The organism is Nocardia sp. NPDC102475 (assembly GCF_055584605.1).
In genome coordinates this window covers 210,003-267,673 of the sequence record NZ_JBVJLS010000001.1, presented here as the reverse complement: position 1 = coordinate 267,673, position 57,671 = coordinate 210,003, and the positions used below count along the sequence as shown (strand labels likewise).

Below are 57,671 nucleotides of genomic sequence, written 5' to 3'. Positions count from 1 at the left end.
GCAAATGCGCGGGCATGCGGCGACCATCGGACGCGAGGTCGAGCGCATGCTGGCGAACTGGGGCGATGAGGGTCAGATCGACCTGCTCGACTTCTTCGCCGAGCTGACCATCTACACATCCTCGGCCTGCCTGATCGGCAAGCGCTTCCGCGATGAACTCGACGAACGTTTCGCCCACCTCTACCACGATCTGGAGCGCGGCACCGACGCGCTGGCCTATGTGGATCCGTATTCGCCGATCGAAAGCTTCCAGCGCCGCGACGCAGCTCGCGTCGAACTGGTCGAATTGGTGCAGGGCATCATGGACGGCCGCGCCGCGAATCCGCCCGCGAACAAGGAAGATCGGGACATGCTCGACATCCTGATCTCGATCAAGGACGAACAGGGGCAGCCGCGATTCAGCGCGAGCGAAATCACCGGAATGTTCATCTCGATGATGTTCGCGGGCCATCACACCACTTCGGGTACCGCGGCGTGGTCGGTGATCGAATTGCTCAGGCATCCGGCGGAATTGCGTCGTGTCGTCGATGAACTCGACGAGTTGTACGCCGACGGTTCCGATATCAGTTTCGGCGCGCTGCGCCAGATTCCGAAGCTGGAGGCGGTGGTCAAGGAGACCCTGCGGCTGCATCCGCCGCTGATCATTCTGATGCGGGTGGCGCAGGGCGAATTCGAGGTGTGCGGACATCGCATCGCACCGGGCGATCTGGTCGCAGCGACTCCGGCCATCTCCAACCGGATTCCGCAGGACTTCCCGAATCCGGATCTGTTCGACCCGAACCGCTATATCGATCCGAATCAGGCGGATATCGTCAACCGCTGGACCTGGATCCCCTTCGGGGCGGGCAGGCATCGCTGCGTCGGTGCGGCCTTCGCGCTCATGCAGCTCAAGGCGATTTTCTCGATACTGCTGCGGGACTGGGAATTCGAGATGGCACAACCATCCGACAGCTACCGCAACGACCACAGCAAGATGGTGGTGCAATTGCAACAGCCCTGTGCCGTGCGCTACCGCAGGCGGCGAAAGGCCTAGGCAAACACCCAGTTACGAGAGCGTGAGCGGGAAGATTCTGGGCCCCATGGACTTGGCGAATTCACTTGTAGGGTGAAGACATGATCACGCTCAAGAAGGAAGATGGCGCCGCTGATCTCAACGGCATCACCAAGCTGACGGTCGGGGTGAGCTGGGACCCGTCGGGGGGCACCAGCGGCGGCGCGGTCGGATTATTGCGCCGCAAACGCGGTGTGGACCTGGATCTGATCGCCATCCTCATGCAAGGGGCCGAGCCGGTGCGTTTCGCCGGACTCGACTCCCTCGACCCGCTCGGCAACGGTTCGGTCCAGCACACCGGCGACGAACAGACCGGCGCGGCCTCCGGCGACGACGAATCGGTGCACGTCACCTTCGCGAATGTGCCCGAGGCCATCGACGCGATCATTTTCGTGGCCGCGGCATTCAAGAAGGGCTCCTCGTTCGAGAAGGCCAACAACATCAGTTTCAAGGTCTACGACGCGACCGGCGGCAGTGCCCAGCAGGTGGCCGATATCTGGCCGTCGCTGCTCGGCACGGATAACGCCAATGCGGTGGCCAAGGCGTTCCGCAACGGCGGAAGCTGGCAGCTCGAGGTGCTCAATCGCAAAGGCAAGATCAAGCAGGGCGATAAGCAGGCCCTGCTGCGCTTCGCGATGGCGTGAGCAAGCGGGCCGGAGCTCGGACGACGAGCTCCGGCCGCTATTGCTAGAGAACCGATTCGACGGCGGAGACGACCGCGGCGTCGTCGGGGGTGGTGCGCGGCCGGAACCGGCCGACCACCGCACCCTCGCGATCGATCAGGAATTTCTCGAAGTTCCACTGGATATCACCGGCCGCGCCCTCGGCATCCGCGGCCTCAACCAGTGCCTGGTAGAGCGGATGCCGCTCGTCGCCGTTGACGTCGGTCTTCTCCAGCAGCGGAAAGTCGACGCCGTAGGTGGTCGAGCAGAATTCCGCGATCTCCTCGGCGGTACCCGGCTCCTGGCCCATGAACTGGTTACACGGCACGCCGACCACGCTGAAACCGCGGTCGCCGTAAGTTTTCTGAAGTTCGACGAGTCCGGTGTACTGCGGCGTCAGCCCACACTTGGAGGCCACATTGACCAGCAGTACCGCCTTATCTCCGACCAATTCGCCCAGTGTTGCCGGGTCGCCGGAGAGGGTACGTAGGGGAATGTTGCGGATATTCATTCGTATCGCACCTGCCAGTTCTTGATTCCGTTGATCCACCCCGATCGCAACCGTACCGGATCGGCGACCTGGCTGATCTGGGGCATGACATCGGCGATCGCGTTGAACATCAGGTCGATCTCCAGTCGCGCCAGATTCGCCCCGACGCAATAATGCGCACCGGTGCCGCCGAATGCGACGTGCGGATTCGGATCGCGCAATATATCGAAGGTGAACGGATTCTCGAAGGCGTCCTCGTCGAAGTTGGCCGAACTGTAGAAGATTCCCAGTCGCTGACCCTGCTTGATCTGCTGCCCACCGAGTTCGGTGTCCTGGGCCGCGGTGCGCTGGAAGGCATTCACCGGGGTCGCCCACCGGACGATCTCGTCGGGTGCGGTCCGCGGCCGCTGCTCCCGATACAGCTCCCACTGCTCCGGATGGTCCACGAAGGCCTTCATCCCGTGGGTGATCGCATTGCGGGTGGTCTCATTGCCCGCGATGGCGAGCAGGATGACGAAGAAGCCGAATTCGTCCGAAGCGAGCGCCTCACCGTCGACATCGGCGTGCACCAATTGGCTGACGATGTCGTCGACCGGGCTGGCACGCCGCTCTTCGGCCATATTCCAGGCGTAGCCGAGGATTTCGGTGAAGGCGGTGGTGGCGTCGCCATACTCGGGATCGTCGTAGTTCAGCGTCTGGTTGGACCATTCGAACAGCTTGTGGCGGTCGTCGTCCGGCACGCCGAGCAGTTCCGCGATGGCCTGCAGCGGCAGTTCGCAGGCGACCTGCTGGACGAAATCGCCACCCCCGGTTCGCTTGGCCTCGTGCACGATTCGCGCCGCGCGTTCGGTGAGTGCGGCGCGCAGACCCTCCACCGCACGCGGGGTGAATCCCTTGGAGACGATCCGGCGGGTCTTGGCATGCTTGGGCGCATCCATATTCACCAGCAGTGCACCGGTGAGTTCGATCTGCTCCGGCGTGACATCGTCGGGCAGCCGGATAATCGCGCCCTTCTGCGCGGAGGAATAGATTTCCGGGCTGCGCGAAATCTCCTTCACGTCTTCGTGTTTGCTGACCACCCAGTACCCGCCGTCGCGGAATCCGCCGGAGGTCGCATCCGGCTGCGCGCACCACCACACCGGCGCGGTGCGGCGCAGGGTCGCGAATTCCTCGACCGGCATGCGGTTTTTCCACAGCCCGGGATCGGTGAAATCGAAGCCTGCCGGGAACGCGGGCGCTGCCATAGCTACCTCCTGGGTGAAAAGTGTTTCAGCGCAGCCTGAGCCGGCGCATGAGTCGTAGGGTCGTGAGCGTGGTCTTCAGCTGCTTCTCGTAGGGCAGACCCGCACGGGCGGCCATCACCTGGCGCTTCTGCACGCCGATATTCACGGTGTCGGTGTATTTGAGCAGGCCCTGATCGCCATGCCGTGTGCCGACGCCGGATTGCTTGACGCCGCCGGATGGGGTGCCCTTGGCGGCGTAGGTGGTCACGAAGCCGTCGTTGATATTGATATTCCCGGCCTCGAGCTGCGCGCCGATTCGGTTGGCGCGGGCCAGGTCTCGGCTCCACACGCTGGCGTTGAGGCCGTAGGTGGTGTCGTTGGCGAGCCGGATGGCCTCCTGCTCGTCGGTGAACCGGTAGACGCTCACCACCGGACCGAAGGTCTCCGCGGTCGCGTGCGTCATCTCGGCGGTGACATCGGTGAGCACGGTGGGTTCATAGAAGGCCGGGCCGATATCCGGTCGTCCTTTGCCGCCGGTCAGCACGGTCGCGCCCTTCGCGCGCGCGTCCGCGACATGCGCCGCGACCCGCTCCATATGCTGCACCGAGACCAGCGAGCCGAATTCCGGTGTGAAGTCGTAGGTCGCGCCGATCTTGGCGTTCAATTCGTCTGCCGCCGTGACCAATCGGCGCACGAACTCGTCGTACAACCTGTCCTGCACATAGATCCGTTCGATGTGCATACAGGCCTGGCCCGAATTCGCGAAGACCGCGAATGAGGCACCGGGGATCACTTCGTCGAGATTCGCGTCGTCCAGCACGATCATCGGGTTCTTGCCGCCGAGTTCGAGGCTGCAGCCGATCAGATTGCGGCCCGCGCCTTCGCCGACCACCCGCCCGGTCGCGGTCGAGCCGGTGAACATGACAAAGTCGGCATTGTCGATCAAGGCCGGACCCACATCGGGACCCTCACCGCACACGACCTGGAACAGCCCCTTCGGCAGACCGGCCTTATACAGCAGCTCCACCCCGAACAGCGCACAGAGCGCGGTCTTGTTATCGGGCTTGAGTACGACGCCGTTGCCCGCCATCAGCGCGGGCATCGAATCCGAGAGCGCGATGGCGAATGGGAAATTCCACGGCGCGATGACCGCGACGACACCCTTGGGGCGGTGCTCCTCGGTCGAGGTGGTGATCAGCGGCACTGGGCCGCCGCGCCGCTTGGGCTTCAGCACCCGCCGTGCGGTCTTGAGGTAGTGGCTGATGACCATAGGGACATCGCAGGATTCCTCGAAGGCCATGCGGCGGGTCTTGCCGCAGCCGATCTGGATCAGGTCGGCGATGGTTTCGTATTCGGCGAGGATCAGGTCGTGTGCGCGTGCGAAGACCTCGAGCCGACGCTGCAGCGGCCAGGCGGCCCATTCCTGCTGGGCCGCTCGGGCGGTCGCGTAGGCGGCGGCGACGTCCTCGGGCGTCGACTGCGGTAGTTCACCGACCGCGGCGCCGGTGTAGACCTCGACCATCGAATACGGATCGGCGGTGCCGGAGGCCGCGACCATTGCGGTCAGCCTGCCGATCAGCGCTTCGGTGATCCGGGCGGGCAGCGCCGGTGCGGAATCCTTCTTAGCTTCGGTTGTATTCATCGGACCTTCTCCGTGCTGACGGCAGATGCCCTCGAATTAGAACACGTTCCCATTGTCGCTGTCAGGGGCTCGAGGGGGATGACCTGGTCGAATGCATGCCGAGACATCGTCAATCCGCCTGATGATCCGGTGCGCGGCTCGCCGCGTACTCGCGCGCCCAGCGGTAATCGGGCTTCCCGCTCGGGGCGCGCGTGACGACGTCGGCCAGCCAGATCTGCTTGGGCACCTTGTACCCCGCGAGATGCTTGCGCACATGGCGCTCGAGCGCGGCGAAATCCACCGGTCCGGCGCCTGCGACCGATACGACCGCGGCCACCTGCTGGCCCCAGCGCTCGTGCGGGACCCCGATCACCACCGCGTCGTAGACGGCTTCGTGCGCCTTCACCACGCTCTCGACCTCTTCGACGAACACCTTCTCGCCGCCGGTATTGACGACCATATTGCCGCGGCCGATCAGGGTCACCGAGCCGTCCGGCTCGACCCTGGCGCGATCGTCGGTCACCACGATCCGGGCGCCGTCGACCGTCTTGAACAGCCGCTCAGTCTTCTCCGGATCCTTGTAGTAGCCGATCGGCACCGAGCCGGTCTTGGCGAGCCAGCCCTCGGAACCGGGTTCGACTTGCCGTCCCGCATCATCGACCACGATCGCGCCGCGCCCGCTCTGCACGCGCGGACCGCGGCCGGGATTGTCGTCCTTCTGTGCGAAACCGATACCGCCGAAACCGGTTTCGGAGGACCCGATGGAATCGGAGACGACAGTCGACGGAAACAGTTCCAGCAGTGCGTTTTTCACCGGTTGAGACAGCAGCGCGGCACCCGAGCCGATGGCGACGAGCGAGGACGCGTCCACCGGGGCGGCGCGATAGGCATCGATCAGCGGACGGGCCATGGCATCGCCGGTGATCACCATGATTTGCGGGCGATGTTGTTCGACCACCTGCCACACCCGCTGCGCATCGAATCTGGGCTCGAAGATCACGGCATTGCCGGACCACAGCGCGGTGAAGGACGGCATCATCGCGGCGGCGTGGATGAGCGGCGGGAGGACGAACCAGGTGCTCGGTTCGCCCTGTGCGCCGATACGGGACTGCTGATATTCGTCGGAAACCGGTTCGTTCGTGTAGAAGTCGATGCCGCCGCCGAGTACCCGCCACATATCCTCTTGCCGCCACATGACGCCCTTGGGGCGGCCGGTGGTGCCGCCGGTATACATCATGAACAGGTCGTCGGGGCTGCGGTCGATCGAACGGCGGGCGGGGGAGCCCGAGAGCAGGGCCTGCTCATACGAGGCGGACGCTGCCGGGGGGATGGTGTCGGTGGGTGGCCGGTCGTCGACGATCAGCACCCGGATCGACGGTCTGTCGGCGAGTGCTTCCAGTGCGGCATCCGCGTATTTCTCATGGCACACAAGCACTTCGAGGTCGGCATTGTCGTAGAGGTAGCGCAGTTCTTCGACGCCGTACCGGTAGTTGATATTGATCGGGACTGCCCGCAGCTTGAAGCAGGCAATTAGGGTGGTCATGGTTTCGATGCTGTTGTGCATCTGGAAACCCACGTGCGTGCCGGGGCCGACGCCGATCGAGCCGAGATGGTCGGCGAGACGATTCGCGCGGGCGTCGAGTTCGGCGAGGGTAAGTGCGAGATCGCCCTCGATCAGCGCGGTGCGCTCCGGCATCGCGTCGACCGCATGCTCGAAGAGGTCGGCGAAATTGTGGGACATGGCAATTCACTCTCAGCGAATGACGGTGAGCGGCAGCGGGGTGCCGCGGTCGGTGAACGTGAAGGCGGCGCCGGTACTGATCCGGGTGATGGCCACCTCGGTCGCCTCCTTGAACGGCGCTGCGGCGAGGGCTATCTCAGCGGTCCAGCCGTGCTCGTCGGAAGTGGTCGAGTGCACGTCGAACCGTGGATTCACGCCGCGGGCCATTGCCGCCAGCGGTGCAAGATGGTCGGGATCGATCATCGATGGCCAGGTGCGGTCGGTGTTGGCGTCGCTGTGCCGCGGCACTCGCAGTCGCACCGCATCGTCGGTGACGGATACGTCGATGCCGGTGTACGGCAAGGGATTCCATGCTGGATGCAGGAGCAATACCTCGGCCAATGCGGCCGGATCGTCGCCGAGCCCGAGTGCGTTGCGAATCCGCTCGGAGGTGAGTCCGGCGATGCCGGTGAATTGTTTGCGGCCGATATCCGTTGCGGTGTCGGCGGACCGAGCACGCACGGCTGTCATGAAGCCGATGGTGAGCAGATGGTGTTGCAGGCAGACCTCGTCGGCCATGCGCACCAGCGCAGATTTGGAGAAGTCGGCGAACCGCAGATCACTGAGCAGCGGACCCGCGTAATCGCTTTGGCCGGTATCGTCCTTGTCGATGGGGGACAGTTCCAGCAGTGCCGCTCGGGAATCGGCCACCACCTCGGCATTCGGGGGTGTGGGCGGTGGGATATGTGCCTGGTCGATGACGACGGTCCACGCGCACACCGGCTTTCGATCCGCCGGATGACGCGGCGGCCGGTGGATCGGCCGGACCTGGGCGTGCGGATTTGTCGCGAGGGCGGTCGCGTCGAAGGTGGGATCCTCGATGTCGTGGCACATGGACACCACGAACTCCTCGCCGAGCGGCTCCACATCCGCCAGCGCGCCACAATGGTCCAGCCAGAATTCGCCGTGATCGCGATCGTCGACGCGGAAACGGAAATCCATGAACTGCGGCGGCGCACCGATATCGAGTTGCAGTCCCTTGAAGATCGTCGGCACGTCATCGCCGTCGAAATCGAGCGCGCGGCGCATCCGGCGGGTATAGACCGGACTGGCGAGCTGCCACTCCTCGATGGCGACCGCCGCCATGCCCTCGCGCCCGAATGCCCCGATGGAGTGCGCCATTCCGGACCGGTCGATCAGATGACCGCACAGCAGCAGTTCGGGCACCAGCGTCGCCAGCTGGGCCCGCGACAACCGGTCGAAGCTCGAAATCACCACAGTGGAACCGGTGCTTCGCCGATCCGATACCAGCCCGGCAGCGTCTTTCCGGAGACCGACCGTTGGATGCGCTTCTGCATTCCTGCCGTCAGTGCGTTGTTCTGGATCATCTCCACGAACAACTGCGAAACGTTGCCGAAGTCGAAGAAGTCACGCTGCCAAGACCATTGGTAGTTGCCGCCGTAGCGGAACCAGCTGCCGCCGATGCCCTCCGGACTGTAGTTGCGGCCGTCGGATCGCTTGTTGTCGCTGATCTGCTTCCAGAAGCCGATGACATCGCCGCTGCGCTCATCGGTGACGAACTGTTGGTAGGGATAGGACCAGCCCTCCAGCCCCTCCATCTCCTGACCGAGTGCGAGTTCTCGGATCTCGGCCCGCCCCACTGCCATGAATTCCTGGGTCGGACCGTAATTCCAGCCGTAGGTGGCGTCCTCCGTGTACATCTCGGCGAGCGGCTTCCAGTCGCCCTTTTCCTCGCAGCGCTGATTCTCCAGCACCCAGCGACGGACCATCTCGTCGAGTTCGGCGCGGTCGAAATCTGGCATTACCGTTTTCCTTTCGCAGCTGTGTTTACCCGCCCCGCCGACTCCGCCGGCCCCGCCGGCTGCCATCCCCCGGTGTTTACCCGCCCCGCCGGCTCCGCCGGCTGCCCTGCCCCAGGGTCCTCACGGATCGACAGCGCTTGTGTCGGGCAGTAGCGCACCGCGCGCTCGATATCCGCGCGGGCTTCGGGACCCGGTGTCGGGTCGAGGATTTCGACCTTGCCGCGCTTGGGCACGGTGAAGGCCGCGGGCGCTTCGTCTTGGCAGACGGCGTGCCCCTGACACAGATCCAGATCGGCGACGATCCTCACGGTCGGCTCCTGTCCTCGGCATTCGGTAACGGCCGCAGCGGGGCCTCGGGCTGGACCTCGACCAGCACGAGATGCGCCCCGCGTGGTGCGGAGACCACGGCGATGACCGCGGCGGCCAGATCGCCGGCACGCAGCATGTACGGGTGACGGGCGAAACCCCAGGCCTTCCAGTCCTCGAGCATCGGCCCGACCACCTCGGGGGTGGAATTCATGCCCATACCGGTCAAGGTCGGACCCGGGCGCACCAGTGATGCGCGAACTCCGCTGCCCTCCAGCTCCATTCGCATCTGCTGGACCATTGCCTCGAGCCCGGCCTTGGCAGCGCTGTAGGCGCCGGTGCGCGGGCGTGGCTCCTCGGCGCAGTCGGAGCTGATCAAGACGAAATCGCCGCGCTGCCTTCGCATCATGCCCGGCAGTACCCGGTGCACCAGCCGGTGCGCGCCGACCAGATGCACCTGCACCTGCTGTAGGAACCGATCCGGTTCCATCTCGTGCACCAGTGAGAATTCGATATCGCCCGCGCCGGAGACCAGGATTTCGGTTGGCCCGAGGGTATCTTCGGCCGCGGCGACGAAATCGTCGACGGATGCCGCGTCGGTGACATCGAGCTGGTGGGCGAAGGCTTCGCCGCCATTGGCGCGGATCTTGGCCGCCAGTGCCTCGCATTGATCCACCCGGCGTGCGCCGAGCGCGACGGGGTGTCCGAGTTCGGCGAGCGCTTCGGCCGTCGCGGCGCCGATACCGGAGGATGCTCCGGCCACAATCGCCGGTCGGCGCACCGGATTCGGTTCGAACCTTGGCACTATTTCACCTCCACGATGACGGGCAGGTTGGCGAACCCGCGGACATTGGTCGAGTGCACGCGCTTGATCCCGGCGCCGACGACGTCGTAGGACCGCACGCGCGAGGCGAATTCGCGCAGCGCTACGTTGGCCTCCAGCCGGGCGAGGTGGGCGCCGAGGCAGAAGTGCACGCCCGCACCGAAACTCGCGAGTCCGGCCTTATCGGTGCGCCCGATGCGGTAGCTGTCGCCGTCGGTGAAGACCTCTGGATCCCGATTGGCCGAACCGATCAGCAACAGCACCTTCGCACCCTTCGGGATGGTGCGGCCGTGCTGGTCGATATCCACCGCGGCACAGCGCGCGACCATCTGGCTGGAGGTGTCGTAGCGCAGCGTCTCCTCGACCCAGTCGGTGACCAGCTCGGGTTCCGCGACGACCTTCGCGTATTCGCTCGGATTGCGCGCGCTCCAATACAGCGCATTGCCGAGCAGCTTGGTGGTGGTCTCGTTACCGGCCACCACCATCAGGAACATGAAACCGATGATCTCCTCGTCGGACAGGGTGTCGCCATCGATTTCGGCATCCAGCAGTGCTGAGGTGAGATCCGTTGTCGGAGCACGCCTTCGCGCGGCGACCATATCCGCGTAATAGGTGAGCAGCGTGATCGACGCCTGCGCGGCGGCCATCGGGACATCCAGGACGCCGTCCTCGCGGTGCACCACCAGATCGGCCAGCCTGCGGACCTCCGCGCGGTCGGCCTCGGGTACGCCCATCAGTTCGGAGATGACATCCATCGGGAGTTTGCCCGCGACCTCATCGATCCAGTCGAACTCGCCGGTCGCGAGTGCCGGTTCCAGGTAGGACAGCGTCAGGTCCCTGATCCGGTCTTCCATCTCGGCCACCCGCTTGGGGGTGAAGCCCTTGTAGACCAGGCGGCGCATGCGCATATGCCGCGGATCGTCCATGGCCAGGAACGACATCACCCGGCTCGCGTGCGGGCCCCAGGCCGCCGGATCCAGCGAGACCCCGTTGGCGCTGGACAGGCGGACGCTGTCGCGGAAGGCCGCGGTCACATCCGCGTGCCGGGACAGCGCCCAGAAATCCAGGTCGGCGTTGTAGTAGAGCGGCGCCTCGGTGCGCAGCCGCTCATAGGTGGGGTACGGGTCCTCGTGGAACGCGTAGTCGTAGGGGTCGAAGGTCAGGGGCTCGAGTGAGGCGGCCGTCATTGCGATAACCCGGAATTCGAGAACCAGTTCTCATCGACAACCGGTGTCGCGTCATCGATGGGAGACACATAGCTGGACATGTGTCTGGACGGTACCACCGGCATGCCGGAATCGACAGGGGTTTCCTGAACAATCTGGGTGAGGTCGGGGTTGGGCGCGAATGATGGCCGGTAGTTCTCTTTGGGTGCGGTCAGGCCGGTTTCCGAGCGCGGTTCTGAAACGGGTTCTTGCGTCCGAGAGTGGACCGAGACTATATTCCGTACACCTGTCCAGACAGTATCGGAGCCTTTATGAGCAGCCTCCTGCCCGCCGACGGTTCGCGCCTGCTGATCGGCGGCAAACTGGTCACCGGCGGGGACGGCGTCTTCGCCACGGTGAACCCGGCGACCGAAGCGGTCATCGGTCAGGCCGCGAATGCGAACGGCGCGGATATGGACGCGGCCATCGCGGCCGCGCGCACCGCGTTCGACGACACCGACTGGTCGCGCGATCACGCCTTCCGCGCCCGCTGCCTCGAACAGTTGCGCACCGCATTGCAGGCCGATGTGGACGAGCTGCGTGAGATCACCGTCGCCGAGGCGGGCGCGCCGACCATGCTGACCAGAGGGCCGCAACTCGAAGGCCCGGTCGCAGATCTGTCATTTTCCGCGTCGCTGGCCGAAACCTACAGCTGGGAAACCGATCTCGGCACCGCGACGCCCATGGGTATCAAGAGTCATCGGGTGCTGCGCCGCGAGGCGGTCGGCGTGGTCGGGGCAATTACGCCGTGGAACTTTCCGCACCAGATCAATTTCGCCAAACTCGGTCCCGCGCTCGCGGCCGGAAATACCGTGGTGCTCAAGCCCGCACCGGATACCCCGTGGTGTGCGGCGGCGGTCGGCGCGATCATTGCCGAGCAGACCGATATTCCGCCCGGCGTCGTCAATATCGTGACCTCCACCGATCACGGTCTCGGCGCGCAGCTCACCGCCGATCCGCGCGTCGACATGATCAGCTTCACCGGCTCGACGCAGACCGGTAGATCGGTAATGACCGGCGCGGCAACGACTTTGAAGAAGACCTTCCTCGAACTCGGCGGCAAATCCGCGTTCATCGTGCTCGACGACGCGAATATCGCGGGAGCCTGTTCGGTGGCGGCGTTTTCGGTGGCCGTGCACGCGGGACAGGGGTGTGCCCTCACGACCCGGCTGCTGGTACCGCGCGCGGTATACGACGAAGCGATCCAGGCCGCTGCGGCCACCCTGTCGGGCATCGTTCCTGGTGATCCGGCCGATGCGCGCACTGTCTGCGGACCGCTGATCTCCGAGCGTCAGCGGGCAAGAGTCGAGCGGTATCTGGAGATCGCGCGCGCCGAGGGCGGCCGGATCGTGGTCGGCGGCGGCCGACCGGCGGGCCGCGAGCGCGGATATTTCATCGAACCGACTTTGATCGCGGATGTGCCGAATACCGCGACGGTTGCCCGCGAGGAGATCTTCGGACCCGTGCTCGTGGTGATCCCGCACGACGGTGACGACGACGCCATCCGGATCGCCAACGACTCCCCGTACGGACTCTCCGGCTCGGTATGGGGCACCGACCCGGACCGAATTCGGCACGTCACCAATGGCGTTCGCACCGGCACGATCGGCGTCAACGGCGGCATCTGGTACTCGGCCGACGCACCGTTCGGCGGCTACAAACAATCCGGCATCGGCCGGGAAATGGGCCTCGCCGGATTCGAGGAATACCTGGAAACCAAGCTCGTCGCGACCGCCGGTTAGACCACAAACAGCTGCAAGGAGCTGATTTCATGACTCGATTCCCGGGAAAGACCGCCATCGTCACCGGCGCCGCCCAAGGTATCGGCGCGACATACGCCAAAGCGCTGGCGAACGAAGGCGCCAATGTCGTCGTCGCCGACCTGAATGCCGAACGCGGTAAGGCCGTCGCGGCCGAGATCACCGCCGGTGGCGGCAGCGCCATCTTCGGCGAGGTCGACGTGGCCGATCCGGAATCGGCCACCGCCCTCGCCGAATTGACCGTCCGCGAATTCGGGGCGATCGACCATCTGGTGAACAATGCCGCCATCTACGGCGAGATGAAACTCAACCTGCTGCTCAGCGTGCCATGGGACTACTACAAGAAGTTCATGAGCGTGAATATGGACGGTGCGCTGAATATGACCCGTGCGGTGTGGCAGCACATGGTCAAGGCGGGCGGCGGATCGATCGTCAACCAATCCTCCACCGCCGCATGGACCTACTCCAGCTTCTACGGCTTGGCCAAGGTCGGCATCAACGGCCTGACCCAGCAGCTCGCCTTCGAACTCGGCGGTTCCAAGATCCGCATCAATGCCATCGCGCCCGGTCCGATCGATACCGAAGCCACCAAAACCGTGACACCGAGCGTCATCGTCGACGATATGGTGAAACGGTTGCCGCTCAAGCGAATGGGAACACCGGATGATCTGGTCGGCGCCTGCCTGTACCTGCTCTCGGACGAGGCGAGCTGGGTCACCGGGCAGATCTTCAATGTCGACGGCGGACAAGTGTTCCGATCATGAGTAGCGAATTGCCGGTCGGGTTCATCGGTTTGGGCAATATGGGCGCACCGATGGCCAAGAGCCTGCTGGCCTGGCCCGACGGACTCACCGTCTGCGATATGCGCCCAGATGCGGTGCGGCCGCTCACCGAAGCCGGTGCGGCATCGGCTGCTTCGGCCGCGGAAATCGCCGAGAAGGCGGCCGTGATTTCGGTGACCGTGCTGGACGACGCACAGGTGCGGGCCGTGGTCACCGGACCGGAAGGGGTGTTGCGGACGGCCGCCCCGGGCACCGTTATCGCCGTGCACTCCACCATCAGCGACCGGACCGCCGAAGAGCTGGCGGGCGAATGTGCCGAGTACGGCGTCGAATTGGTGGACGCACCGATCAGCGGTGGTGCGGCCGGGGCCAAGCGCGGCAAGCTCGCGGTCATGGTCGGCGGCAGTGATACGGCATTCGAGCGGGTACGCGGACCCTTCGGCTGCTTCGCCGATCTGGTCGTGCACGCCGGACCGGTCGGCGCGGGCACCCGAATGAAGTTGGCGCGCAACCTTTTGCACTTCATCGCATTCACCGCGGCTACTGAGGCGCAGCGGCTCGCCGAGGCAGCGGATCTCGATATCACCGTGCTGGGCAACGTCGTCCGGCACTCCGACGCGGTCACCGGCGGTCCCGGCGCGATCATGCTGCGCGACCGCACCGCACCGATCGAACCGAATGATTTCTGGCTGCCGATCCTGAGTCACGTGCGCGATCTGGGCGAAAAGGATCTGAGCCTGGCCCTGGATCTGGGCGCGCGACTCGGCGTCGAATTGCCGCTGGCGGAATTGGCTCTCGACCGCCTCGGGCCGGGGCTCGGCGTGCCGAAGGAAAGGGAAACCAATGAGTGAAGCATCGCGTAGCGATTCGATGAGGGGTGGCGGTCGGGTGACGGGTGGGCGTGAAAACGGATCCGCTGATTCGGTACGTCAGCGCGGGCTGGCCAAGATGGCCGAGGTCTACGGCACCGAATTCCAGGACTACCCCAGCGACCATTTCGCCGTGACGGCCGATCATCTCTTCGCCGAAATCTGGTCGCGCCCTGGGCTCACCATTCGGGACCGCCGACTGATCCTGCTCGGTGCGCTCGCCGCCCAGGGAGCGATGGATACGGCGGGTATCCAGATCGGCGCGGCGCTGCGCAATGCGGAATTGACCGAGGCGCAGCTGCACGAGATCGCGCTGTTCCTCTGCTATTACGTCGGCTGGCCGACCGGCACCAAACTCGACCTGCTGGTGGGAACGATTGTCGCCCAACAGAAAAAGGCGGCACGCAAGCAGTCCGAACAGGTGGGGCAGTCCGAATCGTCTGTGTCGTCCGAAGACGCGAGTAAGTAAGGAACGCGAAACATGTCTGATGCCGCAAAGATCCGGCCGCTGCGCGCCGACGCGATCGGCGCATGGGATTTCGAGGCGGATGTCGTCGTCGCCGGATACGGCATCGCCGGTGTCTGCGCCGCCATCGAGGCCGCACGTGCGGGGGCCGACGTACTGATCCTGGAGCGCACCGGCGGCTGGGGCGGTGCGGCGGCCATGGCGGGCGGATTCATCTACCTCGGTGGCGGCACCCCCTTGCAGCAGGCGCTCGGGTTCGAGGACACCCCGGAGAATATGGAGACATTCCTGCAGGCCGCGCTGGGTCCTGGACAGGATCGGGCGAAAATCGCGGACTACTGCCAGAACAGCGTCGAGCACTACAACTGGCTGGTCTCCAACGGGGTGCCGTTCAAGGAGGAGTTCTGGGGTGAGCCCGGCTGGGAGCCGCCGCACGACGAGGGGCTGATGTACTCCGGCGGAGAGAATGCCGCGCCGTTCAATGCGATCGCGAAACCCGCTCCGCGCGGCCATGTTCCGCAAATGGCGGATAAGAAGATCGGCGCCAGGAGCGGCGGCTACATGCTGATGAAGCCGCTGGCCGATACCGCCGAAAGTCTCGGTGTCGGTGTCGAATACGACATCAGGATCCGGCGGCTGGTGATCGACGAGACCGATCGGGTGGTCGGTGTCCTCGCGACGCGCTTCGGCAAGGAGGTCGCGATCCGCGCCGAACGCGGGGTCGTGCTCGCCACCGGCAGTTTCGCCTACCACCAGCAGATGATCGAGGGCTATGCGCCGCGGCTGATCGGGCGGCCCGCCGCCGCCATCGAAGAGCACGATGGCATCGGCATTCTGGTCGCGCAGGCGCTCGGTGCTGAGCTGGCGCATATGGATGCCACCGAGGTGGCGTTCTTCGGAGATCCGCAGCTGCTGGCGCGCGGCATCCTGGTCAACGGGCGTGGTCAGCGCTATATCCCGGAGGACACCTATCCGGGGCGGATCGGGCAGGCGACGCTGATCCAGCAGGACAATCAGGCATTTCTGGTCATCGATGAGGAGTCGCTCGAGGCGGCGCTGGCCACCGTGACATCCACGCCGTTCTTCCGGCAGCCGCCGACCTGGGCGGCCGAGACGGTCGCGGAGTTGGAGTCCGATATGGGTCTGCCGGAGCGCACGTTGCAGGGCACCGTCGAGTGCTACAACCTGCACGCCGCCGACGGCAAGGATCCATTGCTCGGGAAGAAGCCGGAGTGGGTCAAGCCGATCGGCTCGCCGCTCGCCGCCTTCGACATGCGGGGATTCACCGCGGGTTTCACCCTCGGCGGGTTGCGCACCGATCTGGATTCGCGGGTGCTGCACGTCTCCGGCGAACCGATTCCCGGCCTGTTCGCCGCGGGCCGCTGCACCTCCGGGCTCTGTGCCGGCGGCTATGTCAGCGGCGCGTCCCTCGGTGACGGCAGCTTCTATGGCCGACGCGCCGGTCGCGCCGCCGCAAAGTAGGATCTAGACACATGTCCGAAGGCGAGTCCATCATCCTGGAGGCGACCCGGCGTCGCCTCACCGAGAAGCAGGCCGACACCGTCGACAAGCTGACCAAGGCCGCGGTGGAAGTGCTTGCGCGCGAAGGCTTCGCGGGGATGACCATCCGCATGGTCGCCGCGGCGGCCGGCGTGGGCACCGCCACGGCGTACACCTACTTCTCTTCGAAGGAACACCTCGTCGCCGAGATCTTCTGGCGCCGTCTGTTCGCCAGTTCGGCTCCGGTCAGCGACGACCCGGACCCCACCGTCCGGGTCGTCGCCGAACTCCGCAATATCGCCATGCTCGTCGCCGACGAACAAGAACTCTCGGGCGCCGTCACCAGCGCCCTGCTCGGCCGCGATCCCGATGTGGCCCACCTCCGCGCCCGGATCGGCATGGAAATCCGCAAACGACTGGTCCGCGCCCTCGGCCCCGACGCCGACGCCGACGTAGTCGAATCCCTCGAACTCGTCTACGCGGGCGCACTCGTCCGCGCGGGCATGGGCTACGCCTCCTACTCCGAAATCGCCGACCGCATCGAGAAGTCGGCGTTGCTGATTCTGAAGTAGGGCACTTACCCGAGAGGTAATCGACTTCATTATCGGGTGCCGCAATGATGGTGGGGCACCAGATGATTGGAGAAACCGATGCCCTACTTCGAATCGCACGACGGCACCACGCTGCACTACCAGGACTGGGGTTCCGGGCAGCCGGTGCTGTTCCTGGCCGGTGGCTGGTTGAGCAGTACTTCGTGGGAGTTGCAGATGCTGCCGCTGTCCAAGGAGGGTTTGCGGTGCCTGTCCTACGACCGGCGTGGGCACGGCAAGTCCGACTGGGTCGGGCACGGGTACGACTACGACACGCTGGCCGCGGATCTGGCCGCATTCCTGGAACATCTCGATCTGCGCGAGGTCACCGTGGTCGCGCATTCGATGGCGGGCGGTGAGATCGTCCGGTACCTGACGCGGCACGGCAGCGATCGGATCAGCCGGGTCGCGCTGGTCTCGGTGACGATGCCGTATTTCGCACAAGCCGAGGACAATCCGAACGGCGTGCCGAAGGCCGTCTTCGATGCGGTGGGCGCGGCCCGCGCCGCGGACCGGCCGCTGTGGATGGAGCAGAACGCCCAGGCATTCTTCGCGACGCATCTGGGCAACCAGGTGTCCTCGGCGCGGATCGCATGGATGGTCCAGAAGTGCATGGACTGCTCACTTCTCGCGGCGGACGAGATCATGAATACGATCTACAACGCCGACTTCCGCGACGAGTTGCGCGCACTCACACTGCCCACGCTCGTCATCCACGGTGACGCCGACGCCTCCGCACCCATCGACCTCTGCGGGCGCGTGATCAAGGACCTGATCCCGAGCAATACCTACAAGGAATACCCGGCCACCGGACACGGCATCATGATCTCGCACGCCGCGCAGCTCAATGCCGACATCCTCGACTTCATCAAGGCGTGAGGGCCGGGGCGGTAGCGGCGGATCAATGTCGTACCCCGCCGCTACCGTGTGCCAATGGGATTCGCGCTCTCGATCACCGTGTCGCCCGAGGACATCGATGGCAACGGACATATGAACCAGGCCGTCTATCTGCAATACGCGGAACGGGCGCGCTGGGCCTGCCTGCGGGAGGGCGGTTTATCCCAGGAGAAGTTGCAGGACGCCGGGGTCGGGCCGATCTCACTGCAGGTGACGCTCGAATTCAAACAGGAACTCTTCGTGGGCGACGAGGTCACTGTCACTTGTGATTTCGCCTGGGATGGCAAGACCCACCGGACCATCCAGGAGATCCGCAAGGCGGATGGCACGGTCTCCGCGGAGATCGTCGGCGTCGGCGGTCTGCTCGATCTCACCGAACGGCGCTTGGTGCCGGACGGCGCGCGCTACTTCCGCGAACTCGCGGAGGATCCGACGGTCTTCGGTCTGGGCCGGTCGGCGTAGTTCTAAGGGTTCATTGAGACCTCGAGAGTTGGGGGACGTCCCTGATGGCGCGGGGGCTCGATACCCGACAGACTGGGTTCCATGACTTCGCAAGCCCTAGGTGCCGACCTCGAGAAATCGGCTGCCGCCACCGTCGCGGCACGGGCCATCGACCTGGTGAAGGTCTATGGCCACGGAGATACGCAGGTCAGGGCGCTGGATGGGGTATCAGCCGAATTCGTGAAGGGGGAGTTCACCGCAATCATGGGACCCTCCGGATCGGGCAAATCGACCCTGATGCACTGCCTGGCCGGCCTGGACAGTGCCAGCACCGGAACCGTGCGGATCGGCGACACCGATCTCGCCGGGCTCTCCGATAAGCAGATGACCCAGCTGCGCCGCGACCGCATCGGCTTCGTCTTCCAGGCATTCAACCTGGTGCCGACGCTGACCGCGCAGGAGAACATCACCCTGCCGCTGGATATCGCGGGCCGTAAGCCCGACCAGGACTGGCTGGATACGGTCATCAAACGGCTCGGGATCACCGATCGACTCACCCACCGGCCGAGCGAACTGTCCGGCGGGCAGCAGCAGCGGGTGGCGTGCGCGCGGGCGCTGGCCGGTAAGCCGGAGATCATCTTCGGTGACGAGCCGACCGGCAATCTCGATTCGCGCGCCTCGGAGGAGGTGCTCTCGATCCTGCGCGCGGCGGTAGACGAATTCGGGCAGACGGTCGTCATCGTCACCCATGAGCCGCACGCGGCGGGATATGCCGACCGGGTGGTATTCCTCGCGGACGGTCGCATTGTCGACGAGTTGCGCGATCCCACCGCCGAATCGGTGCTCGACAAGATGAAGTCGCTGGAGCAGGTTTAGTGAGCGAGCGTCAGCGAGTGAACCAGAGACACAGCGCGCCTTCGCGTACGACGGAGCCGAGCGTCAGCGGGGCGCAGTCGTGAGCGGCAAACCGATGCGCAAGGTGGTCTTGCGCAATCTCGCCGCGCACAAGGTGCGTCTGGCACTGACCCTGCTCTCGGTGGTCCTCGGAACCGCGTTCATCGCAGGATCATTCGTCTTCACCGATACCCTCCAGCGGACCTTCGACGGGATCTTCGCCAATCAGGCCAAGGGCGTCGATGTGCGGGTGAGTCCGCAAAAGCAACAGGCACAGGGCATTCCGCTCAGCGTGGTCGACCAGATCTCGAAGATGGACGGGGTGCGGGCGGTCGCACCGAGCGTCAACGGACCGCTGGTGCTGCTGTATCCGGACGGTAAGAAGGCCGTACAGACCGGTGGTGCACCGACGTTCGGCCAGTCCTACATTCCGCCGGATAAGGCGGTCGCCGAACCGGATAAGTTCGTGCAGGGCGTCCCGCCCGCGCACGAGGGCGAAATCGCACTCAATACCGGCGGCGCCGAACGCGCGGGCCTGCATGTCGGTGACAAGACCAAGGTGCTGGTTCCCTCGCACGGCACCCCGATCGACGTCACCCTCACCGGAATCTACGAAGTCCCTTCGGACACCGGCGGTTTCATCGGCGTGCTGTTCGACGACGCGCAGGCCCGCCAGCTGTTCACCGACGGCTCGCATGTCGCCTATATCGATATCGCGGCCGTCGGTATACCGGGCGACGACCTGCGCGACAAGATCGCGAACGTGCTGGTGGATTACAAGGTGCAGAACGGCGATCAGGTGCGCGCCGATCTGAAGAAGGAAGTCTCCAACGCGCTCAACTTCATCAATTACTTCCTGCTCGCCTTCGGTGCGATCGCACTGATCGTCGGCACCTTCATCATCTACAACACCTTCTCGATGATCGTGGCCCAGCGGCTGCGTGAGCTGGCGCTGCTGCGTGCGGTCGGCGCGAGTCGACAACAGGTCGGCCGATCCGTGGTGGCGGAGGCGCTCGTCATCGGATTGGTCGGCAGCGCAATCGGTTTGGTGGGCGGCATCGGTCTGGCCTTCGGGCTTTCCGCACTGCTCAATGCGTTCGATCTCGGCCTGCCGACCGGATCGCTGACGGTGCTGCCGCGCACAGTGATCGTCGGACTGCTCGTCGGGCTGCTGGTGACGGTGGTCAGCGCCTATGCGCCCGCGCGCCGCGCCGCCAAGATTCCGCCGGTGGAGGCCATGCGCGAGGAGTTCGCCTCGGCCGGTGAATCGCTGCGGCTGCGGACCGGTATCGGCATTGCGCTGGCCGTCGCGGGTGTGGTGCTCGTGGTGCTCGGTGCGCAGAAGACCGGCGGCAATGCCGCACTGACGGTCGGGATCGGCGCGCTCGGCCTGATCTTCGCGGTACTGCTCGCCGCGCCCGCATTGTCGCGGCCGGTGGTGGGCGGTCTCGGGGTGCTGTTGCGGCCGTTCGGCCCGATCGGCCGGATGTCGCGCAATAATGCCGCGCGCAACCCACGGCGCACTGCCGCAACGGCTTTCGCGCTCACCCTCGGGCTGATGCTGGTGACCGCGATCGGCATGCTCGGCGCATCGGCGAAGGCGAGCGTGAGCGTGCTCGTCGACAAGGGCGTGAAGGCCGACTATGTGCTGGCCGGACCGCAGATGATCGGGGTGCCGCTCGGTGCGGGTGACGCCGTGCGCAAATCGGTGCCCGGGGTGGCCGATGTGGTCGGCCTGCGCGGTGTCACGTTCAAGGTCGGCGATGAGCAGCTGACCGGCACCGAATTCGACGGCTCGCCCGCCAGCGTCATCAACTACGACATGATCAAGGGCACCAACACGCTGGGCGATCACGATGTCATGGTGTCGCAGGACGAGGCCGATAAGCGCGGCTGGAAGGTCGGCGATCAGGTCAGCGTGACGAGCCTGGGGTTCAAGAAGATTCCGGTCGAGGTGGTAGGCATCTACAAGAAGACGCCGCTGCTCGGCCCGCTGGTGGTGTCGCCGGTCATGTACGACGAGGTGATGCCGGTCAATTTCCGGACCAACCTGTTCATGTTCGTCAAGGCCGAGCCCGGTGCCGATCTGGCTCAGATGCGCACCGATCTGGAGAATGCGACCGAGCAGTTCGTCGTGGTCCAGGTGCAGGATCGGGAGGAGTTCAAGGGCGCGCAGGGCAAGCAGATCAATACGCTGCTCGCCATCCTGTACGGACTGCTCGCGCTGGCGGTGGTGATCGCGATTCTCGGCATCGTCAATACCCTGGCGCTGTCGGTGGTGGAGCGGCGTCGGGAGATCGGCATGTTGCGCGCGGTCGGCATGCAGCGGGCTCAGGTACGCCGAACCATCTATCTGGAATCCATGCTGATTGCGGTATTCGGTGCGATCGTCGGGATGCTGCTGGGCCTCGGTCTCGGTGTCGGCTTCCTGCGGACCCTGCGTGACCTGGGCATCGATGAGATCGCCATCCCGTGGAATCAACTGGTGCTGGTGCTCATCAGCTCGGCCGTGGTCGGTGTTCTCGCCGCGCTGTGGCCGGGAATTCGTGCCGCCCGCACCCCACCGCTGGCCGCCATCGCGGACTTGTAGGTCTACCCAGCGAAATAACGGGCATACCACTCCGCCGTCGGCACACCGTAGGCGTCGCTCGGCGGAGTGGGCCCGAATTCGACGCAGAAGTGCGCGGCCGAACGCTCGATGACCGGACCGGCATCGAGCATGGTGCGCCACTCGTCCGCGACGGCACGGCGGCCGTAGCGAGCTCCGAGGATGCTGCCGCAGATCGCTCCGGTGGAGTCGCTGTCGCCGAAGTGATCGACCGCGAACAAGATTCCGTTGCGGAAGATGTGTTCCGGTGTGCCACCGACCTTTTCGGCGGCGAGTGCAACAATGCCCCGATAGCCAGGGCCTCCGGGCCGATCCGGCTGAGGCCCTCCATATCCCCTCGTGCGGGCAATCCGGTCGCCCCGTGGGCAGCCAGTTCGATGGCGGCGGCGGGAGGTCGAGGTCTCGTTGTGGTTGTCGTGCCGGGTGGGTTCGGGGCGAGCCAGATCGAGTGCGGCTCGGAGGTCGGCGCCTCTCGTCACACCCGCGATGATCGCGGCCATGTGCCCGCGGCCAGCCACTCGCTCGATTGCCGTGGGTGAGTGCCGCGGCATCACAGCCGATTCGAAGATCTGCCCGATTGTCCCGCGGCGGTTGAGTCCGCCGGGCGCGGCGCGGACGACGACGGCCCAATTCCGGTCGATCACTTGTGTCTGTCCGGTCACAGTGTGCTGAGTCTGGCTAACGAGTGATGCTACGGTAAGCGGAGGTTGTTACTCCGTTTAACATGTGGGGTTGGATGGGTAAGGAGGCCGCTGGCGATGGTGGCAGTGGGTCTCGGTGGTCCGAACGTGGGTTTTTCGCCCGCGGTCGGCGGCATCGCCGAGAAGATGAGGGCGGCGGTGCACGGCCGTGGCGGCGAGGCGGTTCGGCAACTCGCATTGATCACCGTGCTCTATCTGGCCTATCGGGTCGGGCGGATGTTCACCGCCGACGACACCGTGCACGCACTCGGCAATGCCAGGGAAATGCTCGGGCTCGAGGACAAGCTCGGTCTGCCGGAAGAGACCACGGTACAGGCGATATTCCTGCATCGGGATTTTCTCGCGGTTCCGGCCAATTTCTATTACGCCACCGCACATTTCACGGTGGCGGTCGGGGTGCTGTTGTGGCTGTGGGTTTTCCGGCCGGAGCACTACCGCTGGACCCGGAATCTTATGGTGGCATTGACCGGAGCCGCGCTCGCGGTGCATGTGTTGATACCGCTCGCACCGCCGCGCATGCTGCCCGAGTACGGCTTTGTCGACCTCGCCGCCATACACGGCCAATCCGTCTATGGCTCACCGGATTCCGGCGGGCTGTCGAACCAGTTCGCCGCCATGCCCTCGCTGCACGTGGGGTGGGCGCTGCTGCTGGCCTTTGCCATGGTTGCGGCGACCCGAAGTTCCTGGCGGTGGCTGGCGCTGGCACATCCGGTGCTGACCACGGTGGTCGTGGTCGGAACCGGCAATCACTACTGGCTCGACGCGATCGTCGCGGTGGTGCTGCTCGGGTTGTCAGCGCTGCTGCATCCGCTGGTGGTGCCCGCCGCGGCGACAGCGTGGGGTGCGATGGGGCCGGTGGGCCCGCAGCCGGTGCCGACGCGCTGACTCAACTGGTTCCGGCATTCCGGTTGGCCCAGGCTTGGATATCGCCCCGGTCGAGGGCGAGGGCGAGCAGGTCGGGGAACTTGTCGGGGGTGCAGGCGAAGGCCGGTATGCCGAGGGCGGCGAGAGCGGCGGCGTTGTCGTGGTCGAAGGCGGGAGCGCCGTCGTCGGATAGGGCGAGCAGGACGACCACCTGGACGCCGGATTCCCGCATGGCGTTGACGCGGCGCAGCATCTCTTCGCGAATACCGCCCTCATAGAGATCGGAGATGAGGACGAACAGGGTGTCTGCGGGGCGGGTGATGAGCGCTTGGGAATATGCGATGGCGCGATTGATGTCCGTGCCGCCGCCGAGTTGGGTGCCTAAGAGGACATCGACCGGATCGGTGAGTTGTTCGGTCAGGTCGACGACTTCGGTATCGAAAACGACCAGGGACGTTTTCAGCGACCGCATCGAGGCCAGGACCGCGCCGAAGACCGAGGCATAGATCACGCTGGAGGCCATCGAACCGGATTGATCGATGGCGAGGACGACATCCCGGCGTACCGCCTGCGCCTTGCGGCCGTAGCCGACCAGGCGTTCGGGCACGACGGTCCGGTGTTCGGGAAGGTAGTTGGCGAGATTCTTGCGGATGGTGCGGTCCCAGTCGATATCCCGCAGCCGAGGTCGGGTGACGCGGGCGGCGCGGTTCAGTGCGCCGGATACCGCCGCGACGGTGTGCGCGGCAATGCGCTGTTCGATTTCGCGGACTACTTTCTCGACCACCATTCGCGCTGTCGCCTTGGTGGTTTCGGGCATCACCCGATTCAGGCTCAGCAGGGTGCCGACCAGGTGCACGTCGGGCTCCACCGCTTCGAGGAGTTCCGGTTCCAGCAGGAGCTGGGTCAGATTGAGCCGATCGACCGCATCGCGCTGCATGACCTCGACGACGGTGGACGGGAAGTAGGTGCGGATATCGCCGAGCCAGCGGGCCACCTTCGGTGCGGAGCCGCCGAGTCCGGCTGAGCGCTTACCGGAGCTCTGATCGTCGGTGTTGTAGACCGCGCCCAAGGCACGATCCATGGCCTCGTCGTCCGCGGAACTTAAGCCGCCGAGGGGTTGTTCGGCGGCGGTGCCGAGCACCAGACGCCAACGCCTGGTCTGGGTTTCATCGATCGCGTTCATCCGGTCACTCCGGGAGGTAGGTGACGGCGGAATGCCACCACATCGTCGTTCGGGTTGTTCGAGGGGCCCGAGCGCGGTGCTGAAGGAGCGCGTCGGGCGGCTGCTGGGCTGTTGTGGCAGCCGCATTGCACAATGCGGTGCGGCGATCTGATCGCGTCGTAATGCCCGACGAGTGGGCAGAATCGCTCGCGATGCGCATGGCGACGATCTTCGGCTCGGTATGGAAGGCCTTGCGGTCGTCGGTGCACGCTGCGAGTTGATCCGGGGCTAGGCGCGTCGGGCTCATACCGGCACTCCCAGGATGTCGGCGACCGTGCGCATGGCGACCAGCCCTCGCTCCACATCGAAGGTCGTGTCCGCGCCGGGCCGCGATTTGCCAGAGCCGCCGTCGCGCACCGCTTGGCCGATGGCGCGGCGCTCTCCGGATTCGAATGCGCCGAAGGTACGGCGCAGCAGCGGCAGGATTTCGACGAACATATCGTCGCCGAGACTGCGCAGCCAATCGTCGATGAGCCGCAACAACTCTCGGTCGTGGACCAGCAGTAGCCCACGACCTCCGAGGAAGCCGTCGATCCAGGCGGCCTTGGCGGCGGCGGTATTGCCGATCGAGAGCGCGGCGGAAAGCCTGCGTGCGGAATCGGATTCGTCGATGCGTCCGGCATCGGCGAGCAGTCGGACGGCGCGGCCGACGAGGGCGCCGTGCACATCGTCACGGTCGGCCAAGCGGTGCAGGGCGGCCAGCCATTCGCCGGTGGCCCAATCGTTGTCGCGGGTGTGGATGGCGGTATGCGTGGCGTCCAGTTGGGTGCGGAGTTGTTCGGCGGCGTCGGTATCCAGGCCGGTGACCGCGCCGGGCAGCCCCGCGCAGATCCGCACGAGCAGGCCGTCCGCGACATGGGCGAGTGCCTCGGTGTCGGTGCCGCGGACATCGCCGTAGCGCAGCGTGCGAGTCAGGCCGGGGAGGGCGGCGAGCAGATGGGTTACATCGTGGTCGAGTGCCGCGGCCGATTCCAGGCGGGTGATCAGGCCATTGGTGGCGTCGCCGAGATCGGCGAGCAGCGCGACCTCGAGTGCGGCGGTGAGGTCGCCGACAGTGCTGCCCTCGCGGCCAGCGGTGTCGAGGATTTTGGCCTCCGCTGCGGTGCGGATGGTGGTGCCCCAGCGCGAGGCCTCGATGATCGAGACCGCGAATTCGGGTCGCCACCGCAGCGTCCAGGATTCGCGGAAGGTCCCGGTGCTGCGCACTTCGCCGGTTGTCGGTGTGCCCCAGTCGATTCCGAGTACCCGCAGCCGGTGCAGCAGTCGGGAGCGCTCGACCTCGCGCTCCTTGCGCAGGTCGAGATCGAGATTGCGGGACAGGGCTTCCTGTTTGAGTCGCAGCGTGCGGATCCGGGCACGCAGATCGGCATCCAGCGGGACGGTCGGCGTGCCATCGGGTACTGCGCCGAGTGCCTCGCCGACCACCAGTTCGGACGAGACGAGCCGCACCATCGCCTCATCGCCCGCGCACATCACCGACCGCACCGCCTCGGTGACCTCCGACAGCCCGGCCAGCGGCCGAGCCCGCAGCACCGCGAGCGTGTCGGCGAGCCGGACGGATTCGATGATGTGCGCACTGGAGACCGGCAGATCGTGTGCGCGCAACACCCCCGCCACCTTGGTCAGCCAGCGCGCGATCGGCTGCTCGGTCTCGGTGAACAAGTGGTGATACCAGCCGGGCGAGGTGATTCCGGCGCCGTATCCGGAGGTCGCCGCCAGCCGGGAATGCGTCCACGGCACCCAAGTCACCGTCGCCTTCGCCTTGGGAAGCCCCTTGAGCAACTTGGTATCCGCCGTCGCAGGCCCCAACTTCCCCGCCAACGCCGGTGCATGCCACGCCCCACACACCACCGCAAGCCGCTGCGCCCCCTCCTTCAACGCCTTCCGCATCGTCTGCCGCATATAGGCCTCACGCCGCAAGGTATGTCCGTCGATCCCGATGGGTTGGCGCTCAACGTCTTCGAGCCCGATCGCCTCGTCGATAGTGTCACCGACCTGCGAGTTGGCCGACTCATCATGTGCGGCGGGCCTGGGTTGCTCGTCGGGCCCGAGTGCCTCGCTGCCTGTGCCACCTGCGGCTGAGCGATCACCCGCCGGAATGCCGTGTATCCCATGTGGCTGTTGGCCGGGCGAAGTGTCTTCGGTTGCGTGCGTGGCAGGTCCGATGCCGAACATGCCTCGTTCAGCGGCTTCTCGCAGTGCGCCCATTGCCTCGGTGATCGCTTCGAAAGCGTCGGCGTCGGCGACGGATTCGACCACTGCGTCCCACCAGCGTTCGGCATCGTCGTAGCCGGCGGCGGCGGCCAATTCGGCGAGTGGGTCGATGCGGTCGCCCGGTTCGTCTTCGGTGGCCAGGACGGTGGTCGCGGGAAGGTCGCAGAACTTTACCGGCACTGCGTGTTCCGCCGCATATCGCAGCGCCTGCCATTCGGGCGAGAACACCGCGTACGGCCAGAATGCGGCCTTGGCGGGCTGGTCCGGCACATAGGCCAGCATGGCGACGGGTGGCGACATTCCCTCGGCCGCTACATATCCGGCCAAAGGGTCGGCATCGGCCGGACCCTCGATCAGGATCGTGTCAGGGCGAAACTGCTCGAGCGCGGTGCGCAAAGATCTGGCCGAACCCGGGCCGTGGTGGCGGATGCCGAACACGCGGGTCACCGGACCGCTCTGGGCGGCGTTCTGCTGGTCGTCCATACGGTCGTCGGCCGTGCTTGTCTTGCTCACCGTGTCACCCCCGGTTGAACATGCGTTGTGGTCGGATCAGTCGGCGGTGCCGCCTCATCCGTGGACCTCGCGGCAAGCGCGGTAGAAGTCGGACCATTCGGGGCGTTCGCGGACAACGGCTTCCAGATATTCGGTCCAGATGACGGCGTCGGCCACCGGATCCTTGATGACCGAGCCGAGGACCGCGCCCGCGATATCGGATGCGCGCAAGGTGCCGTCGCCGAAGTGTGCCGACAGGGCGATGCCATTGGTGATCACCGAGATCGCTTCGGCGGTGGACAGGGTGCCGGAGGGCGTCTTGAGTTTGGTGCGACCGTCGGCGGTCATGCCGGAACGCAGCTCGCGGAAAACGCGCACGACCCGGCGTACTTCCTCGGCCGCGGCGGGAACCGCCGGAAGTTCGAGCGCGGAGCCGAGCTGTTCTACGCGGCGGGTCACGATGGCGACCTCCTCGTCCTCACTGGCGGGCAGCGGCAGCACCACGGTATTGAAGCGGCGACGCAGAGCGGAGGACAGATCGTTGACGCCACGGTCGCGGTCGTTGGCGGTGGCAATGACGTTGAACCCCTTGGTGGCCTGCACCTCCATCCCGAGTTCCGGTACCGGCAGGGTCTTTTCGGACAGCACGGTGATCAGCGCGTCCTGCACATCGGACGGAATGCGGGTGAGTTCCTCGATCCGGGCGATGGCGCCGCGACGCATCGCGGTCATGACGGGCGATGGCACCAGCGCACCCTCGCTCGGCCCCTCCGCGAGCAGCCGCGCATAGTTCCAGCCGTAGCGGATCGCCTCCTCGGCGGTACCCGAGGTGCCCTGTACGAGCAGCGTCGATGCACCGCTGATCGCGGCCGAAAGATGTTCCGATACCCAGGTTTTCGCGGTGCCGGGCACGCCGAGCAACAGCAGCGCCCGATCGGTCGCCAGCGTCGCGACCGCCACCTCCATCAGCCGTCGCGGCCCGACGTACTTGGGGCTGATCACGGTGCCGTCGTCGAGCGTGCCACCGAGCAGGTAGGTGACCACCGCCCACGGCGACAGTTGCCAAGACGGCGGCCGCGGCCGATCATCGATCGCCGCCAGTGCCCGCAGTTCCTCGGCATAAGCTTGTTCGGCGTGCGGACGCAACAGCTCCGGCTTCGAATCGGTAGTGGTCACTGCAACTCCTCGAGCATCATCGAGCGGTGGTTGAGGTCATGGGCGAGCTGATCGAAGGCTCGCTCCCAGTTGGGATCGGTGCATCGGCGCGCCACCGCAGTGGCGGTTCGCGCCGCGGTGACGGGCAGGTGCACGGCCGCCGCGGACAGCAGCGACCGATGCGCGCTCGGACCGGTGCCATGTGCTTCGGGGCGTTTGGCCGCGGCACGTGCGCGTTCGAACAACAACAGAATCAGATGTTGGGCAAGGGTTTCCGGCCACGGATGGCCCATGGCCGGCAGCAGCGCCTCGAGCTCCGAGAGCCACGCGCCGTCCAATTGCAGCAGATGCCGGGTGCGATCGGGCAGCGGCAGCAGCGCGAACAATTCGCGGCGCCGAAGCATGGCCAGATCGGTCGGTACCCCGGCGTCGAACAGCGCCCGCGCCCAGGCCGAATCACGTTGTGTCAGTGCGGCATCAACCCAACCGTCGAACAGCGGCTGCCGGAACCGGTCACTGATCTTGGCCCGGGTGGCCTTATCGGGTGCGCCGAGTTCGGATGCCCAGTGCGTCAGCGGTGTCGCCGCGACGAGTTGCCGCAGCCGACCCGCACCCAGGTCTGGTGCGCCGTCCCAGCGATAGGTGAATTCCACCGTGCGATCGTTGATGCCGTCCCTGCGATCGGCATCGTCGAGCTCCTCCGGAATGCGGACGACCAGATTAGGATGCAGCAGCAGATGTTCGACCGTGACCCATGCGCTCGCGCGCCGGGTCATGCGCTGCGTGAATGCCGAATCCGACAGCAGCGGCAGCAGTCCGGCCGCGACTCGCCGGACATCCGATCGCCGATCGTCCAACGCGTTTTCGAGCAGCGGTTCGTCATCGGCCGAAATCCCTTCGGCGAGTATGGCCAAGAGTTCGGCCTTCAGCGGGCCGGATTCCTTCGGCCACGACGCGGTCAGCGCGGCACGTGCGGCTCCGGCATCTCGTCGGCGCAGTTCGGCGAGCCATTCGCGGCGCTCGGGTGGTTGGCCGAACTGCCAGCTCTGCTGCGTCGGCGCATCGGAAGGCCCTTGCCGCACCAGGTCACGCCAGTCCGGGCGCTGGTTGGCCAGCCAGCGGCCGCGGGTTCCGGCCAGACGCAAAAGTGGTTCGCGCAGTTCGGTATTCGCCTTCGCCTGCTCGAGCAGTAGCGCGCACAGTGCATCCGGGGCGCGATAGTCGAACGGTGCTGCGGCCGCGAACCATTCGGGCAGGAAGGGGGACCGGTCCCGCAACATGCGGGCGAGTCGGGATGCCGCGGCGCGGGGCAGGAGTCGCCGCGCGTCATCCGCAGCGGGTTCGGACTTGCTCGCCGTACTGACGGATACCCCAGCACGCGCGAAAGCGCCACGCAGCGCGGCGGATTCGAGAAGCACAAGTGCCGGATCGGTGCGCAACCGGGTCGCTGCGGCGGCCACCGGAGCCTCGAGCCGCGCGGGATCCGCTGCCCTGCGGGCCGTGCCGAGCAGCGCCACCGAGGTCAGCTCCTCCGACACCGGTGCGGCAGGCGCATTCGACGTCGCACGCGTGCCGAACTCCGCACTGTCGACATCGACGACCTCACCCGCGGTGAATACCGAGATCGGCACCAATCCGGCCACACCCCATTCGGCGGCCAGCGTCACCGGATGCCCACCGGACACCCCGAGCAGTCGCCACGGCTGCTCGGTAGCCGCAATCGGCAACGCGGTACCGTCGGATTCGGCTATGTACCAGCCATTTTCGGTCCACACCGGCACGACATCGGTGAGCAGCAGCGGTCGGAATCGCAACCATGGATCGCCCGCGAGCGCCTCGGCATGCTCGGTCAATGCGGCGGCGATCGTCCCGTCGGCAACCTGCAGCGTGGTGAACGGTTCGGCCGCACCGTGCCGTTCGCCCCAGAGCGCCCGCAGCGGCGCGCCACCCGGGTAATAGTGCAGATCCGCTTCGGCCATCATGCCGGGCAGCGGTACTTCCGCCGAGAAGCTCGGCGCGCCGAAGGAATGCTCGAGCAGCAGTGCCCAGCGTCGAGTCTGCCTGCCGTACAACCATGTTCGGCGCGTGTAGAGCCGCTCCTCCTCGCTGGTCCGGATGCCGAGTACCTGCCACTGATCCCGGACCGCGGGTTCGGCGCGCACGGATTCGGCGGATGTCGGATAGCCGATATGGGTGCGGACGCCGGCCCGCAGCTCCGGCGACAATTCGTCGAGCCGGCGGTGCGCGGCGATCAGCAGATGCAGCCTCGCGTATTCGGCGAGTACCACATCTGGCCAGTCCGCCCTGGTCACTACGGCGGTCGGCAGCTGGCGCAGGGTGGCGGCGACGCCGGGGGCCTGCGCGTCGACCATCCGGGCCGCGATCGCCTCGAAGGCGCGAAACGAGCGATCGGTCTGGGCCAGTCCGGTGCGCACCTGATCGCCGAGCCAGATATCGAGTTCCTCCAGCCCCGCCGTCACCCGGACCCGCCGCTGTTCGGCGGTCGCCGGATTGGCCGTGCGGGCCCGCGGGTCGGTGACGGACTCGGCCGCGCGGACCGCACGGGCGTCGATCCATTCCGCCGCGAAGTCCGCGATCGGCGCTTCGGCGACTGCGCCACCGGACCAAGCGAGCAAGAGCGACAATGCGTGCTTGCACGGGAATTTGCGGCTCGGACACGAGCACTTGTACGCCGGACCCGCCAGAGCCACGACTGTCTGATACGGCTTGGCGCCGCTGCCCTGACACAGGCCCCACAGTGCGGTGTCCGACTGTCCGGTGCCGCGCCAGCGCCCGGCGAGCTTGCGCGCGGCGGATAGCGAGCTCGCATCGGGTGCGAGCGCGCTGACCTGTTCCTCGGTCCACGGCGCGGTCATATGTATGGCTCCCGCCTGGTTCATCCGGCGGCTCCGGATCGACTGTATGTCATGTCTTCCCCCGTTGCTCGGTTGCCGAATTTCTACCGCAGTCCACCGACAAGTTAGGTGGTGAGCGGCTATTTCTCTGGAATACGCTGCGCGGACGACGGATTCGGCACGAAAAGTACCTTGCGCTGGTTGTCTGATTCTGGCATTCTGTCCTGTTCGGCTCCGACCGAGCCACCCAAATCGGGTGACACACCATCGAGCTGCCCGCCGGGGTTGGCGAGGGGTGGACATCGAGCGGGGCCCAGCCTGTTCGATGGCCATACCATCCCCGCGGGCAGATTCGCATTTTCCCCTTCCGACCGCGCGAAACGGTACCGCTGTGGGCGAATTCGACGCCATCGGGTAGCGTCTCGTTCAGCTTTCAACAGTGATACCCGTGCGGGGTTGGGGACGTGCCGCGGTTCGTGGTCTAGGGGGTTACGCATGCGTACAGATCCCGGAACCGATACTGCGACGGTGCCGCGCCTGACCGAAGTGGTATCCCGACGGCTCGCAGCGGATCCCGCGGTCACCCCCGATGTCGCGCACACCGTGCTCCGCGCCCTCGGCGGCGGCGAGTCCGATGATCTGACAACCGAATTCGACGGCTCCGGCATCTTCCTGCGTGCGATCCGGGTCCGCGGCTTCCGCGGCATCGGACCCGAGGCGACACTGCAGTTGCCGCCGGGGCCCGGTCTCACCTTGGTGGTGGGCCGCAACGGAAGTGGTAAGTCGAGCTTCGCCGAGGCCGCCGAGCTGGTGCTCACCGGCAGTAATCGCCGCTGGGACGGCCGGTCGGCGGCATGGCGCGAGGGCTGGCGGAATCTGCACGACGGCGGCTCGGCGCGCATCGAACTCGAATTGCTCACCACCGGAGCCGATCCCGAGCTGACCATCGCCAAAGAGTGGTCACCGCAGGCGGATCTGGGGCAAGCACACTGGACCGAACAGCGATCCGGAACCGCGTCAACGGATTTCGACGGCAACCGCTGGGCCGGTCTGCTGGAGTTGTATCGCCCCTTCCTGTCCTATAGCGAACTCGGCGCACTCGTCGACGGCAAACCGAGCGATCTGTTCGACGCACTGCACCGGCTGCTCGGCCTCGACGAATTGACCGTGGCGCAAGAGCGGATTCGCACCCGGCGACTGGAACTCGAACGCGCCGTACGGGATTCGCGCCAGGAACGCATCGAACTGGTGACCGCGCTCGGTACGGTGGCCGACGACCGTGCGGCGCGGATGGCGGCGCTGCTGCGCCCCGACCGCCCTGATCTCAGGGCTATCGGTCGCGAAATACTCGGCACGGCAGAGAATCCGGTCGGGCCGGACGGGCTGCGGGCAATCGTGCGGCTGGTCTTGCCCTCGGGTGCCGAAGTGGAAGCGATCGCCGCTCGCCTCGAACAGTGCCGCACGGTGCTCGCGCGCGATTCGACCGCCGATGCCGAGGCCGATCTGCGGGTGCTGGAATTGCTGCGGCGGGCGCGCGATCATGTCGGTGCCAGCGGGGAATGCGCGTGTCCGGTCTGTGGGCGTGGGGCATTGGACGCGACGTGGTTACGCGGCGCGGACGCCTCGATTGCCGAGCTGACCTCCCGAGTCGACGCACTCGCGAGCGCACGGGCCGCACTGCGACAAGCCGTGCGCGACGCCCGCGCACTCCCGGAACATATCCCCCCGGAACTCGATTTCGATCCGCGCAATCCGCCCACCGTCGACACCACCGCGGTGCGTCTCGCCTGGACGGACTGGGCGGCGCTGACCGGCGCAGATTACTCGCCTGACCTGCCCGATCGACTGCGCGGTGCGCACACGCGCCTGGTAGACGAACTGGAGTTGCTGCAACAGGGCACCCGGAAGGAACTGAACCGCCTCGACGAGGTGTGGGCGCCGCTGGTGCCACGCATCAGCCTCTGGCTGGAGGGGGCCCGCGCGGTCATCGCGAACGGCAGCGAACTGCGCACACTCAAGCGCGCCGAGGATTGGCTGAAATCCGCGACGGCCGGATTGCGCGGGGAGCGGATGGCGCCGCTGGAGACCACGGCGCGCTGGGTCTGGCGCACACTGCGTCAGCAGAGCAATGTCGAACTCGGTGCGATTCGGTTGCAGGGCAACGCCGGAACCGCGCGGCGGGTGCTGCTCGATGTCACCGTCGACGAGGTGGACGGCGCCGCGCTCGGGGTGATGAGTCAGGGGGAGTTGCACGCCCTCGGGCTTTCGCTGTTCCTGCCGCGAGCGACGGTGGAGGACAGTCCTTTTCGCTTCGTCATGATCGATGACCCGGTGCAGGCCATGGATCCGGCCAAGGTGGACGGACTGGCCAGGGTGCTCGAGGTCATGGCATGGACGCGGCAGGTCATCGTCTTCACCCATGACGAGCGGCTGGCCGAGGCGGTGCGGCGCATGCAACTGGACGCCAGCGTGCTCGAAGTGCAACGCCGCGAACGCTCGGTAGTGGAAGTCCGGGTATCCAGCGACCCCATTCGCCGCTACCTCGACGACGCCCGCTCCCTGGTCCGCACCCCACAACTCCCCCCGGCGATCGCAGACGAACTGGTGGCTACCTGTTGCCGCTCGGCCGTGGAAGCGGCCAGCCTGGCCAGAGCCAGGCGCAATTTGCTCGCCGACGGCATGGATCACCGGGACGTCGAACGCCATATCGAAGGCGCGCAAACAACTCGCGCAATGGTCGCGCTCGCGGTCATGGGGATCGGCGGCCGAGTAGACGACCTCAACAAACATCTCGCCCGCGAAGGCAAATGGGTCGTCGACGCCCTACGCGACGCCACTGCGGGAGCCCACGTGCCAATCGGCCGCAGCATGCGCGACCTGATCGCGGACACCGAGAAGTTCGTCGGCTGGCTACGACGATGAACCGGTGCTGCGCATCGATAGCTCGGGGGTGGCGGTGAGCGCGGCGGGTGATGACGCGGGCACGTCGGGCGACGCGGACGACGGTCGGGTGCGAGATAGTGATCCATCGGGTGGCGCGGGGTTGCAAGGTATCGCGGGCCGACAAGACGGTGCCGGTCGGAAGGAGGATGGCGGCTCGCCGGGGAAGTCGGTCGGGCAGGGCGGAAAGGGCTGGGCGGGAAGGCAAGTCGGGGTGCCGGACGAATCGGGTGGGAAGAGCGGCGCGGCTCGGCAGGGCCGTACGACTCGGCGGGGTGAGGGGGCTCGGCAGCGGAAGGTGGGTGGGGCGGGGCGGCGAGGGGGCGCGCGCAAGCAGGGGGTGGCGGGGAAACCACATCCGCCGCGGCCGACGGTGGCCGAGCGGTTCGATGCGGTGGATCGGCTGCTCGACGGGTCGGTGACCGATGCCGATGGGCTGTGGTCGCGGGCGACGGTGTGGATTCTGCGGCTCGCGCTCGAACAATCCGTCGACGAGTTGTGGTTGCGGGTGGCACCGGAATTGGCGCGCTGCCCGATGCGCGCCCAACTGCTCGCGCTGCGCGTATTCGCGGGCGACGCCACCGCCGCGCAGGTCGCGACGGTATGGGCAGCCCTGTCCCGCGCCGCCCACCACCACGATTACGAACTCGCCCCGAGCGTCACCGAACTACGCCGCTGGCGCGAGCAGACCGCAGCCATCGCCACCTCACTCGCCACAGCCGCCACCCGCTGGATCGATCGAGAAGTCAGGACTGACTGAACAGTCCGATGACGCCGGCCAGCAGCGAAAGGCCCTCCGAGGCAATGGCGGAACCGGTTCCCAACATGTTCAACACATTCAGCAGTCCCATGGCGGGCTCCTTGATCGGTGTCGACACTTCCGCTTATCCACACCGTGATTCGTCGCCCCGGAGTTGCCGGATCGCCCACGTCAGTACACCTTTACGCAACACTCCGCGCGACACGCCATTAAACCAAACCCATTCGCGCCCCGAGGTCCCTCGAGCGCATGGATCAAGATCAGGTGGAATATCTGCGCCGGCATCGCCCGAGAAGCCCCCTCCACCAGTGCAACCTGATCTTGATCAAGGGCCCCGGAGCACGCAGTGATCCACACGGCGAGCAAGATTCGTAGTCATGGACGACTCACAGCCGTGCCCGTGTAAGCGTGGGGAGCCGTTCGGCACCTGCTGTGGACCGGTGCTGGCGGGGGAGCGGTCCGCGGCGACGGCCGAGGCGCTGATGCGTTCGCGCTACACCGCATTCGCGGTCGGCGATACCGAATACCTGCTGCGGTCCTGGCATCCGCGCACCCGACCGAAGACGCTCGACCTGGATCCGGACCAGCGCTGGCTGTTCCTGGAGATCGTGCGCACCGAGCGCGGCGGACCGTTCGACGACACCGGCACCGTGGAATTCATCGCCCACTACAAGGCCGAAGGCCGACGTGGATCTCTGCACGAGGTGAGCACATTCGCCCGGGTGGACGGCGCCTGGGTCTACCTCGACGGCATCATCGAACCGTGACCGGTAGCGTGCCACCCATGCCACGTATCGCGATCGAATACTGCACGCAATGCCGCTGGTTGCTGCGCGCGAGCTGGATGGCACAGGAATTGCTGAGCACCTTCGCCACGGAACTCGGTGAGGTGGCGCTGATCCCCGGCACGGGCGGCGTGTTCCGCATCACCATCGACGGCGACCAGATCTGGGAGCGCAAGGCGGACGGCGGATTCCCGGATATCGCCGTACTCAAGCAGCGTGTGCGCGACCGCGTCGCACCGGACCGTGACCTCGGCCACGTCGACAAGCGAGACCGACCCGACCCAGCGTGATATCGCCCACGCCGATCACTGCGCCGGATTCAGGAGCAGCAGCCGCCACCGCAGCAGCCGCCACCGGCGGGCCGCGGCGCGGGCGCGGGTGACGCGGCGCCGCCGCCACCCCTGCTGACCGTGGCGAATGTGGTCAGCAGCTTGACCGTGTCATCGTGGCCGTTCGGGCAGGCCGCCGGATTCGACGCCTCCGCCATCGGACGGTTGACCTCGAAAGTGTCGCCACAGCTGCGGCACCGGAAGCTATAACTCGGCATCGGCCCAGCGTAGCGCCAAGGGTGAGAGGTGCGTCCCACCCATCCCCCTGTCCAACTGGACGTACTCTCGATAAGAGATCGCTAGGTGCTTGGACCCGGCCGGAGCAAACTCGCAGCGCACCTGCCCGGGGCGTAGGCAGGAGGTGCGGAAGATGACCACGCAGTTCGATATCGAACCTGGCTCCGAGGTCGGCGACACCGAGCCGGTCGCTCGGACGACCTGGGGCCGCGTGAGTGGACGCTGGGACGGACCGGTCGCGGTGTGGCGCAGCATTCCGTACGCATCCGCGCCGTCCGGTCCGAACCGGTTCCGGCCGCCACTGCCGCCGCAGCCGTGGGATGGCATCCGCGAGTGCACGACCTTCGGCGAGATCGCCCCGCAGACAATGGGCAATATGGTCCCGGTCGACTCCGACCTGCGAACGGGGGAGGACTGCCTGTGGCTCAATGTATGGTCGCCGCGCAGTTCCGCTGATACCGGTACGCCACGCCCGGTCCTAGTGTGGCTGCACGGCGGCGCGTACTGCCTCGGCACCGCGGCCCAGGAGATCTACGACGGTCGCAAGTTGGCCGAAGCCGGTGACGTGGTCGTGGTGACGGTCAATTACCGCCTCGGCGCCCTCGGCTTCCTCGACTTGTCCTCGCTCTCCGACGATTTCACGCCGAACCTCGGTCTGCACGACCAGATCGCCGCACTCGAGTGGGTTCGCGACAATATCGCCGCATTCGGCGGCGATCCGGGCAACGTGACGCTATTCGGCGAATCGTCCGGCGCCGGATGCGTGACCGCACTGTTGACGGCTCCGCCGACGGCCGGTCTTTTCCATCAGGCGATCGCGCAAAGTCCGCCCACGACAACGGTTTTCGGCCAGGAGCGCGCTGCCGCTGTGGCCCAGCGCTTTCTGGAACTGATCGAATTGCCGTATTCGCGCGCAAGCGAATTGCTGGAGTGCCCGATCGACCGGATCGTGACGGCCGCGGGCGTACTGCTGGACGAGATTCCGTTGAAGGAGCCGGGTCGGCTGGCTGCCGCGCCCGTCGTCGACGGCTATCTGGTACCGACCTATCCCATCGACCGCTTTCAACAGGGCCGTTCACATCGTGTACCGCTGATCATCGGCACCAATAAGGACGAGGCCTCGCTGTTCCGCGTCCTCCGCTCGCCGATCATGCCGGTGACCCCGGACGCGGTGAATGCCATGCTGCGCGATGTGGCCGCCAATCATCCGGAGATGTCGCCCGAGCGCATCGCCGAAATCACCTCGGCCTACCCGGATCTCGCGAAAACCCGTGGTGCACTTGCCATGTCCACCGACGCGGCCTTCCGCATGCCGGCCCACTGGGTCGCCGACGGCCACGCCCAGCACTCACCGACCTGGATGTACCGCTTCGACCACGCCACCCCCATGCTGAAGGCGGCCCGCGTCGGCGCCGGTCACGCCACCGAATTGCCTTATGTGTTCGGCAATTTCGGCACTCTGAACCACGATCCCACCTTCTGGCTCGGCGGCCGCAAGGTAGCCATGGAAGTCTCCGGTCGCATGCAACGCCGCTGGCTCGCCTTCGCCACCCACGGTGTTCCCGCCGCCATCGACGGCTCCAAACACTGGCCGCCCTACCGCCCCAGCACCCGCACCACACTCCTGATCGACAACATCGACCGGGTAATCGACAACCCGGACCGCGACCTGCACACCGCCTGGGGCGAACAGGCCGTCGGCTTCAGCTGAGTCGCTGCGCACCTTCTCCGATGCCGCCGAGGGTCGACCAGGTCGGAGGTGCGCGGCGGTCGAGCTCGCGCACGGTTCACCGTTCGCCTACCTCGCGCACGCCGAATAGCCTGGTGCGCCTTTCTATTACACGTCTGTGGAGAAGCGGATGCCGCCGTCCGGGATGTCGACGCCGGGCCAGATGCGGGCGCCGCGTAGTAGTTCGCAGCGGGCGCCGACGTTCGCACCGTCGCCGATGACGGCGTCGCGGACCAGGGCGCGGGGGCCGATGCGGGCGCCGAAGCCGATGATGGAGCGTTCCACGGTGGCGCCTGCTTCGATGCGGGCGCCGTCGAACAGCACCGCGCCGTCGAGGCGCGCACCTGCGCCTACTTCGGCGCCGCGACCGACGACGGTGCCGCCGATCAGCAGTGCGCCGGGGGCGATGCCCGCACCCTCGTGGACGAGAGATTCACCACGCTGTCCGGGCAGGGCCGGAGAGGGGGCGATGCCGCGAACCAGGTCGGCCGAGCCGCGGACGAAGTCCTCCGGGGTACCCATATCGCGCCAGTAGGAGGAGTCGACGTGGCCCTGCACGCGGGCACCTTCGGCGAGCAGCGCAGGAAACACCTCGCGCTCCACCGACACCGGCCGCCCCGCCGGGATCTTCTCGATATATTCGCGCCGGAAGACGTAGCAACCTGCATTGATCTGATCGGTCGGCGGATCCTGCGTCTTCTCCAGGAAGGCGGTGACCCGCCCGTCCTCGTCGGTCGGCACGCAGCCGAATGCCCGCGGATCGCTCACCCGAACCAGATGCAGGGTCACATCCGCATTCGTGGACTCGTGGGTGTCCAGGATCGCGCCGAGATCGGTGCCGCCGAGCACGTCGCCGTTGAACACCATGATGTTGTCGGCGCGCAGCCTGGGCAGCACATTGCGGATGCCGCCACCCGTGCCGAGCGGTTCGGTCTCGGTGACGTACTCGAGGTCGAGGCCCAGGTCGGCGCCGTCACCGAAGTGTTCCTCGAAGACCTCCGCCTTGAACGAGGTGCCGAGCACGACGTGGGTGATTCCGGCGTCCGCGATGCGGGCGAGCAGGTGGGTCAGGAACGGCAGTCCGGCCGTCGGCAGCATCGGCTTGGGCGCCGACAGGGTGAGCGGACGTAACCGCGTGCCCTGGCCGCCGACCAGAATCACGGCGTCGGTGCCTGCATTTCCTGCCATCATGCTCCCTGTTCACAGTGGATCGTGTGCTCGGTGGTGCGCGTCAGCGCCACAGACACCAGTTTCAGTACCCAGCGACACGGGTTCGGCACCGTTGTGTGCCGAACTCGTGACGTTAGCTCTGGGCTTCCCGCGCCTGTTGACGCAGCGCAGATCGAACCGCAATCCGGGAACGGATCGCAAGTCCGGCCCGCAACGCCAACCGCAACGGCGCCTGCCACCAGTGCGGATGCCGATCGGCCTGGAATCGGTACGCGCTCGCGTGGTGCGCGGGGAGCATCACCTCGGGATGGCGTCCGGCCGCGTGGCCCTTGGCGTGGGTGACCTCGGCGTCGGGCACGAAGACGTTGTGCCAACCCGCCTTGCCCATCCGGTCGCCGAAGTCCACGTCCTCCATGTACATGAAGTAGCGCGAGTCGAAGCCGTCGATCGAATCGAAGGCCGCGCGCCGCACCAGCAGGCACGAACCGGACAGCCAGCCGACGGCCCGCTCGGAGATCTGCTCGTTGTCCTGGCGGTAGCGCAGGGTCCACGGATTCGACGGCCACACCGTGCCGAGAATGGCGTGTCCGGCGCCGTCGAGCAGTCCGGGCACCGAGCGTGCGGACGGGTAGACGCTGCCGTCGGGCTCGCGCACCATCGGCCCGAGCGCGCCCGCCCGCGGCCAGCGCTTGGCTGCGGCGAGCAGTTTGTCGATGGAGTCGCTGCCCCAGCGGATATCCGGATTGGCGATGACAATGAATTCGACGCTCGGATCGATCTCCGCGACCGCCCGGTTGATCGCACCGCCGTAACCGATATTTCCGCCGGTCCGCAGCAGCCGCACGTGTGCGTTGGTCTCCGCCGCCAGCTCCGGCGCACCGTCCACCGAACCGTTGTCGGCCAGGATCACCTGCGGTTTTTCGCTGGTGGCAGCGGCCAGGGTGGTGATGAAGTGCTCGAGGTGCTCGCCGGGTGAATAAGTCACCGTGACGACGACAAGGCCGCCGGGGGCAGCAGATCCGGAATCGTTCACGACTGCGCCTCGCTGACGCTCGGCTCCGTCGTGCGCGATCGCACGCTGTGTTGTTGGTTCGCTCGCTGTCGCTCCCTCACGGGCATGCAGCCTACTGTGACAACCCCGACAGCGCGTCCCCGAGTGCGACCTCCCACTGCCGTAGCGGAGTCAGTCCGGCATCGGCCCAGGAACGGTTGGACAACACCGAATATGCCGGGCGCCGTGCGGGTCTCGGAAATGCGGTCGAGTCACACGGGCGCACCCGAGTCGGATCCGCCCCGATTCCGGCGAATATCGCCCGCGCGAATTCGAACCAGCTGACCTGGCCGGAGTTGGTGGCGTGCAGCACTCGCGGCGCATCCGGCCGACCCGCCAATTCCAGGAGTCCGGCGGCCAGATCGGCGGCGTAGGTCGGGGAGCCGAGCTGGTCGTCGACCACGTCGAGGGTGTCGCGTTCGCGTTCCAGCCGCAGCATGGTCGCGACGAAATCCCTTCCGCGCCCGGTGTATACCCACGCGGTGCGCACCACATGTGCGTGCGGCGCGGTTGCCAGCACGGCATGTTCGCCTGCCAATTTGGATCGGCCGTAGACGGTGGCGGGTTCGGTCGGGTCGTCGGTGTCGTACGGCTTGTCGTGGGTTCCCGCGAACACGTAGTCGGTCGAAACATGGATCAATCTGGCATCCACCTGCGCACAGGCGGCAGCGAGTACGGCCGGTCCGGTCGCATTGACCGCGAAGGCGGCCTCGAGATCGGATTCGGCCTGGTCGACGGCGGTGTAGGCGGCGCAGTTCAGCACGACATCACCCGGTTCGAGTGCGGCGCGCACGGCGGCCGCGTCCGTGATGTCCAATTCATCGCGACCGAAGGCGTGGGCGTCGGGTGCGCGGTGCAACAGTTCGCGTCCCAACTGCCCACCCGCTCCGGTCACGACGAGGCGCGCGGCTACGGTCGATGAGGGCGATATCGCGGTCACGGGCACGAGTCTGGCACGCCGTGGCACCTGCGGTTGTGGTCCGCCGCGGTAGCCGTCGGTTAGCCTCGGGGCAAGCAAGACGGGGGCTACCGGAGGCGGGGCGGTCGAGTCAGCGACGCGTCGGCTTCGACGAACCGGCGCTGCGCAGTCGGTACATCAGCTGGGAGCGCGCGGGCAAGCGCAGCAGGATGCTCGGTTTTTGGCGAGAGGATGCAGTGGTGCCGCAGAAGATGAGGGCGACAGCGTCGTCGCGACTACCCGCAGCCGGGAGCGGCCTGGGTCCGCTGCGCGCGTTCGTCGCGGCCGGGTCGGTGCTGGTCCTGCTCATCACCGGATTCGCCTGGCACAGCGTCGACTCGCTGATTTCGAATATCGAACGCATCGGCGGCCTCGGCCTCGGCGGCGGCAGCGACGGCGCGGTCGACATCCTGCTGGTCGGTGTGGACAGCCGCACCGACGCGCACGGCAATCCGCTCAGCAGCAATGAGCGCGCCATATTGCACGCGGGCGATGAGGTCGGCACCAATACCGACACCATCGTGCTGGTTCGCGTCCCGAACGACGGGCGCTCCGCCACCGCCATCTCCATTCCGCGCGACGCCTATGTCGACATTCCGGGCATCGGCAAGAGCAAGATCAACTCGGCCTACGGCGCGACCAAAGAGGCTCAGCGCCGCAAGCTGATCAACCAGGGCGTCTCGGAGGCCGACGCGGAAAAGCAGTCCACGCAGGCCGGGCGCCAGGCGCTGATCAAGACCGTGGCCAATCTCACCGGCATCACGGTCGACCACTACGCCGAGGTCAGTTTGCTCGGGTTCGTGCTGCTGACCGATGCGGTCGGCGGGGTCGATGTCTGCCTGAACAATCCCGTGGATGAATGGATGTCCGGCGCCGACTTCCGGGCGGGTCGCCAGAAGCTCGACGGCCCACAGGCTTTGAGCTTTGTGCGCCAGCGCCACGATCTGCCGCGCGGCGATCTGGACCGGATCGTGCGCCAGCAGGTCTTCATGGCGCGGTTGGTCGGCCAGGTGCTCAGCGCCAAGACGCTGGGCAATCCGGGCAAGTTGCAAAATCTCAGTGATGCGGTCGGTCGCACCGTCGTGCTGGACGACGATTGGGACGTGCTGGCGTTCCTGCAACAGCTGAAGGATCTTTCGGGCGGTCAGGTCAGTTTCGAGACGATTCCGGTCGCCGATCTGAACGACACGACCAGCGATGGTGAATCGGTCGTGCGGGTGGATCCGAAAGCGGTGAAGTCGTATGTGGCGTCGCTGGTCGACGGCAAGTCGGACGATCATGCCGAGCCGACGATCGATCCGGCATCGGTGAGCGTCAGTGTGTTCAATGCGAGCGGGATCGGCGGGCTCGCGGGACAGGTGGCACAGGCGTTGACGGCCAAGGGATTCCAGGAGGGATTGGTCGGCAACTACACCGGGACCAGCGTCACCAGCAGTCGAGTGCTCGCGATGGATACGTCGAATCCGAAGGCCAAGGCGGTCGCGAAGGCGCTCGGCGGGCTGACAGTCATCGCGGACAGCACGTTGTCCCCGGATTCGGTCAGCGTCGTGCTGGCAAGCGACTATTCTGGTCCGGGCTCGACCGCGGGCAGCATGTTCGACTTCTCCGGAACGTCGAGCACCGCAACGCCCGTACCACCGGCTCCACCGATCGACGCAGGCCAGAACGGACCGAAATGCGTGAATTGACCATGCGTGAATTGACCGATGCGTGACCACGACCACGTGCTGACGCTCACCGAGGCGCTACTCGATCCGATCCTCGAGCGCGACCCGGCCGGTCCGCGCGTCACCTACTACGACGACGCCACCGGCGCCCGGATCGAACTATCCGGGCTGACCCTGGCGAACTGGGCGGCCAAGACCGCCAATCTGATCCGCGACGAATTCGGGCTGAGCCCGGGTGCGCGCGTCGCGGTGCTGCTGCCCGCGCACTGGCAGACCGCCGCGGTGCTGCTCGGCTGCTGGTGGGCCGGGACCGAGGTAGTGCTCGGGCCCGATCCGGATGCCGATCTGGCGCTGGCGACCGCCGAACGATTGGACGAGACCGACGGTATTCCGGAGGTCGCCGCGCTCTCGCTGGATGCCTTCGGCATGCCGGTGCGGGATCTGCCGATCGGCATCACCGATTTCGCCACCTCCGTGCGGGTGCACGGCGACCAGTTCATGCCGCGCGGCGCCGGGGTGGCGCTGGATGGGATGCCGGTCTCCGAGGTGCTCGCCGAGGCCAGAAAATCCGCTGTGCTGCAAGGGTTTTCCGAGGGCGACCGGGTGCTGTCGAGCACTTCTTGGGATACCCCGGCCGAACTGATCGACGGGTTTGTCTCGGTGCTGGTGGCGGGGGCTTCGCTGGTGCAGGTGGTCAACCCGGATCCGGCGCTGCGCGAGCGGCGCATCGAATCCGAGCGGGTCACCGCGCAGCGCGGCTGAGCTCCTACCCTGGTATAGGTCGGCGTCCGACCATGGGACGTTCCACCCTGGCCGGGGAGTCCGTACGGTGGAATTGTCGCGCAACGATGGGGTTGGTGAAGTGATGAAGCCGCAGTATTGGTTCCGGTGGTTATCGGTGCAGGGTGCGCCGCGGTTGGCCCTGCGCACCCAGGCGCGGCGCGGTGATCCGTTCGCTCAACTGATGGGCGGGCCCGATGGTCTCGCCGATCCCTATCCGCTGATCGAGCGGCTGCGCGGACATGGGCGGCTGCAGCGCACCGCGATCGCGTGGGCGAGCTTCGACCACGAGCTGTGCCGAGCCGTGCTGCGGGACAGCCGATTCGGTGTGCGCACCACCGACACCTTCAATATTCCGAAGCCGCTGCAATTGCTCGCCGAGCGACTTCCCTTGCCGCCCAACCCGGTTGAGCCGCCATCCATGCTGGTCATCGACCCGCCCGAGCATACGCAGATGCGCAAGCCGGTCGCGTCGGCCTTCACCCCGCGTGCGATCCGCCGACTGCGGGAACGGGTCGAGACCGTCACCGAGGAACTGCTGGGTGCGCTGTCCTCGGGCGGTTCGGCCGATCTGATCGCGTCGTATGCCGCGCAGGTGCCGATCGCCATCATCTCGGAAATGCTCGGCTTCCCGGAAAAGGACCGAAAGCTGTTCCTGGACTGGGGCGATCGGATGACGCCGCTGCTCGATATCGGTATTTCCTGGCGGGCATTCCGGCGTGCGCTCGGTTCGATGGAGGTGATGAACGATTACCTCGACGGCCATATCGCGCGACTGCGCCGCGAGCCGGGCGACGACATTCTCAGCAGTCTGGTCACCTCGGGTGAACTCGATGATTTCGCCTTGAAGGCGACCGCGAGCCTGTTGATGGGCGCGGGTTTCGAGACCACGGTCAACCTGATCGGCAATGGCGTCGCCCAATTGGTCACGCATCCCGAACAATTGGATCGATTGCGCGCCGAACCGGATCTCTGGCCGAATGCGGTCGAAGAAGTGCTGCGCATCGATGCGCCGGTGCAGACGACGGCGCGAATCGCATCGACCGACTTGGAACTCGAGGGTGTGCAGCTGCACAAGCGCAATACCGTGGTGCTGTCACTGGCGGGCGCGAACCGCGATCCCGCCGTCTTCGCCGATCCGGATGTCTTCGATGTCGGCCGCTCGAATGCCAAGGAGCACTTGACATTCAGCAGCGGCATCCACGCTTGCCTCGGTGCGAGCCTGGCCCGGATGGAAGCCACCTACGCGCTGCAATCCTTGTTCGAGCGGTTCCCGGACCTGCAACTCGATGGGGCGCCGCAGCGTCGAAAGTTGTTCACGTTGCACGGATACGAGCGGATGCCGGTTCGGCTCGGTCGCCGGGCCGGCGCCCCGGCTCCCGAGCCGACGGCGGTCTGAGGGCTATATGCCGTGCCGACGGTCGCCCGTAACGGCCTCGCACAGTTGCGCTTCGGTTTCGGCGGAGAACGGTTCGCGGTAGGCGGCAACGGCTCGGCGGGTTTCCTCGGCGACCAGATCGGCGTTGATCTGAGCTCCGGCGGCCGCGCCTGCTGCTGCGGCCGCGCCGACCTGGGCCGTCAGGTCGGTGACATTGCCTGCGGCCCAGACGCCGGGCACATCGGTTCGGCCGGTGGCGTCGGTGGTGATGTATTCGCCGACGCCGGCCGGGTGTTCGGTCGGTTGCAGTCCGAGGGTTTCGAGGAAGTTCGCCCGGGCGACCATCCGTGAGCCGACCACCACGACCTCGCGGGCGATTACGGTGCCGTCGCTCAACCGCACTCCCGCGAGGCGGTCGTCGACGATCTCCAGCGCCGTCACTTCGCCGTGCACCACGCGGATGCCGCGGGCGTTCAACTCCTCCGACTGTTCGGCGGTCGGTGGCATGGTGTGCGAGAAGTACGTGACATCCGTGGTGAGCTGACGGAACAGCAGTGCCTGGTGCACCGCCATCGGGCCGGTGCCGAGCACACCGATGGCCTGGTCGCGGACCTCCCAGCCGTGGCAGTACGGGCAGTGGATCACATCGCGGCCCCAACGCTCCCGCAGTCCCGCGATCTCGGGTAGCTCGTCGACCAGACCGGTGGTCACCAAGAGCCGACGCGCCCGCACGGACCGGTCACCGAGGCACACCGCGAATCCGTCGCCATCCCGCGCGACCGCGATGACCTCGCCGTTCACCACATGTCCGCCATAGCCGCGGACCTCGGCCCGACCGCGTCCGAGCAATTCGCCCGGCGGCGTTCCGTCCCTGGCGAGCAGTCCGTGCACGCCCTCGGCCGGGGCATTACGCGGTTGCTCGGCATCGATCACAGCCACTGACCGTCGCATCCTGGCAAGCATCAGCGCGCCGCTCAATCCGGCCGCGCCACCGCCGATCACCACCACGTCATAGCCGTCTTTCAACTGATCGGTCACCATGACCACCTCCTCTAGAAGACCATGCGGACCGTTCGCCGATATTGGCAAACAAACATGCCGATATGGCAATCTGGTTGGCATGGACAACGACCTCGGCCAAGCCCTCGACGCGGTCGGACCTCGGTTACGCGCGCTGCGCCGCCAGCGCGAAACCACACTGGCCGACCTCTCGACGGACACCGGCATCTCGGTGAGCACCCTGTCGCGCCTGGAATCCGGTGCCCGCCGCCCAACCCTCGAATTACTGTTGCCGCTGGCCAAGGCGCACGGCGTCACCCTCGACGAACTCGTCGACGCCCCACCCACCGGCGACCCGCGCATCCACCTGCGCCCGACCACCCGCCACGGCATGACCTACTTGCCCCTGACCCGCCGAGCGGGCGGCATCCAGGCCTACAAACTGGTGATCCCCCCGAATATCCGCCGCGAGCCCGACCCACGAACCCATGAGGGCTACGAATGGCTCTACGTCCTCAACGGACGCCTCCGCCTGATCCTCGGCGAACACGATGTAGTCCTCACCCCCGGCGAAGCCGCCGAATTCGACACCCGCGTCCCGCACTGGTTCGGCACCGCAGGCCCGGATCCTGTCGAATTCCTGAGCCTTTTCGGCAAACAAGGCGAACGCGCCCACCTCCGCACCACCCCCAAACCCCGCCCGGACTAACAAACCGCACTGTCCATCCGGAATAGCGATTTATTCCGGGCGGATTTTCCAGGTGTAGCGGGTTTTGGGGCGGCCGGCTCGGCCGTAGTCGGATTTGCGGTCGACGAGGCCGTCTTCGGCCAGCTTTTCCAAGTAGCGCCAGGCTGTGATGCGTGAAACGCCGACGGTGCTGGCGGTGTCGGCGGCGGTGAGTCCGCCGGGGGCGTCGCGGACGGTGCGGGAGATTTCGTCCAGGGTTTGGGGGGCAACGCCTTTGGGGGCGGTGGCGCGTTGGTCGGAGGTGCGTAGGGCGCCGAGGGCGCGGTCGATGTCCTGCTGGGAGATGGCGGTTTCGCCCGCGGGCAGGGCGGTGCGGAATTCGCGGTAGCGTTCGAGTTTGTCGCGGAAGGCGGCGAAGGTGAACGGTTTCAGCAGGTAGAGGACCACGCCGTAGGAGACTGCGGTGCGCACCATGGCCAGGTCGCGGGCCGAGGTGATGGCAATGACGTCGGGGCGCGGTGCGAGGCCGGTCAGGGCGGCGGCCACATCGAGGCCGCTGGCATCTGGAAGTCCGATATCCATGAGCACCAGGTCGATCGGCGCATTCTCGGCGGCGGCATCGGCGGCGGCGCGCATGGCCTCGCGACCGGTGTGCGCGACCGCGACCGCGCTGAAGCCCGGAATCCGTTCGACGTAGGCGCGGTGCGCCTCGGCGATCAATGGCTCGTCCTCGACGATCAACACTCGGATCATCGCGCATCCTTTCGTGGGATCGTCACGGTCACGGCACTTTCCGGATCGCGTTCGGTGCCGATCACGCCGCCGTGCCGGTCGACAAGGCGATGGACCAGTGCCAGCCCGAGGCCATGATGGTCGGCCTTGGTGGAGTAGCCGCGTTCGGCGGCGCGGGCGAAGGTTTGCGCCGACATTCCGGGCCCACTGTCCGCGACGCGCACATACAGTGCCGAATCATGCTGGCGCACAGTCACTTCCACCCATCCGGCGTCACCTTCGGCAGCCGCGTCGATGGCATTGTCGATCAGATTGCCCACCAGCGTCACCGTCTCCTGCGCGGACAGCGGCGCGGTCGAGTCGAGCGCCGTATCCTCGGTGATCGTCAGCTCGATGCCGCGCTCGGCGGCCTGGTTCACCTTGCCGAGCAGCAGTGCCGCAAGTGCGGGATCACCGACCGAGGTGAGCAGCCGATCGATAAGGGCTTGGGACAGTTGAAGTTCCGCGGTCGCGAACTCCACCGCTTCACGATAGCGTCCCAACTCGACCATGGTGATGACGGTGTGCAGCCGGTTGGCCGATTCGTGTGCCTGCGCGCGCAGCGATTCCGCGAAACCGCGCACCGAGTCGAGTTCGCCCATCACGGTGCGCAATTCGGTGTGGTCGCGAATGGTGATCACGGTGCCGATCGGTCGCCGCGCCCAGGTGACGACATCCTGATTGACCAGCAGAATCCGATCCGTGGTCACATGCATCTCGTCGCGGACCACCCCCCAGCTCATCCGCTGCATCGAGATCGGCAGATCCGCGCGCGCGACGGGCCCATCGGGCAGATCGAGCAGCCTGCGCGCCTCATCGTTGACGACTTCCGCACCGTCATTGTTCGGACCGAACACCACCAGGCCCTCATGGATCGAATGCAGCACCGCATCGTGCTGTTCGTACATCGTGCGCAGCTCATCCGGCGCGAGACCGTGCGTCTGCCGGCGAATCCGGCGACTCAGCAGGAACGAACCCGCCGCCGCGACCAACAGACCCGCCGCGGCAACGCCGAGAATCAACGGCAATTGCGTGCCGACCTGAGCGCCGATCCGCGCCCGCGTCACGCCCGCCGACACCAACGCGACGATGCGCCCGTCGTCGTAGACCGGTGTGACCGCTCGAATGGAGGGACCGAGCGTTCCGGAAAACGTCTCGGTGAACGTCTCCCCGGCAAGTGCCCGATCGATATTGCCGCTGAACGGCTGCCCGATGCGTTCGGGTGTGGTGTGGGTGTACCGGGTCCGATCCGGCGCCATCACCACGATGAAGTCCATCCCGGTCGCCAGGCGGGTCCGTTCGGTCACTGGTTGCAGCAGGGCGGTGGGGTTGGAGGTGCGTAGCGCTTCGAGGGTGGAGGGCGCCTGTGCGACGGTCACCGCGACATCGGTGACCTCGCGCGAGGTGGTGACATCGCTGTGGTGCCTGGTGTCCAGTACGGCTAGCACCGCCCCGATTCCGATAACCAACCCGAGCACCACGAGCTGGAGCACGAAGGCTTGTCCGGCCAGCGATAGCCGACCGCGTCCCCCGTGTTTCTCACCGCGCAACGCTTTCTTTCCCTCGTGCCATTTTGAACGTAATGCACCAAAGCGTGACCGCCATCACCTCTAGCAGCCAACATTGTGCACGTGAGGGCGTGAGCCACCTCACGCCGGTACCACTTGAAGAGGACTTCACCCGCATGAGCGATAGCACCGACCGAACAACGGACACCGCCGAAACACGACAGCGGCCGGTGCCACGCGACCGCACCCATTGGCTTTATCTGGCCGTCATCGTCGCCGTCATCGCGGGAATTCTGGTCGGCTGGAAGGCCCCCGAATTCGGTCAGGACGTCGGTCCGCTCGGCACGATGTTCGTCAATCTGATCAAGATGATGATCGCGCCGGTCATCTTCTGCACCATTGTGCTCGGCATCGGCTCGGTGCGTTCGGCCGCCAATGTCGGCAAGGTGGGCGGGCTTGCGCTCGGCTACTTCCTGGTCATGTCGACAGTTGCGCTCGGCATCGGCATGGTCGTCGGCAACCTGCTGGAGCCGGGCTCCGGCATGAACATCGCCAAGACCGCCAACCAGGGCACGAAGCTGGCCGATCAGGCGCATGCCGCGGGTGGTACCTGGGAGTTCATCCAGAGCGTCATTCCGACCACGCTGCTGTCCTCGCTGACCACCGGCAGTGTGCTGCAGGCGCTGTTCATCGCGCTTCTGGTCGGGTTTGCGCTGCAGGCGATGGGGAAGACGGGCGAGCCGATCCTGCGCGGTGTCGCATCGCTGCAGAAGCTGGTGTTCCGGATTCTGTCGATGATCCTGTGGCTGGCCCCGATCGGTGCGTTCGGCGCGATCGCGAATGTGGTCGGCAAGACCGGACTCGATGCGGTCAAGCAACTCGCACTGCTGATGGTCGCGTTCTACCTGACCTGTCTGGTGTTCATCTTCGGCGTACTCGGCGTGCTGCTGTGGAGCGTGTCGCGGGTTTCGGTCTTCAAGCTGGTCCGCTACCTGGCGCGGGAGTACCTGCTGATCCTCGGTACCTCGTCCTCGGAGTCGGCGCTGCCGCGGCTGATCGCCAAGATGGAGCACCTCGGCGTCGAACGGACCACGGTCGGTGTCGTTGTGCCGACCGGATACTCGTTCAATTTGGACGGCACCGCCATCTACCTGACCATGGCGTCGCTGTTCATCGCCGATGCGATGGGCAAACCGCTCAGCGTCGGGGAACAGGTCGGCCTGCTGTTGTTCATGATCGTCGCTTCCAAGGGCGCGGCCGGTGTCACCGGCGCAGGTCTGGCCACGCTGGCCGGCGGATTGCAGAGCCATCGTCCCGAACTGCTCGACGGCGTCGGCCTCATCGTCGGTATCGACCGTTTCATGTCGGAAGCCCGTGCGCTGACCAACTTCTCGGGCAACGCCATCGCCACGGTGCTGGTCGGCACCTGGACCAAGACCGTCGATGTGGATCGGGTCCACACGGTCCTCGATCGCAAACTGCCCTTCGACGAGCGGACCATGGTCGACGATGACCATGGCCCGCGGCCGCAGCAGGACGACACCAAGGATCTGGTTTCGGCATAGCTGTACCCGTATAACGAAGGGGCCCGCAGGATCTGCGGGCCCCTTCGTGGTGTCGGTGGGATCAGTCGGCCCACTTCTCCGGATTCAGATAGTGCTGGGCGATCGCGGTGGCGTGGCCGTGGCCGAAGCTGTGCTCGGACTTCAGCCATTCGACGATTTCCTTGTGCGAGGCCAGATTCGACGCGCGCACGGCGGACTTCCACTCGTCGATGGTGCGACCGTATTTGGCCTCGATCGACGGGAAGTAGGACGCGGGCCCCTTGGGCTTGGTCGTTGCCATGTTCGTCTCCTCTGTTCTTGCGTTCAGCGATATGGACGGGGCCGATCGCCGAAACTCATCGGTGCGATCCGGATTGTGTGCCGGATCGCGAACACCGCCGCCTACCACGCGATTTGCGAGGTCGGCGGCGGTTTCGGAACCGGTGATCAGGCGTTGACCTCGGCGCGTTCCGGTCGATTCGCGACAGTCCGCTCGCGGATCAGCAGGACACCGGTCACGGCGACCAGTGCGGCGGTCAGCCCGTGGATGCCGAAGGCTGCCGCGGTGGATCCGCCCCAGCTGAGCACGGTGAGCATGTCGCCGATCGGGATCAATGCGATGACGAGGGTGACGATGCCGAGGGCGTAGCGCTGCTTGGTGGCGAGCAGCACCAGGATGATCAGCCCGGAGACGGTATCGCGGACGCCCTTGAGATTCATGAACGCGACCGCGTCGCCCTTCGGCCATTCCGGAAGGCCGAATCCGGTGGCAATGGTTTCCGGCGTGACCAGGTAGCTGATGCCGATGTAGAGGATGAAGGCCGCGCCGATGAGGGAAAGGGCGGTGGCGATGCGCGAGATGGTCACGGGTGCTCCTCGAACTATTGCTCTGAAATCTAGCGACGCTAGGTCTTCGAGCTACATTAATGGAGCCGCGATAGTTTGTCTAGCGCTGCTAGAATTTCGCTATGACCCCGCAGAGCCGCAAAGAACGCGAACGAGCCGAACGACATCAGCGCATCATCGACACCGCACGTGAACTCGCCGAAACCTCGGGCTGGGAGGCAGTGACCGTGCGTCGCCTGGCCGAACGAATCGAATACAGCCAGCCGGTGCTCTACAGCCATTTCACGGGTAAGGCGGCGATCGTATCGGCTGTCGCCGAGCAGGGAATCACCGAACTCACCGCCCGGCTGCGGGAGAGGCGGGCGGCGGCGCAGGATCCGGTCGCGGTACTCGAGGCCGTCGTGCGCGGTTACCTGGACTTCGCCACCGAGAACCCGGCCCGCTATGACGCGATGTTCGTCCTCGATACCGAACTCAACTTCGGCAACGACGCACCACAGGCGCTGCGCGATGCGTTCGGTGAGATCCAGAGCGCATACGCGCCGTTCGCTGGCGAGTTCGATCTACAGGCGGGCACCGAGGTGGTCTGGAGCACGTTGCACGGCATCGCCACCCTGGATCGCAGCGGTCGCCTGGTCGACGACCTGCGCGAAGAGCGCATCCGGGTGCTGCTCGGCCAGTGGACGCGTCAGGGCGTGCGCGATACCTCGCGCGGATAACGGCACGGTGCGGGTCGGCCCGGCAGAATCGAGGTATGCCTGATGTCGTCGTGGTCGGTTCCGGTCCCAACGGTCTGGCCGCGGCGGTGATCCTGGCCCGTGCCGGTCTCACCGTCGAGGTGTACGAGGCGCAGGCCGCCGCGGGCGGCGGGAGCCGCACCGCCGAGCTGACGCTGCCCGGATATCGGCACGATGTCTGCGCCGGTGCGCATCCGATGGCGTTGGCGTCGCCGTTCTTTCGCGCCTTCGATCTGGCCGCGCACGGTGTCGAACTGCTCGCGCCCGAGGTGTCCTACGCGCATCCGCTCGACGGGGGGAAGGCCGGGGTGGCCTGGCGCGATCTGGACCGCACCGCCGCTGGTCTCGGTCGTGACGGGGTCGCATGGCGTGCGCTCTTCGAACCGATGGTCCGACATTGGCAGCAGGTCGTGGATTTGGCGATGTCGGATCTGCGCCGTCCGCCCGCCGACCTGCTGACCGGACTGCGCTTCGCACTGCGGGTGCTCGAGCAGGGTTCGCCCCTGTGGAATCTACGATTTCGCGAGCAGGCGGCACCGGCACTGCTGACCGGCGTTGCCACGCATGCGATCACACCGCCGCGCGCCATCCCCGCGGCCGGCGCGGGCATGCTACTGGCGACACTCGCGCACGCTGGTGGCTGGGTGCTGCCACGCGGTGGCAGCCAGGCCATTCCGGATGCGTTGATCGCCGAACTCGAACGCCTCGGCGGCAAGCTCGTCACCGGACACCGCGTCGAATCGCTCGACGAATTCGGCGGCGCGCGTGCGGTTGTGCTCGATACCGCGCCCGCCGAACTGCTGCGCATGGCGGGGGACCGGCTGCCGAATCATTACGCAAAGGGTTTGCGCCGCTTCCGTTATGGCGGCGCGGCCTGCAAGGTCGACTTCGCGCTGTCCGGGCCGGTGCCATGGCAGGCACCGGGCTGTGCACTCGCCGGGACACTGCACCTGGTCGGCACCCGCGCGGAGGCAATGACCGCCGAAAAGACAATCGCCGCGGGACAACACGCGGATCGTCCGTATGTCCTCGCCATTCAGCCGGGCGTGGTCGACCCGACGCGGGCACCGGCGGGCGGCCACACGCTCTACAGCTACGCCCACGTCCCGAACAACTCCGCCCGCGATATCAGCGCCGCCGTCATCGCCCAGGTGGAACGCTTCGCCCCGGGTTTCACCGATCTGATCCTGGCCAAGAATGTCGTCACCGGCGCCGAAATGCCGACGCATAATGCCAACTACATCGGCGGCGATATCTCCGCGGGCGCGATGACCCTGCGCCAGTTCGCCTTCCGCCCGGTCCCGCGCTGGAACCCTTACGCCACACCACTACCCGGCGTCTACCTCTGCTCCGCCTCGACCCCGCCGGGCCCCGGTGTCCACGGCATGTCCGGTGTGCATGCCGCGCGGCACGTGCTGCGCACGGAGTTCGGCATTCACACCAACCCACTGGATCTGCTGCGCACACCGAATCCCGCCTGAGCATGCACTTTTCGCGGGCCGGATTGCGCGGTAGGACGCGCGGGCGATCACCGAATCAGGCCCGCGGCGTCCGGTACAGGTCGGGTTCCAGATACATCACCCGTGCGGCGGGCACGGCCGCCCGCACCCTGGCCTCGGCGTCATCGATGGCCGCGGCGATGTCCTCGATATCCAGATCGGGCACGATCGAGATCTTGGCCGCGACCAGGATCTCCTCCGGCCCGAGGTACTGCGTCTTGAGGTGGATCACCCGGTCGATGCGCTTGCCGTCGACCAGATTGGCCCGGATCGCCCTGTCCTCCTCCGGCGTCGCACCCTCACCGATGAGCAGGCTCTGCATCTCCACGATCAGGATCAGCGCGATGACCCCGAGCAGTGCGCCGATGGCGAGAGTGCCGATGCCGTCCCAGACCGGGTCATCGGTGAGCATGGTCAGCCCGACCGCCGCGAATGCGAAGACCAGACCGATCAGCGCGCCGGTGTCCTCCAGCAGCACCACCGGCAGTTCCGGACTGCGCGAATTGCGGATGAACCGCCACCAGCTCGAATTGCCTTTGAGCGGGATGGATTCCCGCATCGCCGTCATGAAGCTGTAGCCCTCGAGGCAGATCGCGATGAACAGGATGACGATCGCGACAATCGGATTGCTCAGCTCCTCCGGATGCTGAACCTTGTGGATGCCCTCGTAGATGGCATAGATCGAGCCGAGGGTGAACAGCACCAGCGCAACGATGAACGAATAGAAGTAGCGATTGCGCCCGTATCCGAACGGGTGCAGTTCATCGGCATCCTGTGCGGCGCGGCGCTGACCGAGCAGCAGCAGCCCCTGGTTGGCGGTGTCCGCGACCGAGTGCACCGCCTCGGCCAGCATCGATCCGGAACCGGTGATGAACGCGCCGACGAACTTCGCCGCCGCGATCCCCGCGTTCGCCGACAATGCGGCGAGAATCGCCTTTTTGCCACCACCAGCCGACATCTACGTAGGTCCTCCTGTGTCCGATATGCAGCGCCTGCGGCGCTGCGTGTTCGCGGCCCCCTGGTGTCTCGCGTCCGACCCTTTCGAGCGACCTGCAAGCAGTCGCTAGCGGCCCCTTCCGAGCGACCTGCAAGCAGTCGCTAGCGGCCCCTTCCGAGCGACCTGCAAGCAGTCGCTAGCGGCCCCTTTCGAGCGACCTGCAAGCAGTCGCTAGCGGCGTGACCGAGACTTGCGACTTCGTCGCATGCGCTTCGGCCACTCGGACGCGAGACGGGCCGCGAACGTCGCTCGTAAGACTCGCTCCGTTGTGGTCCGGTTAGGAGGCCCGTCGAACGAACAGCCTAAGGCAGCAGACGAACAAACTGGGCAACAGGTCAGTTCGAGCCACCGACGCAGGCGCAGAACAACTGGGCGTCGCTGTCGACGGCCTGGGCGCGAATCTCGGTGTCGGCCGCCGATATCCACGCTGCCGCGCCGCGTTCCAGCACCAGCTCGCTCACCCCTTGCAACAGCCGCACCGTGCCCGCCGTGCACAGCACGATTCCCGGTCCCGCGGATGTCAGCGGCACCTGCCCGGATCCCGCGGTCAGGTCGAACCGCCGCAGCGCGAACTCCGGCGCGGGTGTCCGATAGTGCACCGACCCGTCACCCGCCGGTTTCGGCAGCACCACCGGCAGATCGATCGGCTCGAAGTCCAGCACCCGCAGCAACTCCGGCACATCGACATGCTTGGGCGTGAGACCACCGCGCAGCACATTGTCGGAGTTGGCCATGATCTCCACACCGAGTCCGCGCAGATACGCGTGCAGATTGCCCGCCGCGAGGAACAGTCCCTGTCCCGGTTCCAGTGTCAGCCGATTGAGCAGCAGCGCGGCCAGCACACCGGCGTCGCCCGGATATGCCTCGGCGAGTTCGAGTGTGGTGCGCGCCTCGGCGGTGAACGCCCGGGCGCCCTTCACCGAGAGATAGCGCACGCATCCGTCGAGCACCTGGGGAAGCAGGGTGCCGAGGACATTCTGTGGCAGTGTGATCCAGGTCGTGAACAGCGTCCGCAGCCCGGCCGAATCGGGTTGGGCGGCAAGTAGATCCGCATATGAGCGCAGTCCCGGCACATCCAGTGCGCGCAGCAGCTCGACCGTGCGATGTGGATCCCGGAACCCGGCCAGCGCCTCGAACCGGTCCAGCGCGACAACCAATTCCGGCTTGTGGTTCTCGTCGCGATAGTTGCGCATCGGCGAATCCAGCGGCACCCGCGCGTGGTTCTCGCGCTCGAATCCGGCCCGCGCCTGCGCCGAACTCGGATGCGCCTGCAGCGATAGCGGTTCCTCGGCGGCCAGGATCTTCAACAGGAACGGCAGCCGCCCGCCGAATTCCGGTGCGGCGGGCCCGAGTTCACGCTCCGGATCGTCCGCGACCAATTCCAGCAGTGAGCGGGTGCTGTTCTCCAAGCGGACATGCGCCGGATCGGCGGGATGCGCGCCGAACCACAGCTCCGCCTCCGGATGCGCGGAAGGGACCGGTCGGCCGCACAACTGAGCGAGTGCGGTGCGTGAACCCCAGGCATAGGAACGCAGCGCACCAACGAGTTCGTGCACTAGTAGTGTCCCCCGTCGAGCTGTTCCGTGGACTGTGTCGCACCGCTGCGCGGGCCGATCAACCGCAGATAGGCGGCGGCCATCTCCAAGCGCAGCGCGAGCACCGCGAGTTGTTCGAGTTCGCTGGCATGGGCAGCGGTGCCGGGCATCGGCGCGCCCGACTCGTCCACCCTGGAAGACACGGGCGCGGTGGGATCGGTGAGCGAAGTGTGCAGCAACTCGATATCCGCGCTCACCAGATCGGCGTCGACCAGACCCGATCTGGTGCCGCCGAAGACGGCAAGCCGACGCCGCGCCGCAGCCTGATCCAGATCCGCGCTGAGCACGAACACCCGCATGCGCTCCACCGGCGCCGGTCCGTCGAGTTCCTCGTCGTGGAACAGCGGATCGAAGTTCGGCGCGGATTCGCCTGCGGCCTCGACCATTCGGGGGTTGGCGGCCACGGCCTCGGCCAGATCCACCGCGGTGGCGACCTTGCCCGCCGACTGCAACAGCACCTCGGCGCCGTGCTCGGCGAGTTCGCTGGCAGCCGGGGAGTCCCCGGCCAGCACGACGGCGCGCTGCTGCATGCGCGCGGCCAGCGTCTTGGCCGGATTGTGGAAGACCTCGTTGTGCGGGCCGTCGCGCAATGCCTCGGCATCGAGCACATCGGCCAGCTCGGTCAGATCGGGTACGACCGCGCCGGAGCGGGTCGGATCGACTATGCGCAGCACCGCGATACAGGCGGCGAGGAAACGCAGCAGCCGATTGTGGTCCAGTACCGGAATCCGCGGCTCCAGCAGTGAGGTACGCCCGGCCGCCGCGGCCCGCAGCGGACCTTCGTGCGGCGCGGCGACCACAACCTCCGCGCCCCGGCGCTGTGCCCGGTCGACCGCATCGATGAGCCGGGGATCGCCCGCGTCGTCACCCGCGACGAGCACCACGTCCAGCGGGCCGACCCATGGCGGAAGGGCAGCGACCGGGACCACGGGTATGCCGGCACGGTCGCCGAGTGCGGCGACGATCAGACTCGCGGCGCGTGCGGCCCGGCCCGAGCCGGAGACCAACACCACGCTGCGTGGTCGCAGATCCGCGAGGCGCGCGAGTGCGTCCTCACCGACTGCTGCTGCGGTCGCGCGTACCTGCGCGCCGCCGGATGCCGCGGAACGCAGGGCGCCGCCGACATCGGCGGCCTCGAGCGAAGCGGCATCGTCGAGGTCGAGCACCGGTGTTCCAGCGATCATCGGGCGTCCCACCTCCCCTCATCGCGCTGTGTGCGGTCCCGCCCTGCTCCCACCCGGGCTGTCGACTCGTATTGATCGACACGGGTGCCCGGGTCGGGCGAATCCAACGTCTGTAATTCCACTATTCCAGTCAGGAGCGAACGATGCTCAGAATCGCGGTATCGGGCTGAGCCGTCCCCCTTCCTCGGGCGTCGAATCGTGAGCCTGCGCGTCCATTCCGGCTGTGATTCCACTATCCCAGTCAGGACCGGACGATGCTCAGGATCTCGGTATCGGGCTGAGCCG

50 protein-coding genes and 1 pseudogene (1 of these 51 only partly in view) are annotated in these 57,671 nt (G+C 66.4%); 25 read left to right on the top strand and 26 right to left on the bottom strand.

The window, feature by feature from the left end; translation table 11 throughout:
* Positions 1-1,033, top strand: partial view of a cytochrome P450 gene (locus ACZ60G_RS01225; protein ID WP_465806192.1) — the 3' portion only. It extends 323 nt beyond the left edge of the window; 1,033 of the gene's 1,356 nt are visible here — the last part of the coding sequence; the start codon falls outside the window, past its left edge; it ends in the stop codon at positions 1,031-1,033.
* An 80-nt stretch (positions 1,034-1,113) separates the two neighbouring features.
* On the top strand, positions 1,114-1,695 hold the full coding sequence (locus tag ACZ60G_RS01220) for a TerD family protein (protein ID WP_063045919.1): 582 nt from the start codon (positions 1,114-1,116) through the stop codon (positions 1,693-1,695).
* Between the two features lie 43 nt (positions 1,696-1,738).
* Here the strand turns inward: ACZ60G_RS01220 and ACZ60G_RS01215 are convergent, their stop codons facing one another.
* The 9 genes and pseudogenes from ACZ60G_RS01215 to ACZ60G_RS01175 all read right to left on the bottom strand — a co-directional run bounded on the left by ACZ60G_RS01215 (position 1,739) and on the right by ACZ60G_RS01175 (position 10,906).
* Positions 1,739-2,224, bottom strand: coding sequence for a glutathione peroxidase (locus ACZ60G_RS01215; protein WP_465806189.1), 486 nt, complete (start codon positions 2,222-2,224; stop codon positions 1,739-1,741).
* Complete coding sequence (locus ACZ60G_RS01210; RefSeq protein ID WP_465806188.1) at positions 2,221-3,447, bottom strand: cytochrome P450; 1,227 nt, start codon at positions 3,445-3,447, stop codon at positions 2,221-2,223. Before ACZ60G_RS01210 ends, ACZ60G_RS01215 begins: the two co-directional genes overlap by 4 nt.
* Before the next feature lie 25 nt (positions 3,448-3,472).
* Entirely contained in the window at positions 3,473-5,068 is a 1,596-nt protein-coding gene (locus ACZ60G_RS01205; RefSeq protein ID WP_465806186.1) for a succinic semialdehyde dehydrogenase, read from the bottom strand.
* 109 nt (positions 5,069-5,177) lie between these two features.
* Positions 5,178-6,788, bottom strand: a complete 1,611-nt coding sequence (locus ACZ60G_RS01200) for an acyl-CoA synthetase (RefSeq protein WP_465806184.1) — start codon at positions 6,786-6,788, stop codon at positions 5,178-5,180.
* A 12-nt stretch (positions 6,789-6,800) separates the two neighbouring features.
* On the bottom strand, positions 6,801-8,045 hold the full coding sequence (locus tag ACZ60G_RS01195; RefSeq protein ID WP_465806182.1) for a hypothetical protein: 1,245 nt from the start codon (positions 8,043-8,045) through the stop codon (positions 6,801-6,803).
* Positions 8,039-8,590: a nuclear transport factor 2 family protein gene (locus ACZ60G_RS01190; protein WP_063824988.1), complete on the bottom strand. Its 552-nt coding sequence runs from the start codon at positions 8,588-8,590 to the stop codon at positions 8,039-8,041. Before ACZ60G_RS01190 ends, ACZ60G_RS01195 begins: the two co-directional genes overlap by 7 nt.
* A 119-nt stretch (positions 8,591-8,709) precedes the next feature.
* Positions 8,710-8,898: pseudogene (locus ACZ60G_RS01185) on the bottom strand (ferredoxin); the annotation flags it as partial.
* Positions 8,895-9,701: an SDR family oxidoreductase gene (locus ACZ60G_RS01180; RefSeq protein WP_397049798.1), complete on the bottom strand. Its 807-nt coding sequence runs from the start codon at positions 9,699-9,701 to the stop codon at positions 8,895-8,897. The pseudogene ACZ60G_RS01185 and the gene ACZ60G_RS01180, both read right to left, overlap by 4 nt.
* Positions 9,701-10,906 (bottom strand): cytochrome P450, encoded by a 1,206-nt coding sequence (locus tag ACZ60G_RS01175; RefSeq protein ID WP_465806180.1) that lies wholly within the window; start codon positions 10,904-10,906, stop codon positions 9,701-9,703. Before ACZ60G_RS01175 ends, ACZ60G_RS01180 begins: the two co-directional genes overlap by 1 nt.
* Before the next feature lie 290 nt (positions 10,907-11,196).
* Between ACZ60G_RS01175 and ACZ60G_RS01170 the strand changes: the two genes are divergently transcribed.
* The 10 genes from ACZ60G_RS01170 (at position 11,197) to ACZ60G_RS01125 (ending at position 21,713) form a co-directional block, all read left to right on the top strand.
* Positions 11,197-12,666, top strand: a complete 1,470-nt coding sequence (locus ACZ60G_RS01170; RefSeq protein ID WP_465806178.1) for an aldehyde dehydrogenase — start codon at positions 11,197-11,199, stop codon at positions 12,664-12,666.
* A gap of 29 nt (positions 12,667-12,695) precedes the next feature.
* On the top strand, positions 12,696-13,448 hold the full coding sequence (locus tag ACZ60G_RS01165) for an SDR family oxidoreductase (RefSeq protein WP_465806176.1): 753 nt from the start codon (positions 12,696-12,698) through the stop codon (positions 13,446-13,448).
* Positions 13,445-14,317, top strand: a complete 873-nt coding sequence (locus ACZ60G_RS01160) for an NAD(P)-dependent oxidoreductase (RefSeq protein WP_465806174.1) — start codon at positions 13,445-13,447, stop codon at positions 14,315-14,317. Before ACZ60G_RS01165 ends, ACZ60G_RS01160 begins: the two co-directional genes overlap by 4 nt.
* A 19-nt stretch (positions 14,318-14,336) precedes the next feature.
* A complete protein-coding gene (locus ACZ60G_RS01155) occupies positions 14,337-14,804 on the top strand; it encodes a carboxymuconolactone decarboxylase family protein (protein ID WP_465806736.1) in 468 nt (155 codons plus the stop codon).
* A gap of 12 nt (positions 14,805-14,816) precedes the next feature.
* On the top strand, positions 14,817-16,283 hold the full coding sequence (locus ACZ60G_RS01150; protein ID WP_465806172.1) for an FAD-dependent oxidoreductase: 1,467 nt from the start codon (positions 14,817-14,819) through the stop codon (positions 16,281-16,283).
* A gap of 11 nt (positions 16,284-16,294) precedes the next feature.
* Positions 16,295-16,873: a TetR/AcrR family transcriptional regulator gene (locus tag ACZ60G_RS01145; protein ID WP_465806170.1), complete on the top strand. Its 579-nt coding sequence runs from the start codon at positions 16,295-16,297 to the stop codon at positions 16,871-16,873.
* A 78-nt stretch (positions 16,874-16,951) separates the two neighbouring features.
* Complete coding sequence (locus ACZ60G_RS01140; protein WP_465806168.1) at positions 16,952-17,770, top strand: alpha/beta fold hydrolase; 819 nt, start codon at positions 16,952-16,954, stop codon at positions 17,768-17,770.
* Between the two features lie 54 nt (positions 17,771-17,824).
* Positions 17,825-18,250: an acyl-CoA thioesterase gene (locus ACZ60G_RS01135; RefSeq protein WP_465806166.1), complete on the top strand. Its 426-nt coding sequence runs from the start codon at positions 17,825-17,827 to the stop codon at positions 18,248-18,250.
* An 81-nt stretch (positions 18,251-18,331) separates the two neighbouring features.
* Positions 18,332-19,105, top strand: coding sequence for an ABC transporter ATP-binding protein (locus tag ACZ60G_RS01130; RefSeq protein ID WP_465806164.1), 774 nt, complete (start codon positions 18,332-18,334; stop codon positions 19,103-19,105).
* 94 nt (positions 19,106-19,199) lie between these two features.
* Positions 19,200-21,713: an ABC transporter permease gene (locus ACZ60G_RS01125; RefSeq protein ID WP_465806734.1), complete on the top strand. Its 2,514-nt coding sequence runs from the start codon at positions 19,200-19,202 to the stop codon at positions 21,711-21,713.
* 2 nt (positions 21,714-21,715) lie between these two features.
* Here the strand turns inward: ACZ60G_RS01125 and ACZ60G_RS01120 are convergent, their stop codons facing one another.
* Entirely contained in the window at positions 21,716-22,393 is a 678-nt protein-coding gene (locus ACZ60G_RS01120) for an ADP-ribosylglycohydrolase family protein (RefSeq protein ID WP_465806163.1), read from the bottom strand.
* Between the two features lie 96 nt (positions 22,394-22,489).
* Between ACZ60G_RS01120 and ACZ60G_RS01115 the strand changes: the two genes are divergently transcribed.
* On the top strand, positions 22,490-23,317 hold the full coding sequence (locus ACZ60G_RS01115) for a phosphatase PAP2 family protein (protein ID WP_465806161.1): 828 nt from the start codon (positions 22,490-22,492) through the stop codon (positions 23,315-23,317).
* A gap of 1 nt (position 23,318) precedes the next feature.
* Here the strand turns inward: ACZ60G_RS01115 and ACZ60G_RS01110 are convergent, their stop codons facing one another.
* The 4 genes from ACZ60G_RS01110 to ACZ60G_RS01095 all read right to left on the bottom strand — a co-directional run bounded on the left by ACZ60G_RS01110 (position 23,319) and on the right by ACZ60G_RS01095 (position 31,279).
* Entirely contained in the window at positions 23,319-24,479 is a 1,161-nt protein-coding gene (locus ACZ60G_RS01110; protein ID WP_465806159.1) for a VWA domain-containing protein, read from the bottom strand.
* Between the two features lie 282 nt (positions 24,480-24,761).
* Positions 24,762-27,215 (bottom strand): DUF5682 family protein, encoded by a 2,454-nt coding sequence (locus tag ACZ60G_RS01105; RefSeq protein ID WP_465806732.1) that lies wholly within the window; start codon positions 27,213-27,215, stop codon positions 24,762-24,764.
* 84 nt (positions 27,216-27,299) lie between these two features.
* Positions 27,300-28,400, bottom strand: coding sequence for an ATP-binding protein (locus ACZ60G_RS01100; protein ID WP_465806157.1), 1,101 nt, complete (start codon positions 28,398-28,400; stop codon positions 27,300-27,302).
* Positions 28,397-31,279, bottom strand: coding sequence for a DUF5691 domain-containing protein (locus ACZ60G_RS01095; RefSeq protein WP_465806155.1), 2,883 nt, complete (start codon positions 31,277-31,279; stop codon positions 28,397-28,399). The genes ACZ60G_RS01100 and ACZ60G_RS01095 overlap by 4 nt, the downstream gene beginning before the upstream one ends.
* 450 nt (positions 31,280-31,729) lie before the next feature.
* Here ACZ60G_RS01095 and ACZ60G_RS01090 point away from each other — a divergent pair, with 450 nt between their 5' ends.
* The 4 genes from ACZ60G_RS01090 (at position 31,730) to ACZ60G_RS01075 (ending at position 36,009) form a co-directional block, all read left to right on the top strand.
* Entirely contained in the window at positions 31,730-34,156 is a 2,427-nt protein-coding gene (locus ACZ60G_RS01090) for an AAA family ATPase (RefSeq protein ID WP_465806153.1), read from the top strand.
* Between the two features lie 4 nt (positions 34,157-34,160).
* Positions 34,161-34,934 (top strand): hypothetical protein, encoded by a 774-nt coding sequence (locus ACZ60G_RS01085; RefSeq protein WP_465806151.1) that lies wholly within the window; start codon positions 34,161-34,163, stop codon positions 34,932-34,934.
* Between the two features lie 377 nt (positions 34,935-35,311).
* Complete coding sequence (locus ACZ60G_RS01080) at positions 35,312-35,701, top strand: YchJ family protein (RefSeq protein WP_465806149.1); 390 nt, start codon at positions 35,312-35,314, stop codon at positions 35,699-35,701.
* A 17-nt stretch (positions 35,702-35,718) separates the two neighbouring features.
* Positions 35,719-36,009, top strand: a complete 291-nt coding sequence (locus tag ACZ60G_RS01075) for an Rdx family protein (RefSeq protein ID WP_465806148.1) — start codon at positions 35,719-35,721, stop codon at positions 36,007-36,009.
* A gap of 29 nt (positions 36,010-36,038) precedes the next feature.
* On the opposite strand, the gene ACZ60G_RS01070 is transcribed toward ACZ60G_RS01075, so the two are convergent.
* Positions 36,039-36,266 (bottom strand): FmdB family zinc ribbon protein, encoded by a 228-nt coding sequence (locus tag ACZ60G_RS01070; protein ID WP_465806146.1) that lies wholly within the window; start codon positions 36,264-36,266, stop codon positions 36,039-36,041.
* Between the two features lie 152 nt (positions 36,267-36,418).
* Between ACZ60G_RS01070 and ACZ60G_RS01065 the strand changes: the two genes are divergently transcribed.
* Positions 36,419-37,996 carry a carboxylesterase/lipase family protein gene (locus ACZ60G_RS01065; RefSeq protein ID WP_465806144.1) on the top strand — a complete coding sequence of 526 codons (1,578 nt, stop codon included), beginning with the start codon at positions 36,419-36,421 and terminating at the stop codon, positions 37,994-37,996.
* Between the two features lie 126 nt (positions 37,997-38,122).
* Here ACZ60G_RS01065 and manB read toward each other — a convergent pair whose 3' ends face one another.
* The 3 genes from manB to rfbD all read right to left on the bottom strand — a co-directional run bounded on the left by manB (position 38,123) and on the right by rfbD (position 41,175).
* Positions 38,123-39,202, bottom strand: a complete 1,080-nt coding sequence (gene manB / locus ACZ60G_RS01060) for a mannose-1-phosphate guanylyltransferase (RefSeq protein ID WP_465806143.1) — start codon at positions 39,200-39,202, stop codon at positions 38,123-38,125.
* Positions 39,203-39,317: 115 nt separating this feature from the next.
* Positions 39,318-40,217: a glycosyltransferase family 2 protein gene (locus ACZ60G_RS01055; protein ID WP_465806141.1), complete on the bottom strand. Its 900-nt coding sequence runs from the start codon at positions 40,215-40,217 to the stop codon at positions 39,318-39,320.
* 91 nt (positions 40,218-40,308) lie between these two features.
* Positions 40,309-41,175, bottom strand: a complete 867-nt coding sequence (gene rfbD / locus ACZ60G_RS01050; RefSeq protein ID WP_465806140.1) for a dTDP-4-dehydrorhamnose reductase — start codon at positions 41,173-41,175, stop codon at positions 40,309-40,311.
* A 230-nt stretch (positions 41,176-41,405) separates the two neighbouring features.
* On the opposite strand from rfbD, the gene ACZ60G_RS01045 reads away from it, so the two are divergent.
* The 3 genes from ACZ60G_RS01045 (at position 41,406) to ACZ60G_RS01035 (ending at position 45,039) form a co-directional block, all read left to right on the top strand.
* Positions 41,406-42,881, top strand: coding sequence for an LCP family protein (locus ACZ60G_RS01045; RefSeq protein ID WP_465806730.1), 1,476 nt, complete (start codon positions 41,406-41,408; stop codon positions 42,879-42,881).
* Positions 42,882-42,899: 18 nt separating this feature from the next.
* Positions 42,900-43,622, top strand: coding sequence for a TIGR03089 family protein (locus tag ACZ60G_RS01040; RefSeq protein ID WP_465806138.1), 723 nt, complete (start codon positions 42,900-42,902; stop codon positions 43,620-43,622).
* A 103-nt stretch (positions 43,623-43,725) separates the two neighbouring features.
* Positions 43,726-45,039 (top strand): cytochrome P450, encoded by a 1,314-nt coding sequence (locus tag ACZ60G_RS01035; protein WP_465806136.1) that lies wholly within the window; start codon positions 43,726-43,728, stop codon positions 45,037-45,039.
* 3 nt (positions 45,040-45,042) lie between these two features.
* Here the strand turns inward: ACZ60G_RS01035 and ACZ60G_RS01030 are convergent, their stop codons facing one another.
* Complete coding sequence (locus tag ACZ60G_RS01030) at positions 45,043-46,059, bottom strand: NAD(P)/FAD-dependent oxidoreductase (protein WP_465806135.1); 1,017 nt, start codon at positions 46,057-46,059, stop codon at positions 45,043-45,045.
* A 79-nt stretch (positions 46,060-46,138) separates the two neighbouring features.
* Between ACZ60G_RS01030 and ACZ60G_RS01025 the strand changes: the two genes are divergently transcribed.
* Entirely contained in the window at positions 46,139-46,726 is a 588-nt protein-coding gene (locus ACZ60G_RS01025) for a helix-turn-helix domain-containing protein (protein WP_465806133.1), read from the top strand.
* A gap of 30 nt (positions 46,727-46,756) precedes the next feature.
* Here ACZ60G_RS01025 and ACZ60G_RS01020 read toward each other — a convergent pair whose 3' ends face one another.
* Complete coding sequence (locus ACZ60G_RS01020) at positions 46,757-47,458, bottom strand: response regulator (protein WP_465806131.1); 702 nt, start codon at positions 47,456-47,458, stop codon at positions 46,757-46,759.
* Positions 47,455-49,026, bottom strand: coding sequence for a sensor histidine kinase (locus ACZ60G_RS01015; RefSeq protein ID WP_465806129.1), 1,572 nt, complete (start codon positions 49,024-49,026; stop codon positions 47,455-47,457). The genes ACZ60G_RS01020 and ACZ60G_RS01015 overlap by 4 nt, the downstream gene beginning before the upstream one ends.
* Before the next feature lie 134 nt (positions 49,027-49,160).
* Between ACZ60G_RS01015 and ACZ60G_RS01010 the strand changes: the two genes are divergently transcribed.
* A complete protein-coding gene (locus ACZ60G_RS01010) occupies positions 49,161-50,549 on the top strand; it encodes a cation:dicarboxylate symporter family transporter (RefSeq protein ID WP_465806127.1) in 1,389 nt (462 codons plus the stop codon).
* A gap of 61 nt (positions 50,550-50,610) precedes the next feature.
* On the opposite strand, the gene ACZ60G_RS01005 is transcribed toward ACZ60G_RS01010, so the two are convergent.
* Together ACZ60G_RS01005 and ACZ60G_RS01000 are read right to left on the bottom strand one after the other, a co-directional pair.
* A complete protein-coding gene (locus ACZ60G_RS01005) occupies positions 50,611-50,829 on the bottom strand; it encodes a DUF4287 domain-containing protein (protein ID WP_465806125.1) in 219 nt (72 codons plus the stop codon).
* Positions 50,830-50,975: 146 nt separating this feature from the next.
* On the bottom strand, positions 50,976-51,395 hold the full coding sequence (locus tag ACZ60G_RS01000) for a DUF4267 domain-containing protein (RefSeq protein ID WP_465806123.1): 420 nt from the start codon (positions 51,393-51,395) through the stop codon (positions 50,976-50,978).
* A gap of 101 nt (positions 51,396-51,496) precedes the next feature.
* Here ACZ60G_RS01000 and ACZ60G_RS00995 point away from each other — a divergent pair, with 101 nt between their 5' ends.
* Together ACZ60G_RS00995 and ACZ60G_RS00990 are read left to right on the top strand one after the other, a co-directional pair.
* A complete protein-coding gene (locus ACZ60G_RS00995) occupies positions 51,497-52,093 on the top strand; it encodes a TetR/AcrR family transcriptional regulator (RefSeq protein WP_465806122.1) in 597 nt (198 codons plus the stop codon).
* A 35-nt stretch (positions 52,094-52,128) separates the two neighbouring features.
* On the top strand, positions 52,129-53,592 hold the full coding sequence (locus ACZ60G_RS00990) for a phytoene desaturase family protein (protein ID WP_465806120.1): 1,464 nt from the start codon (positions 52,129-52,131) through the stop codon (positions 53,590-53,592).
* Positions 53,593-53,647: 55 nt separating this feature from the next.
* Here the strand turns inward: ACZ60G_RS00990 and ACZ60G_RS00985 are convergent, their stop codons facing one another.
* From ACZ60G_RS00985 to ACZ60G_RS00975, 3 genes are all read right to left on the bottom strand, one after another.
* Positions 53,648-54,568 (bottom strand): cation diffusion facilitator family transporter, encoded by a 921-nt coding sequence (locus tag ACZ60G_RS00985; protein WP_465806118.1) that lies wholly within the window; start codon positions 54,566-54,568, stop codon positions 53,648-53,650.
* 374 nt (positions 54,569-54,942) lie between these two features.
* Entirely contained in the window at positions 54,943-56,163 is a 1,221-nt protein-coding gene (gene manA, locus ACZ60G_RS00980; protein ID WP_465806116.1) for a mannose-6-phosphate isomerase, class I, read from the bottom strand.
* Positions 56,163-57,386, bottom strand: a complete 1,224-nt coding sequence (locus ACZ60G_RS00975) for a tobH protein (RefSeq protein ID WP_465806114.1) — start codon at positions 57,384-57,386, stop codon at positions 56,163-56,165. Before ACZ60G_RS00975 ends, manA begins: the two co-directional genes overlap by 1 nt.
* Between the last annotated feature and the right edge of the window lie 285 nt (positions 57,387-57,671).

Excerpts from the sequence above, each read along its gene's own strand:
- ACZ60G_RS01110 (WP_465806159.1), bottom strand. The coding sequence starts at position 24,479 with ATGAACGCGATCGATGAAACCCAGACCAGGCGTTGGCGTCTGGTGCTC.
- ACZ60G_RS01165 (WP_465806176.1), top strand. The coding sequence starts at position 12,696 with ATGACTCGATTCCCGGGAAAGACCGCCATCGTCACCGGCGCCGCCCAA.
- ACZ60G_RS01140 (WP_465806168.1), top strand. The coding sequence starts at position 16,952 with ATGCCCTACTTCGAATCGCACGACGGCACCACGCTGCACTACCAGGAC.
- ACZ60G_RS00995 (WP_465806122.1), top strand. The coding sequence starts at position 51,497 with ATGACCCCGCAGAGCCGCAAAGAACGCGAACGAGCCGAACGACATCAG.
- ACZ60G_RS01205 (WP_465806186.1), bottom strand. The coding sequence starts at position 5,068 with ATGAATACAACCGAAGCTAAGAAGGATTCCGCACCGGCGCTGCCCGCC.
- ACZ60G_RS01130 (WP_465806164.1), top strand. The coding sequence starts at position 18,332 with ATGACTTCGCAAGCCCTAGGTGCCGACCTCGAGAAATCGGCTGCCGCC.
- ACZ60G_RS00975 (WP_465806114.1), bottom strand. The coding sequence starts at position 57,386 with ATGATCGCTGGAACACCGGTGCTCGACCTCGACGATGCCGCTTCGCTC.
- ACZ60G_RS01080 (WP_465806149.1), top strand. The coding sequence starts at position 35,312 with ATGGACGACTCACAGCCGTGCCCGTGTAAGCGTGGGGAGCCGTTCGGC.
- ACZ60G_RS01070 (WP_465806146.1), bottom strand. The coding sequence starts at position 36,266 with ATGCCGAGTTATAGCTTCCGGTGCCGCAGCTGTGGCGACACTTTCGAG.
- ACZ60G_RS01215 (WP_465806189.1), bottom strand. The coding sequence starts at position 2,224 with ATGAATATCCGCAACATTCCCCTACGTACCCTCTCCGGCGACCCGGCA.
- ACZ60G_RS01010 (WP_465806127.1), top strand. The coding sequence starts at position 49,161 with ATGAGCGATAGCACCGACCGAACAACGGACACCGCCGAAACACGACAG.
- ACZ60G_RS01200 (WP_465806184.1), bottom strand. The coding sequence starts at position 6,788 with ATGTCCCACAATTTCGCCGACCTCTTCGAGCATGCGGTCGACGCGATG.
- ACZ60G_RS01210 (WP_465806188.1), bottom strand. The coding sequence starts at position 3,447 with ATGGCAGCGCCCGCGTTCCCGGCAGGCTTCGATTTCACCGATCCCGGG.
- ACZ60G_RS00990 (WP_465806120.1), top strand. The coding sequence starts at position 52,129 with ATGCCTGATGTCGTCGTGGTCGGTTCCGGTCCCAACGGTCTGGCCGCG.
- ACZ60G_RS01040 (WP_465806138.1), top strand. The coding sequence starts at position 42,900 with ATGCGTGACCACGACCACGTGCTGACGCTCACCGAGGCGCTACTCGAT.
- ACZ60G_RS01160 (WP_465806174.1), top strand. The coding sequence starts at position 13,445 with ATGAGTAGCGAATTGCCGGTCGGGTTCATCGGTTTGGGCAATATGGGC.
- ACZ60G_RS01035 (WP_465806136.1), top strand. The coding sequence starts at position 43,726 with ATGAAGCCGCAGTATTGGTTCCGGTGGTTATCGGTGCAGGGTGCGCCG.
- ACZ60G_RS01065 (WP_465806144.1), top strand. The coding sequence starts at position 36,419 with ATGACCACGCAGTTCGATATCGAACCTGGCTCCGAGGTCGGCGACACC.
- ACZ60G_RS01170 (WP_465806178.1), top strand. The coding sequence starts at position 11,197 with ATGAGCAGCCTCCTGCCCGCCGACGGTTCGCGCCTGCTGATCGGCGGC.
- ACZ60G_RS01115 (WP_465806161.1), top strand. The coding sequence starts at position 22,490 with ATGGTGGCAGTGGGTCTCGGTGGTCCGAACGTGGGTTTTTCGCCCGCG.
- ACZ60G_RS01125 (WP_465806734.1), top strand. The coding sequence starts at position 19,200 with ATGCGCAAGGTGGTCTTGCGCAATCTCGCCGCGCACAAGGTGCGTCTG.
- manB (WP_465806143.1), bottom strand. The coding sequence starts at position 39,202 with ATGGCAGGAAATGCAGGCACCGACGCCGTGATTCTGGTCGGCGGCCAG.
- ACZ60G_RS01135 (WP_465806166.1), top strand. The coding sequence starts at position 17,825 with ATGGGATTCGCGCTCTCGATCACCGTGTCGCCCGAGGACATCGATGGC.
- ACZ60G_RS01030 (WP_465806135.1), bottom strand. The coding sequence starts at position 46,059 with ATGGTGACCGATCAGTTGAAAGACGGCTATGACGTGGTGGTGATCGGC.
- ACZ60G_RS01090 (WP_465806153.1), top strand. The coding sequence starts at position 31,730 with ATGCGTACAGATCCCGGAACCGATACTGCGACGGTGCCGCGCCTGACC.
- ACZ60G_RS01220 (WP_063045919.1), top strand. The coding sequence starts at position 1,114 with ATGATCACGCTCAAGAAGGAAGATGGCGCCGCTGATCTCAACGGCATC.
- ACZ60G_RS01190 (WP_063824988.1), bottom strand. The coding sequence starts at position 8,590 with ATGCCAGATTTCGACCGCGCCGAACTCGACGAGATGGTCCGTCGCTGG.
- ACZ60G_RS00985 (WP_465806118.1), bottom strand. The coding sequence starts at position 54,568 with ATGTCGGCTGGTGGTGGCAAAAAGGCGATTCTCGCCGCATTGTCGGCG.
- ACZ60G_RS01020 (WP_465806131.1), bottom strand. The coding sequence starts at position 47,458 with ATGATCCGAGTGTTGATCGTCGAGGACGAGCCATTGATCGCCGAGGCG.
- ACZ60G_RS01155 (WP_465806736.1), top strand. The coding sequence starts at position 14,337 with ATGAGGGGTGGCGGTCGGGTGACGGGTGGGCGTGAAAACGGATCCGCT.
- ACZ60G_RS01025 (WP_465806133.1), top strand. The coding sequence starts at position 46,139 with ATGGACAACGACCTCGGCCAAGCCCTCGACGCGGTCGGACCTCGGTTA.
- ACZ60G_RS01105 (WP_465806732.1), bottom strand. The coding sequence starts at position 27,215 with ATGGACGACCAGCAGAACGCCGCCCAGAGCGGTCCGGTGACCCGCGTG.
- ACZ60G_RS01175 (WP_465806180.1), bottom strand. The coding sequence starts at position 10,906 with ATGACGGCCGCCTCACTCGAGCCCCTGACCTTCGACCCCTACGACTAC.
- ACZ60G_RS01045 (WP_465806730.1), top strand. The coding sequence starts at position 41,406 with ATGAGGGCGACAGCGTCGTCGCGACTACCCGCAGCCGGGAGCGGCCTG.
- ACZ60G_RS01075 (WP_465806148.1), top strand. The coding sequence starts at position 35,719 with ATGCCACGTATCGCGATCGAATACTGCACGCAATGCCGCTGGTTGCTG.
- ACZ60G_RS01145 (WP_465806170.1), top strand. The coding sequence starts at position 16,295 with ATGTCCGAAGGCGAGTCCATCATCCTGGAGGCGACCCGGCGTCGCCTC.
- ACZ60G_RS01005 (WP_465806125.1), bottom strand. The coding sequence starts at position 50,829 with ATGGCAACGACCAAGCCCAAGGGGCCCGCGTCCTACTTCCCGTCGATC.
- ACZ60G_RS01095 (WP_465806155.1), bottom strand. The coding sequence starts at position 31,279 with ATGAACCAGGCGGGAGCCATACATATGACCGCGCCGTGGACCGAGGAA.
- ACZ60G_RS01150 (WP_465806172.1), top strand. The coding sequence starts at position 14,817 with ATGTCTGATGCCGCAAAGATCCGGCCGCTGCGCGCCGACGCGATCGGC.